28 protein-coding genes are annotated in these 42,939 nt (G+C 69.6%); 14 read left to right on the top strand and 14 right to left on the bottom strand.

Annotated features, from left to right (window positions below; all coding sequences use genetic code 11):
• Positions 1 to 512: 512 nt before the first annotated feature.
• From fxsT to ABZZ79_RS36450, 4 genes are all read left to right on the top strand, one after another.
• Positions 513 to 2,627, top strand: a complete 2,115-nt coding sequence (gene fxsT / locus ABZZ79_RS36435; RefSeq protein ID WP_356696403.1) for an FxSxx-COOH system tetratricopeptide repeat protein — start codon at positions 513 to 515, stop codon at positions 2,625 to 2,627.
• A gap of 64 nt (positions 2,628 to 2,691) precedes the next feature.
• Positions 2,692 to 2,874 (top strand): hypothetical protein, encoded by a 183-nt coding sequence (locus ABZZ79_RS36440; protein WP_356696405.1) that lies wholly within the window; start codon positions 2,692 to 2,694, stop codon positions 2,872 to 2,874.
• 132 nt (positions 2,875 to 3,006) lie between these two features.
• Positions 3,007 to 3,792 (top strand): sortase, encoded by a 786-nt coding sequence (locus ABZZ79_RS36445; protein ID WP_356696407.1) that lies wholly within the window; start codon positions 3,007 to 3,009, stop codon positions 3,790 to 3,792.
• 378 nt (positions 3,793 to 4,170) lie between these two features.
• Positions 4,171 to 5,286: an AI-2E family transporter gene (locus ABZZ79_RS36450; protein ID WP_356696409.1), complete on the top strand. Its 1,116-nt coding sequence runs from the start codon at positions 4,171 to 4,173 to the stop codon at positions 5,284 to 5,286.
• A 164-nt stretch (positions 5,287 to 5,450) separates the two neighbouring features.
• Here ABZZ79_RS36450 and ABZZ79_RS36455 read toward each other — a convergent pair whose 3' ends face one another.
• A complete protein-coding gene (locus tag ABZZ79_RS36455) occupies positions 5,451 to 5,585 on the bottom strand; it encodes a hypothetical protein (RefSeq protein ID WP_356696411.1) in 135 nt (44 codons plus the stop codon).
• A gap of 365 nt (positions 5,586 to 5,950) precedes the next feature.
• On the opposite strand from ABZZ79_RS36455, the gene ABZZ79_RS36460 reads away from it, so the two are divergent.
• Positions 5,951 to 7,660 (top strand): glycosyltransferase family A protein, encoded by a 1,710-nt coding sequence (locus ABZZ79_RS36460; RefSeq protein WP_356696413.1) that lies wholly within the window; start codon positions 5,951 to 5,953, stop codon positions 7,658 to 7,660.
• A 131-nt stretch (positions 7,661 to 7,791) separates the two neighbouring features.
• On the opposite strand, the gene ABZZ79_RS36465 is transcribed toward ABZZ79_RS36460, so the two are convergent.
• Complete coding sequence (locus ABZZ79_RS36465; RefSeq protein ID WP_356696415.1) at positions 7,792 to 8,244, bottom strand: hypothetical protein; 453 nt, start codon at positions 8,242 to 8,244, stop codon at positions 7,792 to 7,794.
• Between the two features lie 736 nt (positions 8,245 to 8,980).
• On the bottom strand, positions 8,981 to 9,616 hold the full coding sequence (locus tag ABZZ79_RS36470) for a hypothetical protein (protein WP_356696416.1): 636 nt from the start codon (positions 9,614 to 9,616) through the stop codon (positions 8,981 to 8,983).
• A 565-nt stretch (positions 9,617 to 10,181) separates the two neighbouring features.
• Here ABZZ79_RS36470 and ABZZ79_RS36475 point away from each other — a divergent pair.
• From ABZZ79_RS36475 to ABZZ79_RS36495, 5 genes are all read left to right on the top strand, one after another.
• On the top strand, positions 10,182 to 11,633 hold the full coding sequence (locus tag ABZZ79_RS36475; RefSeq protein WP_356696418.1) for a hypothetical protein: 1,452 nt from the start codon (positions 10,182 to 10,184) through the stop codon (positions 11,631 to 11,633).
• A gap of 208 nt (positions 11,634 to 11,841) precedes the next feature.
• Positions 11,842 to 12,633: a MoxR family ATPase gene (locus ABZZ79_RS36480; protein WP_356696420.1), complete on the top strand. Its 792-nt coding sequence runs from the start codon at positions 11,842 to 11,844 to the stop codon at positions 12,631 to 12,633.
• Positions 12,634 to 12,640: 7 nt separating this feature from the next.
• The gene (locus ABZZ79_RS36485; RefSeq protein WP_356696422.1) at positions 12,641 to 15,514 is read left to right on the top strand and encodes an SAV_2336 N-terminal domain-related protein; all 2,874 of its coding nucleotides are present in this window, start codon (positions 12,641 to 12,643) and stop codon (positions 15,512 to 15,514) included.
• Positions 15,511 to 19,320 (top strand): WD40 repeat domain-containing protein, encoded by a 3,810-nt coding sequence (locus tag ABZZ79_RS36490; protein WP_356696424.1) that lies wholly within the window; start codon positions 15,511 to 15,513, stop codon positions 19,318 to 19,320. The genes ABZZ79_RS36485 and ABZZ79_RS36490 overlap by 4 nt, the downstream gene beginning before the upstream one ends.
• Positions 19,321 to 19,347: 27 nt before the next feature.
• Positions 19,348 to 19,995 (top strand): hypothetical protein, encoded by a 648-nt coding sequence (locus ABZZ79_RS36495; RefSeq protein WP_356696426.1) that lies wholly within the window; start codon positions 19,348 to 19,350, stop codon positions 19,993 to 19,995.
• Between the two features lie 40 nt (positions 19,996 to 20,035).
• On the opposite strand, the gene ABZZ79_RS36500 is transcribed toward ABZZ79_RS36495, so the two are convergent.
• Positions 20,036 to 20,857 carry a serine peptidase gene (locus ABZZ79_RS36500; protein ID WP_356696428.1) on the bottom strand — a complete coding sequence of 274 codons (822 nt, stop codon included), beginning with the start codon at positions 20,855 to 20,857 and terminating at the stop codon, positions 20,036 to 20,038.
• 373 nt (positions 20,858 to 21,230) lie between these two features.
• Between ABZZ79_RS36500 and ABZZ79_RS36505 the strand changes: the two genes are divergently transcribed.
• Together ABZZ79_RS36505 and ABZZ79_RS36510 are read left to right on the top strand one after the other, a co-directional pair.
• Positions 21,231 to 21,950, top strand: a complete 720-nt coding sequence (locus ABZZ79_RS36505; protein ID WP_356696430.1) for an alpha/beta hydrolase — start codon at positions 21,231 to 21,233, stop codon at positions 21,948 to 21,950.
• Between the two features lie 728 nt (positions 21,951 to 22,678).
• The gene (locus ABZZ79_RS36510) at positions 22,679 to 23,164 is read left to right on the top strand and encodes a DUF427 domain-containing protein (RefSeq protein ID WP_356696432.1); all 486 of its coding nucleotides are present in this window, start codon (positions 22,679 to 22,681) and stop codon (positions 23,162 to 23,164) included.
• Positions 23,165 to 23,407: 243 nt separating this feature from the next.
• Here the strand turns inward: ABZZ79_RS36510 and ABZZ79_RS36515 are convergent, their stop codons facing one another.
• The 8 genes from ABZZ79_RS36515 to ABZZ79_RS36550 all read right to left on the bottom strand — a co-directional run bounded on the left by ABZZ79_RS36515 (position 23,408) and on the right by ABZZ79_RS36550 (position 35,165).
• Positions 23,408 to 24,376: an SDR family oxidoreductase gene (locus tag ABZZ79_RS36515; RefSeq protein ID WP_356696434.1), complete on the bottom strand. Its 969-nt coding sequence runs from the start codon at positions 24,374 to 24,376 to the stop codon at positions 23,408 to 23,410.
• Between the two features lie 361 nt (positions 24,377 to 24,737).
• On the bottom strand, positions 24,738 to 26,555 hold the full coding sequence (locus tag ABZZ79_RS36520) for a caspase family protein (protein WP_356696436.1): 1,818 nt from the start codon (positions 26,553 to 26,555) through the stop codon (positions 24,738 to 24,740).
• Positions 26,552 to 26,944, bottom strand: a complete 393-nt coding sequence (locus ABZZ79_RS36525) for a hypothetical protein (RefSeq protein ID WP_356696438.1) — start codon at positions 26,942 to 26,944, stop codon at positions 26,552 to 26,554. The genes ABZZ79_RS36520 and ABZZ79_RS36525 overlap by 4 nt, the downstream gene beginning before the upstream one ends.
• Before the next feature lie 188 nt (positions 26,945 to 27,132).
• Entirely contained in the window at positions 27,133 to 27,306 is a 174-nt protein-coding gene (locus tag ABZZ79_RS36530) for a hypothetical protein (protein WP_356696440.1), read from the bottom strand.
• Between the two features lie 368 nt (positions 27,307 to 27,674).
• The gene (locus tag ABZZ79_RS36535) at positions 27,675 to 29,045 is read right to left on the bottom strand and encodes a DUF5685 family protein (RefSeq protein WP_356696456.1); all 1,371 of its coding nucleotides are present in this window, start codon (positions 29,043 to 29,045) and stop codon (positions 27,675 to 27,677) included.
• Between the two features lie 757 nt (positions 29,046 to 29,802).
• A complete protein-coding gene (locus tag ABZZ79_RS36540) occupies positions 29,803 to 30,789 on the bottom strand; it encodes a LacI family DNA-binding transcriptional regulator (RefSeq protein WP_356696442.1) in 987 nt (328 codons plus the stop codon).
• A gap of 248 nt (positions 30,790 to 31,037) precedes the next feature.
• Positions 31,038 to 33,500 (bottom strand): RICIN domain-containing protein, encoded by a 2,463-nt coding sequence (locus ABZZ79_RS36545; protein ID WP_356696444.1) that lies wholly within the window; start codon positions 33,498 to 33,500, stop codon positions 31,038 to 31,040.
• Between the two features lie 216 nt (positions 33,501 to 33,716).
• Complete coding sequence (locus ABZZ79_RS36550; protein WP_356696446.1) at positions 33,717 to 35,165, bottom strand: RICIN domain-containing protein; 1,449 nt, start codon at positions 35,163 to 35,165, stop codon at positions 33,717 to 33,719.
• 714 nt (positions 35,166 to 35,879) lie between these two features.
• Here ABZZ79_RS36550 and ABZZ79_RS36555 point away from each other — a divergent pair.
• A complete protein-coding gene (locus ABZZ79_RS36555; RefSeq protein WP_356696448.1) occupies positions 35,880 to 36,095 on the top strand; it encodes a hypothetical protein in 216 nt (71 codons plus the stop codon).
• 330 nt (positions 36,096 to 36,425) lie between these two features.
• Here ABZZ79_RS36555 and ABZZ79_RS36560 read toward each other — a convergent pair whose 3' ends face one another.
• Positions 36,426 to 36,608: an IS3 family transposase gene (locus ABZZ79_RS36560; RefSeq protein ID WP_356696450.1), complete on the bottom strand. Its 183-nt coding sequence runs from the start codon at positions 36,606 to 36,608 to the stop codon at positions 36,426 to 36,428.
• A 648-nt stretch (positions 36,609 to 37,256) separates the two neighbouring features.
• Positions 37,257 to 38,288 (bottom strand): LacI family DNA-binding transcriptional regulator, encoded by a 1,032-nt coding sequence (locus tag ABZZ79_RS36565; protein ID WP_356696452.1) that lies wholly within the window; start codon positions 38,286 to 38,288, stop codon positions 37,257 to 37,259.
• A gap of 690 nt (positions 38,289 to 38,978) precedes the next feature.
• Here ABZZ79_RS36565 and ABZZ79_RS36570 point away from each other — a divergent pair.
• Positions 38,979 to 42,824 carry a discoidin domain-containing protein gene (locus tag ABZZ79_RS36570; RefSeq protein ID WP_356696454.1) on the top strand — a complete coding sequence of 1,282 codons (3,846 nt, stop codon included), beginning with the start codon at positions 38,979 to 38,981 and terminating at the stop codon, positions 42,822 to 42,824.
• Positions 42,825 to 42,939: the final 115 nt, after the last annotated feature.

The raw sequence follows: 42,939 nt of genomic DNA on the forward strand, positions 1-42,939 counted from the left end.
ACATCCAGTACGAGGGCCTGCACCCGGCACACCGAGAGCACGCGCCGGACGCCGCTCCTTGACGGGCAAACGCTGCCTGCCGGGGCACTAGGCACCGGTTGTCGCGGCTGCACGGATGGTTCCGGCTACCGGTTTGTCGCGGATGGGTCAGGGCGACGCTCGCGTTCGTCACTGCCTGCAACGGCGCCCGAACTCGTGGGAAGCTTTGCAGGGTTCCTGTACGGCGTTGTCCCGGTGGTCTCGTAGTCCGAGAGTGAGCGACAAGACGTGAGCGGTGCTCCTTCGACAGTCGGGATGTGCTGCGGCGCCTGGGCCGCCGTCTACTTTGGGGGGTGGCGCCGCTCGGATGCGGCGGTCCCGGAGGAGCCCGGATCCACTGGGCTCCCGCGCTGGAAGAGCTACGTTTACGGACTCCGAAGTCCGGACGATTCCGGAGAGCGAGACGGGGAAAAGCGGCGTATATGAGGGGACCGAGCTCACCACAAAGCTGGTTCGCCAACCAGTTGCAGCGCTTGCGCACGTATTCGGGGTCACCCACCCAGGCTCAGCTGCTGGCCTACGACGAGAACAAGGTCCTCACCCGGTCGTCGCTGTCGGACCTGCTGGCAGGCAAGTTCACCAAGCCGCCCCCGTGGGAGCGGGTCGCGGCCTACGTGACGGCCTGCGTCCGCGCCGCGCACGCCGCTCGGATCGACCTCTCCTGCGAGGAAGAACTCGCGCGAGTGCGGGGTGAACATGCCACGCTCACTGACCTGTTCGAGACCGCGGTCAGGGAAGTCCGCGTACCGGCGGCGCGCCGTTCGGGCTCGCGGCCCCGTCCGGCGACCTATAGAGTGCCGCCGCGCAACCCCAACTTCACCGGCCGTGACGCCGCATTGCGGGAGTTGCGGCAACGCCTCACCTCGGGCGAGGACGGTGCGATGCAGGTCGTGCACGGGCTGGGTGGCGTCGGAAAGACGCAGCTAGCAGTTGAGTACGCCTACCTCTACCGGTCGCAGTACCGGTTCGTGGCCTTCGTGGACGCCGAGCATCCCGATCTGGTGGCGTCGCAGTTCGCGTCGCTGGCCACGGAGCTGGGACTGGCGGAGGTGAGCTCCGAGCAGGCCATCGCACAGGTGTACGGCACATTGCTGGACCACGGGCCCTGGCTGATCATCTTCGACAACGGGGAGAGACCCGGCGCGCTCGCGGACGCGCTGCCGTCGGGTGACCTGGGGAGCAACGGTCACGTCATCGTCACAACCAGACTGCGCGGCTGGTCGAGCAGAGCCGGCGTCATCGACCTGGACGTGTTCACCAGGCGGGAGGCGGTGAAGCTGCTGGCCCGGCGGGTGAGCGACATGACCACAGGGGTGGCGGACCGGATCGCCGAACACCTGGGAGACCTGCCGCTGGCGCTGGAGCAGGCCGCCGGGTACATGGACTACAACCAGACCGCGCCTGAGGCGTACCTGGCTCTGCTGACGTCGCGGCTGGACGACATGATCGCGCTCGGCGAGTTGGCGGACCGGCCGACGGTAGTGGTCTCGACCCTGTGGCAGCTCAGCGTACGAAGGCTGGAGACAGAGCAGCCGCAAGCGATGCGGCTGCTGGAGCTGTGCGCCCTGCTGGCGCCGGAGCCGATCCCGCTGGACCTGTTCAGCGGCAGCACGGAAAGACTGAACGCAGCAGCGGCCGACCCCGTGGCATGGGACACGACGGTCGGCGCTCTGGCCGGCCTGGGGCTCGCGAGGCGTGGAGCCTCCTCCCTGCTGCTGCACCGGCTGGTGCAGGCCGCCATCCGTGCCGCCATGCCCGACGACGCGCGCACCGACGCTCGGGTGCGGCTGAGCCGGGCATTGCTCGCGGCCGTGCCACACGACATTCACGGTGAGCCGGACGCGCGATCGCGATGGCAGGAACTGCTCCCGCACGCGCTCGCGGTGACCAAGGACGAGCCGCCGAAGAAGTGCGCAGCGGAGACCGCGATACTGCTGAGGCTGGCGTCGGCGTTCCTCCTCTCGATCGGGAACCACTCGGCGGCACTGCCCCTGTGCGAGCGTGCCCTGGCGATCGACGAATCGCTCGACCAGAGGGATGCGGAAATCGGCTTCGACCTGATTACCCTGGCGCAGATCCACCGGGACCGCGGCGCGGCGGAGCGAGCGCGTCCGATGGCGGAACGTGCTCTGAGGCTGCACGAGTCCTGTCTGCCGGCGGACAGTCCCGCCATCGCGACGGACTTGGCCACCCTGGCGCGAATCCGACACATTCTCGGTGATCACGAGGCGGCGGTACCCTTGGCCGAGCGGGCGCTGCGGATCGACGAGACGGCGTACGGGCCGGACGACCCGTACGTGAGCTTCGACTTGATAGCGCTGGCGAGTGTCCACCTCGACCTGGAGGACCACGCCGTGGCCGTGCCGCTGATCTCCCGGGCGCTACGGATCCGCGAGGCCAGTTACCCGCCGGACCACCTGTACATCGGGTACGCCCTGCTGCTCAAGGCCCGAGCCGTGCACGCCTTGAACGACCCGACCGCGGCGAACCTCGCGCGCAGGGGCGCGCTGATCCTGAGCACCCGGCTGGGCAAGACCCACCCCAAGACCGAGGATGCCTTCGCTCTTGTCCAACGGTGCTTGTTCTGAATGCTGGGCAGGTCCGCCGCTACGCATCCGGAAGCGCCCCTCCCCCGCCCCCGGCTGCCGGCGTGTGTCGTTCACGCCCTGGTGCAACATCGCCCGCTTCTTCGGCCACGACGAGGGGGGCCTGCCGCCCCCGGTCGCCCGGACCGACCGCTACCAGCAGACGCGGCGCCACCCCAACGCCAGGGGCATGGAGACCATGGCCAGCGCGGTGTTCGAGCGCCTGGGCAAGAGGGCCGGACATCACTGACCGGCCGGTTCCCCGCCCTGCCCCGGCAAGGGCTCCGGCGGGCGGGGAACACAGGTCGCGGCCCGTCCGTTCTCCTAAGAGGCAGCCGGTTCCCCGCGCCCCGTTCAGATCCGGCCGCCGGTCGGGAGTCCCATGATCACCACCCGCGCCGCCGGTGCAGCCCTGGCCGCCGGGCTGCTCGTCCTCGTCGTGGGATGCGCGGCGAGGGATTCGGGCGCCGCCGCCCCCACACCCCGCGTGGAACCGGCTCAGACGCCCCCGTCGTCGGCCCCGGCTCCCGAAGGAGTCCCGCAGCACAGCGCGCATGCCACCCCGTCCTTCCCCTCCCCCACCCCGAAGCCCGCGGTCGACCCGCGCACCACACCCGGCTCCCTCACGATCCCGGCCATCGGCGTGCGGGACCTGAAGGTCGTCCCGTACGAGGGGACGACCGACGACTGGCCCGGAACGCGGATCCAGGACCGCGGTGTAGCGGCGAGTCCCCGCGGGGAGCGGGGCGGCGTCGGCCCCGGCGAGAAGGGCAACCACCTCATCACCGCCCACCGGCTGAGCGCGGGCGGGCCCCTGCGCCATCTGCCCGACCTGGACGAGGGCGACACCGTGCGCATCCGCCTCGGCGACATGCTCTACACGTACGAGATCACGGAATCGCGGTGGACGTCGTTCCGGTCCGAGCGCTCGATCGAGGAGCAGCGAGCCGCGGTGCCCGGCAAGCCCGGGGAGACACCCACCCAGGCCATGATCACGATTTCGACCTGCGCGACCCCCGAGGACAACGCAGCGGGGAACTACTGGCGGGACGACCGGAACAATCCCGAGCACCGCATCGACAAGGTAGGAACCCTCGTCTCGGCGGAGAAGGCCGGCGGGGCTTCCGGACAGGGGCGGGCCCAGTACAGCGAGCCCCGGCTCCGGTGAGCAGCCCGGGAGCAGCCGTCCCTGCGCCGGCCCCGCCGCGGCCAGGCGCCTCTCCCTGCGCCAGCCCCGCCGCGGCCAGACGCCTCGGCGACCGCCGGCAACATACCGGACGAGCGGTGAACGGTGCCCGGGCAGTGGCGCGGACTTGGCCGTCGACCACCTCCGGCTCGGAGGCATCGAGCCTTCCGTCGAGGTGCGGGAACGCCAGGGGCGGGGCGAGCAGGAAGGGTACGCCGCGGCCGAGGATCCCGGCGGGGTTGTATCCCATGCCCGCGCCGATGTAGCGGTAGCGGGTCTTGAACAGCTCGGGCGGGCAGGCGGCGGCCCGCACCGACCGCGGCAACAAGAGGCGCCGGCGCACCCCATAGGGTGAACCTCATGTCCGCCAGGTTGAGTTCCACGAAATCTCATGCCGCGTTGCGCATATCGGCTCGTGTCTGCGCCGAGTTGCTGCTGATACTCGTGATGCTCGCGGTGGCCCTCTGGCTGCTCGACCGGATGTGGTCAGTGGTGTGGCCGCTCGTCCTCGGTCTGCTCCTCACCACGCTGACCTGGCCTCCGACGCGTTTCCTGCGCTCTCGAGGGTGGAGGCCGGCCCTGGCCGCATCGCTGGTGACCATCCTGTTCCTCCTGGTCGCCGCCGGGGCTGTGGCGCTGATCGCCATTCCGGTGGCGTCGCAGTCCGGCGAGCTGACCGACGGTGTGGTCGAAGGCGTCCAGAGGCTGCGGGAGTGGGCCGCCGGGCCGCCGCTGAACATCGGGGACGCCCAGATCGACAAGGCCTTCGACACTGCGGTCGACCGCGCCCAGGATGGCCTCGGCAGCGCGGTCACCGCAGTCGCCACGGGAGTGAGCACCGTCGTCAACGGCGTGGTCACCGCCCTCCTGGCACTCTTCCTGATGTTCTTCTTCCTCAAGGACGGGCCGCGGTTCCTGCCATGGCTCGCCCGCCAGTTGCCTGGTCGGCTCGCCACCGACGTCCCCACGGTGACCGCGCGTGTCTGGGACACTCTGGGCTCGTTCGTGCGGTGCCAGGCCGCGGTCGGCCTGCTTGACGCCGTGCTCATCGGCCTCGGTCTCTGGATTCTGGATGTGCCCCTGGTGCTGCCGCTGGCGGTCCTGACGTTCGTCACCGCCTTCGTGCCGATCGTGGGCGCCCTGTTCGCCGGCTTCGTGGCGGTGCTCATCGCGCTGGTCTCCAACGGCCTGACCGACGCGCTGCTGGTGCTGGCCATCATCGTGGTGGTGCAGCAGCTGGAGGGGAACGTGTTCCAGCCCATGATCCAGAGCCGCGGGCTCGGCCTGCACGCGGCGGTGATCCTCCTGGCGGTGACGCTGGGTGGCAACTTGGCCGGCATCGTGGGCAGCCTGCTCGCCGTCCCCGTCGCAGCCCTGATCGCAGTGGTGTGGAACTACGTGCGCGAGCAGCTCGCCGAGGCGCCGACGGAACCGGACGGCAGCGATCCGGCCCTCGGCACCACTGTCCCGTCCTGAGCGGAGCCACGGGGCCGGGAACGCCAGGCTCCCGTGGCACAGCCGCTTCGGCCGGCACGGCGGCAGCAGCGCGGGGCCGTCCAGGACACCGCAGGGCCGCGGCCGTGCCGAAGCTCCTGCCACCTTGGCGCCAGCCGTCGGCGAGCCCGACGCCGAGCGACGTGTCAGTGGTCCTGCCGTTCCGGATGCGTCAGGTTGACGCCGGTCGACGGATCGAACACGTGCGCCTTGCTCATTTCCATCCGCAGCTTCAGGCTCTGCCCCTCGCGGGCGCGGGTGGCGGGGTCGAGGCGGGCCACCACCTGTGGGGCGGCGCCCGCCCCCGGTGTCGCTGCGCCCCGAGTCCGTGGCGAGCTCGTCGAGTTCGGCGGTCCGTGTCGGTCCGCCCTCCTCGGTGAAGTACACGTACACGTCTGAGCCCAGGGCCTCCAGCACGTCGACGGTGACGGTGACGACGCGGCAGTGCCCGTCATGGGTCAGGGTCCGCCGCCCCGAGGGCAGGGCGACTCCGCGCGACCGCCTGCTCGGCCGTATGACCTCAGCGACACACCGTCAAATGCACCATATTTTACGAATAGTAAGAACATGGATAGAACCTTCCTATATGTATCAGCGCGCACGGTCGGCCGGCAGCCGCGATTGTGCTGTACGTCAAGGGGAGTCCATGTCGGAACCGACAGTCACCGTCGTCATCGGCGCCTACAACGCCCTGCCCTATCTGACTCGCTGCCTGGAGTCGGTGGCCGAGCAGTCGTTGGGCGAACACACACTCGAATGCGTGGTCGTCGACGACGGTTCGACCGACGGCACCGGCAAAGAAGTCGAGCGCTTCGCCGCCGAGCACCCCGACTTCGTACGGGTCGTCCATCAGAACAACTCCGGCGGACCCAGTGGACCGCGGAACGTGGGGATCGACCTGGCCCGGGGACGCTATGTCTTCTTCCTCGACGCCGACGACCACCTCGGACCGCACGCCATGCGGCGAATGATCGACATGGCCGAGCGCAACAGCTCCGACGTGGTGCTCGGCAAGTACGTGGGCGTCGGCTGCGACGTCCCCCGCTCCATGTTCGTGGCCAACCAGGAGGTAGTCGACCTCGCCACCTCCCGGGTCTGGTACAGCCTGACACCGCACAAGCTCTTCCGGCGCTCCTTCCTGTTGGAGTGCGGGCTGCGCTTCGACGAGGACATCCGCATCGGTGAGGACCGGATCTTCGTCACCAAGGCCTACCTCCAAGCCTCGGCCGTCTCCGTGGTCGCCGACGAGGACTGCTACTTCAAGGTCAGGCGCGACGACAACGGCAACATCACCTGCAACTACCGCGACCTGCCCAAGCGCTTCGAGACCGCCCGGCGGATCATGGCCGCGATCGGCGCCCACAGCGCACCCGGCCCCGTGCGCGATGCCGCGTTACTGCGGACCTTCCGGGGCGGACTGCTGGACTCCTTCTCCTGGCGCTTCCCGCCACTCACTGTGGACGAGCAGCTCTCGGCAATGGCGATCGTCAAGCAGGAGGTGGAACGGTTCTACACCCCGGAGATCGACGGCCAGATGACCGCACCGCACCGGATCTTCGCCCACTGCGCGCGGCACGGCATGCGGACTGAACTCATCGACGTCATCGAGTTCCTCGAACAGGAGAAGGCGAAGGACGGACGCCACCACGCAGTGGTCGTGGACGGCGGCCGCGCCTACGCGGCCTACCCCTACTTCCGCGACGTGACGAAGGGCATCCCCGATTCCTGCTACGACATCACCCACCAGTTGGGCCAGAACGACCGGCTGGACACTCTGCGGTGGCGGCGGACTCAGCGCCGCGACGTGCTGAGGCTGACCGGCCACGGGTACATCGAACGGATCCCGACTCGTGAACCGGCCACGGAGCTGGTGCTGCGGCTCCGAGACGACGGCCGCGAAGTACGTGTACCCACCCGCTCCGCACCACTGGCCAGCCCTGCCGCCGACGCGTCCGCCACCGTCACGCAAGGTTCCGCCGGCTTCATCGCCGAGATCGACTTCGCCCGGGCGGAGAACGGCGGCCCGCTGACCAAAGGGGTATGGGACGTGTACCTCAACGTCCGCACCCAGGGGCTGAGCACTCAGCGCCGCTTCGGAGCCCGCAAGGCCGAGAGCCTGACATCACCCCTCCCCGTCACCACCGGGAACCTCACGGTCAAGCCGTACTACACCGCCCTCGGCAACCTCAGCCTGGACGTCACCGCGGCGAAGAAGGGGCGGAAACCGAAGCGGGGCATCCCCAGGAAGCTCGGAGCCATCGGCCGACGTCTCGTCAGGCTCCGCGAAGTCGTCCGACCGCGCAGGCGGACCCCCGAGCTGCGGCTCCCTGCGAGCGCCGCAGCATCGCGAGCGTGACTTCTTCGCGCTGACGGACGGCACCTACCCCTCGTCAAAGCTCCGATCGTGCTGGAGTGGGACCATCACTGGAGGCCCGGACATGAGGACCCGCGTGGACGGAAGGGGCGGCAGACGACCGCGCGGGCGTCCTACGCGTCCACCAGGAAGTCGCGGTAGCAGGAGTAGAGGCTCGAATCATCGGCACGGGAGTTGAGGATCAGCTCCCACAGTCCAAGGTGCACCTCACCAGGTGCACCTTGGTGCACCACGCCGTTGAGGAAGCGGATGTGGCGACGGATGTTGTCGTCGAAGGTCAGCGCTGCCGCTCTGAAATCCTCGTCGCTGACATCTTCGCCGAAATTGCTGCCCGTCACCTCGTCACGCACATGACCTGCGACGAGGCCCACGTAGTCGTCGAACGACATGCCTTCAGGCAGGCCACCCGCAGTTTGCTGGACGTTGAAGAAGTCCCGGCTGATGTAGTCGTCCCGCTTCTGTTCGTCGAGGACGTGACTGAAGATCTGCCCCGTCCGGGTCCCGCTGTCATCGGAACTTCCCTCGAAGAGGGCCAGCCCCCGCTGAGATCTGTCCTGCCATGACATCAGATGTTCCTCTCCAACGGAATAGTCCGGATGGCATCAGTCTCGACATGAACCGTGGCGCGTTGACAGCTGTGATTCCTACTCCAGGAAATACTACGGCTGCGAAGACGCGGAATTATCCTCGTCCAAGCACGTAGGGATGCACGCTGTACAGCCACGGCGGCGAACTGGCAGTCCAAGAGAAATCATCCCTCAGAAATCCGACAGAACCTTGAAACCTGTACCGTCCGGATGTGGGTTGATTAGTTTCAGTTTCCCCCTCAAAGGTAAAGTTCGCAACGCCGTGGAGCCGTCTCAGAGTCTCGCGACGGCTCTGATGCGGCACGGCAGTTGTAGGCATTGATTAGCGAATTGCGCGTCATGGCCTTACGGCTTCCCGCACCGCGGCGAGGTGCGGCTCCGCGACCGGCGTCGGGTGACGTTTCCGGGCGTGCGCCGAGGCGAGATCAGACACCCGCCCCCGCGTCCGGCATGCGAGAGGCTGAGTGGCCGGCGTTCACGCTCGTACTCGCGAGCCATCTGAGGACTTCCGACGCCGTCGAGGAGGGCGCCGATTCGGTCCTCCAGGTACGGCAAAGCCGGCGGGACGGCCGGCGGCCAGGGGCTTGCGGAAGGAGTGTCCAGGCGTGCGTCACAGATGAGACCGGGCGTGTCCTGGTCACCGACGGGGGCGCGGCACACAGCAACGCACGCCGCCCCCGCAGGGCGTACGGCGGGGACAGGTCGGGCGAAAGTGTCAGTGCTCCAGATCCGCGCGCATGGCGACGAAGAGTTTCCCCGCGTCGGCGAGGGTGCTGTTCTCGAAGAGTGCGACGGCTGCCGTGCCCTCGTCGGCCCAGCCGCAGATGACGTTGCCGTCCTCACTGAGCGAGGCGAGCAGACACTCCACCGAGCCGCCGAGCGGTCCCGGCTCCACCGGCTCCGCCTGCGGGTTTCCCAGCTCCGGGTCCCACTGGATGTACTCGAGCATGCCCCGGAACAGGTGCTCACGGCGCTTGTTGGTGTCTTCGGGCACGTGATCGACGCCCTCGAACAGCACCGGTGCGCCCTGCCTTTCGGCGTCCCCGTAATTGTTGGTGACCAGCGTCATGCCGTCCCGCATCTCGCCCGGGTCGACAGGCACGTCCGTCAGGGCTTCGCTGCCCGTCAGCTTGTCCAGACCGCCCGCTGTGAGCGCGTCCACCAAGGTGCGCGGGCCAGTGCGTTCCGCGGTGGGCGTCGGCGAGACGGGTTCGGAGGCGGGTTCGGAGGCGGGTCCGCTCGGGGAAGCGGCAGGAAGACCCGTGTCCTCCGTCCGGCAGCCACCGACCGTCAGGGTCGCCAGCGCCACAACGGCTGTCAGGGCCGCTCTCGTCACGGATGCACGCTTCATGGAATTCCCTGCCGCTCGACTCACGGTGTTCATCGCCGCTCCGAGCGGCAACCGTGATCAGTGACGAGCTGTTCCGGCGGCTCGGTTCCCGCCTCCTCAGGTTGTTTCGTGCGGGGCGCTGCCACATTGACCGCCGGGGTGCGTGGGATGATCTCGCCGCCCGCGCCGATCCGGCAGCGGGAGCCACACCCACCCCGGTCGCGAGCGCCGCCGTGCCGGTACTCCAGGCAGCCCCGAGTGCGGTACGACGGACGGCGCCCGCACCACTGTCGGGACACAGGTGTCCGCCCCGCTGGCCCACCTGGCCTTCTACGGCCCACAGGCTCACAGGGTTCTCGGTCTGGGTGCGGCCGGGGCCCTCCCGAAAGGCCCAGTTCCCAACGGCACGCAGACTGCTGTTGGCGAGTCCGACGCCGGGCGCTGGCGAAGTCATCATTCTTTTCGGGAACGGCCAGCCGCTGGCCACGGCAACTCCGTACGATGAGACTGGAGTTGTTTGTGTGTGCCGTCGTACGCGACCTTCCGGAGGCCAGATATCGTCAGCCGGCCAGACCGTGGTGTGCGCATGAACCGCCGCGACGACGTAGTGAGCGAACTGACCGGCATCCTGCTGAGGCTGGACGGCTTCCGGGACGAGCAGACGCGCGAAGTGATCCTCGACGAGCTCGTCGAGGGAACCGGGGAGAGGTTCGTTGTCGAGGGGGACGGACTCGGCGAGCAGGCACGGTCGTTGGTGCTGACCTGCGCCCGGCATCCCGATGTTCTGCCCGTACTGGCCGCGCTGCTGCGGGACTTCCACGGCGACACGCCGGAGACGAACCGCTTCGCGGACCTCGCTCTCCAATTGGACGTACCGCCGTCCCTGCTCACCCGGCGGGAACGGGAGGAGCTGCACGAATTCCTGCGGCTGTGGGAGAACGACAGCTGGCGCGGGGCCTTCGCACTCGCCGCGTCGCTCGTGCCGGAGCCTCCTCGGGATCTCGCCCACGCGGTGGAGCTGCTGAAGGAGCTGGCCGTGCCTCTCGGCAGCGTCCCTCCCCTCGTACGCTTCGTGTGGGCCCTCGCCGACCGCTCGGCCCCGGGCGAACGCGGCAGGATGCTGCGGTGGGCCGCCGGAATCGCGGAGCGGCTGGAGATTCCCCCCGCACGACTGTGGGACATCCCCCGCTCACGTCCGTCGGACGGGGACGAACGGGTGGTTCTGGTCGTACGGATCCAGCCCTATCTTCCGGGCCTCTCCAAGTACCTGCTGTCGGTGTGGCTCGGCCACGCGCCCGGCGGGTGGCTGCCTCTGGCCCACGAGGACGACCCGCTGACCCTCGACCAGATCTCCGCCCGCATGGACGACTTCGTGTCCACAGCCCGCGGCTACCACCAGGCCGGACCCAGCCGCGTCGAGTTCATGCTGCCACGGGACCTCATGAACCTGCCCGTGGACACCTGGTCGGTGCGGCGGCACCCGGGCGGTCCTCGCGTGGCCCTCGGGCAGTTGCATTCGGTGGTCCTACGCGATCTGGAACGGCAGCAGGATCCCGCGTTGAGCGCCCTGTGGCGGGAGAAATGGGCCCGCCTGGCGTGGCACCGCGGAGGACCCATTACTCCGCTGATGCTGTACGCCTCCCGGCCGAACGGCCACAACGGCCACAACGGCCACGATGACCGCGAACTGGCCGTGCGGCTGGAGTCCGCGACCGCCGTGCTGGTCGGCGGAACGTCGTCCTGGCACGAGCACGGCACCGCGGTCCCGCCGGAGCTGGACCTCGCGCTCGACGCCGGCGTACCCGTCATGGTGTGGCACCGCAGGGGAGATGCCGAGACCGACCGGTTCCTGCGCTCGCTGGCCCTCAAGCTGGACGCCTCGCAGGAGATCACGCGACTTCCGGACAGCGTCCGCGGCTGGCGCAAGGAGGCCGCGGACACTCCAGGCGAGGACTTCCACGCCTCGCGGATGGCTCTCCTCTGGGACGACCCGGACCACACCCCCGTAAACCCTCGGGACTTCCGGTCTCTGCTGTGAGGACGCGCGAACGAAGGGCGGGACACGCGCAGTGACAACGACACCACCATCCCCTGCGTGGCACATCTACCAGGGATCGGGCGATCGGCACGACGGCATCGCCCGCCTGCCCGCGCCCCCTCCCTGGCGCGACTTCGAGGGATCCTCTCCCCGAGGCACGAGGAAGCGGGGAGTCGTCTACCGGACCACTCCCGAGATCGTGGACGCCGTGAACGCCGCTCTCTACCTGCGCCGCCCGATGCTGGTGACCGGAGCTCCCGGCTCGGGCAAGTCCTCGCTCGCCTACGGCGTCGCCCATGAGCTGGGGCTGGGCCGGGTGCTGCGCTGGCCCATCACGAGCCGCTCAACTCTGCGCGACGGCCTGTACCAGTACGACGCCCTGGGACGACTGCAGGACGCGAACCTGCGCGGAGAAGCAGGGGAGGACATAGGCCGGTACATCCGGCTCGGCCCGCTCGGCACGGCCATGCTGCCCACCCGGGTGCCGCGGGTCCTGCTCATCGACGAGATCGACAAGGGCGACACCGACCTGCCGAACGACCTGCTCGATGTCTTCGAGGAAGGCGAGTTCGCCATCCCCGAGCTGGAGCGCGTGGCCGAGCGGCAACCCATGGTGGACGTCTACACTGACGACGGCACAGGCCAGGCGCTCACAAGCGGCCGAGTCCGCGTCCGCGCCTTTCCCTTCATCGTGCTGACCAGCAACGGGGAACGGGACTTCCCTCCCGCTTTCCTGCGCCGCTGCCTCCGACTGGACCTGCCGCAGCCCGGCGTGGAGCAGCTCATGCGGATCGTGGAGGCGCATCTGGGGCCGTCGGCGGTGCAGGACGGCAGGGAGCTGATCGAGCTGTTCGTCCAACGCCAGTTCCACGAGACTTTGTCCACCGACCAGTTGCTCAACGCGATGTACCTTCTCGTGCGTGACAGGCACAACGGGGCGCTCCGTGACGAACAGCACAGGGACGACGTGCTGCGGACCGTGCTCAGGCGTCTGGACTGAGACTGCCATGACCGGCGAATCCTTCTCCGACTCCGTAGACGCCGAGGCCATCGCGGACATCCTGTGGCTGGCGCGGCACCTGGCTCAGCCGCCGCCCGCCTCGGCGCACGACGGCTCGGCCACGCCGCCTGACGGCCGGCCGCCGCCCCGCGTGGTCACACCTCCCGAGGCTGACGCTGCGGCTGCGCACGAGCCGCGCGACGACCGCAGTGCGCCGAACCTGGACGGCATGCACCCGCCCCTGCCGAGGTTGGGCGGACTCACGCTGCAGGGCGGCGCGGCAAGCGGCGGCGCCGTACCGGTGCGGCTGCCGACGCCGCCCGCGTTGCGCGACACCCTCGGCCTGCGCAGGGCACTGCGCCCCCTGGGCCGCGGAGCTCCCCCCGGGGCGCGGGGGGCCCGGGCCCTGACGGAGCTGGAGTTGGACGAGGAGGCCACCGTGGACCGCGTTGCCGCGACCGGCTTCCGGCTGCCTGTGCTTCGGCCCGCACCTACCCGATGGCTCGATGTGGCCCTGGTCGTCGACGACAGCGCGTCCATGCGGGTGTGGGACCGCGGCGTCCAGGAGTTCCGAGACCTGCTGCGGACCACCGGTACGTTCCGGTCGGTGCAGGACTGGACCCTGCTGTCGGAAGAGACCCGGTTCAGCGGAGTCGTGCTGCGCCGCGGCATCCCCACCTCGCTCGCTGCCGGCTACCGCAGCCCGGGAGAACTCGTCGACCCGACCGGCCGACGCATCGTGCTCGTCGTGTCGGACTGCATCAGCCCGGCGTGGTCGGACGGAACGCTCGCCCATCTGCTGCGGCTGTGGGGCCGCAGCGGCCCGGTCGCCGTCGTACAGCCGCTCCCTCGCAGGCTTTGGGAGCACTCCAGAGCGACCGTGCGCCCGGTGAAGCTGCGCGCCCCGGAGGCAGGCGCGGCCAACACCCGGCTCGTGGCGATGTCCCCGCGCGGCTCGGGCCCGCCCGTCACCGGAATGCCCGTCCCCCTGCTGATGCTCGACCCGCTCTCGCTCGGCCCGTGGGCCTCGCTCACGAGTGGGGAGTCGCAGGAGTGGCACACCTTCGCCATTCTGGTGGACGAGGCGGCGCCCGCGCGTACGCGGAGCGAGGCCTTCCGGCCGGAGCCGTCCGCCGCGGAGACTGTGCAGCGTTTCAGGGCCTTCGCCAGCCTGGAAGCCAGGAAGCTGGCCGTCTATCTCAGCGCCGTCCCCCTCGTCCAGCCGGTGATGCGCATGGTGCAGGAGGTGATGATCTCCGATCCGCAGCCCGCTCAGCTCGCGGAGGTCATGCTCGGCGGGCTACTCATGCGGGCCGAGGACAACGGCGGGGCTCGGGGCGACGACATCCGGTTCGAATTCCGGCCGGGTGTGCGGGAACTGCTGTTGGGCGGACTCGCCCAACCCGCTGCATGGCGCCTGCTCCAGCTGATGACCGACTACATAGCCGATCACCACGGCGTCGGCGTCGGCTTTCAGGCGGTGCTCGACGGCGAGGACCTGGCCGTGGCCAGGCTCGCGGAAAACCGGCCGTTCGCCGAGGCCAGCGCCCGCGTCCTGCGCAGGCTCGGCGCCAACGCGACCCTCGTCGCCCAGCGTCTGGAAAACGTACCCGGGCCCCCCGAACCGCCGGACGGACCGCCGACCGTCGCCTCGCAGGTATGGGGTACGCCGCCGCCCGGCCTGCCACGGCCTTTCGGCCGAGAACCGCTGCTGAAGGACCTGCACACGGCGCTGACCGCCGTCGGGGCGGCACCGCAGGTGGTGGTCGCGCCGGAGGGCGGGGGCGCTACGGCGGCGGCGCGGGACTACATCAACGAACACGACGGCGAGTCCGAGTTCGTGGTGTGGCTGTCGGCCGGGTCGCCGACGATCGGCGGCTGGGAACTGGCCCGGCTCACGGACACAGTGGCACGCAGGGCGGAGGAGGGCATCGAGACCTCGTGGCTGCTGGTGCTGGACGGCGCCGCGTCCGCGGACGCACTGCCCGTGCTACCCCCGGGCCGTGGCCAGGTACTGGTCACCTCGGCGAGCGCGGCCTGGCCCCAGGGGTTCGGCGTGCATCACGTGCCCGCCCCGGACCGGGGCGACGGAATCCGGATCGCCCGCCGCCACGCCTCGGCCCTCAACCCCTCACATGCCCGGCTGCTCGCGGAACGGCTGGACCACTCCCCCATCGCCCTGGAGATCGCGGCCAGCTTCCTGTCAGTCACCGGCGAATCACCCGACAGCTACCTCGAACGCCTCAGCCCGAGCGGTGAGGCTCCCGACCCGGCCGGCGTGGCGTGCGCCGTTTCCCTCGACCATGTCCTCGACGAACACCCAGAAGCCCGTAGCGTGCTGTACCGCCTCGCCGTACTCGCACCAGGGCCCGTACCGGTCCCCCTGCTCGCCGCGGGGGCCTCGCCGGCCGAGCCGACGCTTGCCGTCCTGGCGCGCCACGCACTGCTGCGTGACGGAACGCCGGGCGACGGCCTCGTGTTCGTGCATCCCGTCGTGCAGCGCGTCTGCCGCGACCGCATGACCGAGAGCGAGGAGAGCGTCGCACGCAGGTCCGTGCGCGCCCGGATGGTCGAGCACTTCGGCACCGACGACCCGGACGAACCCGCCGCCTGGCCCCGCTTCGACGCGCTCACCCGCCACCTCGAACCGGCCGGGGCACTCGGCGAGAAGGACCCCAACGTGCGCGACCTCGTCCAGCGGCAGCTTCGGCACCTGCGTGCCTGCGGGGACACCGCCGGCTGCCGGTCCCTCGGCACACTCGCCCTACGGCGGCTGGCGGACCGCTTCGGCCACGACGACCCGGCGGTGACCGCGCTCACCACACTGCTCGGCGGCCTCCTTCCTGCCGAGGAGGCCCCGCCGGAACCGGGGGCCCCGTGACGACGACCGCCGGCGCGCCGTCCGCGAACGTCCCACCGGACGGGCCATCTTCCCCGGCCGCCGAGGGCCCGCCGACCGGTGCAGCGGCGGCCGCCCCGCCGGACCCCGCAGCCCCGCCGACGGCTCAACCGGACGGCCGACACCGGCGCCGCGCACTGTGCATCGGTGTCAGCCGATTCGCTCCGCACCCCGATCACGGGCTGGAGGGCGAGGGCCCCGACCCGTTGCCCTTCGCCGCGGACCGTGTGACGGAGCTGCGGCGGATCCTGGAACACGAAGCCTTCGGATACGTGTGCACCACGCTCACCGGCACGGACGACGGGGCCGGGCCGACGGCCGCCGAACTCGGCGCCGCGTTCCACGAGGCTCTGAGCACCTCATCCGCCGCCGACGTGCTGATCGTGCATGTGCTCAGTCACGGAGTGCCGCGCACCACCGGTCTGTACGCCCTCGGATCGGACAGCGGCCATCTGCCCGAGACCGCGATCGCCGGCTGGCTCGCGGCGGTCGAGGACTTCCCCGGCCGTCCGACCGTGCTGTTTCTCCTCGATCTGTGTCACGCCGGGCAGGCCGCCCGCCTCGACTGGCAGCTGCGGGCCCTGGACGGCACGAACCGGGCCTGGGTCGTGGCAGCCGCGGCCGGAGCAGAGCTCGCCGTCGACGGTCGCTTCACCCGAGCGGTCACCGAGGTGCTCGGCGACCTGGCGGAGAAGCGGATCCAGTACGACCGCAGCCGGGAGTACGTCGACTTCACCTGGTTCTGCGCCCAGGTCCGCGACCGGGTGGACCTGCTCGCCGGGGACCACGGCGGACTCCACCAGCGGGTCACCGGCAACGCGCTTGACACAGTCCTCGAACTCCCCTTCGTGCCCAACCCCTGCTACGACGCCAGCCCCCTCAACCGTGTCCGCAGTGACGTCGCCGCCGAACTGGGCGGCGAACTAGGCTCGTTCCTCGACGAGGTGGCCGACCTCGCCCACTTCCAGCGGCACGCTCGGGGCGGCACCGGTTTCCCCCTGCTCACCCAGGGCGAGGGCGAAAGAGGGCTTTTCACGGGTCGTACGTCGGAATCCACACGGCTGGCCGAGTGGCTGGCCGACGACACGGCATCGCCCGTGTTCGTGGTGACCGGGGACGCGGGTGTCGGCAAGTCCGCGCTGCTCGGCATCCTGGTGTGTGCCGCGCACCCCGGGTTGCGCGTCCGGACCAGGTCCCTCTGGGAGCCCCTGGGCCGGGACGTCCAGGTGAGCGCGCCGCCGGCCGCTGTCCACGCCCGCCAGCGCACGGTCCGCGAGATCGTCGGCTCGTTGGCGCGCCAGTTGGGGCTCCGGCACGCCGCGAGCGGCACCGACGAGCCGCAGGACTGGACCATGGCACAGCTCGTCGACGCGCTCGGCAGGATGGCCGGCCCGCCGCCTGTGATCGTGATCGACGCCCTCGACGAGATGCGCAACGCCCACGACGCGGTGCGTACCCTCGTCCAGCCGCTCGGCGGTGCGACCCGCCCCGACGGCAGACCCATATGCCGGCTGCTCCTGGGCACCCGGGACGAGGACCCCTTCGCGACCCTCGTCTCCACGGCACGCACCTCCGGTGACGTGATCGACCTCGACGACACAGGACCCGAGGAACTGGAGAAGGACCTGCGGGCGTACGTCGGCAAGTTGCTGGACGCTGCGCTCCCCGCGTCACCGGACCCCGTCCCCGGCGTGCCGGAGTTCGCCGACGCTGCGGCCCGTGCGCTGGCAGGGGCGAAGGGCCCCTACCTGATGGCCGCCCTCTACGCCTCGTACGTCCTCCAGGACGATGTACGCCCCTTGCTGTCCGACCCCGCGACGGCACGAGACCTCGGCTCCGGCGTCCCGCTCACGCTCCCCGGCATGCTCGATCTCAGCTTCGCCCACGACCACGCCCATCAGCTGCTTCGCCCGGTGCTCGCGGCGCTCGCCTTCACCCAGGGTGACGGCATGCCCGTGGAGACCGTTGCCGCCGTGGCCGGCGCCTTCGTCACCGACCGCGTCCGGGCCGCTCCCGCCGAGGTCGGCCAGTTCCTCGACGAGGTACTGGCTTTCCAGCGCTCTGTGCGAGACCGGGACGGCACCATGCTGTATCGGCTGCTGCACCAGAGCGTCGCCGACGAACTGCGCCGACGACCGGTCCCGGACGGGAACGACGAGACGCGCGAGCCCGTCGTCCGGGTGTACGAGGCTCTCATCGACTCGCTGCGCGACGAGGAGGGCCGGCCCCGCTGGGGCGATCTCCAGGGATATCTGCGTCGGCACCTGTCCCAGCACGCCGTCGACGCCGGCCGGTTCGACGAGCTGTGCGCCGAACCGGAGTTCCTGGTGTACGCGGACCCCGACTGGCTGGTGCCCGAACTACGGCACGCCGAAGCGGAAAAGGCGCGCACCGCCGCCTCCGTCTACCGGACCAGCGCCCATGTGCACCGCAGGACCGAGCCCCAACAGCGGCGCCACATCCTGGCCGTGGACGCCGTCCGGCACGAGGCGGCCACGCTCGCCGACCGGCTCGCAGAGCCCGACGGGGACAGGGCGCAGGCCATGGTCTGGCGGCCCGCCTGGGCCACCGGCAGCCGGATCAGCGATGCCCATGCCATCACCCTGCACGTTCCCGATGACCGGGTCACCGCGCTCGCGGGCACCACGGTCGGCGGCACGCCGGTGGTCGTCACCGGCGCCAGGAACGGCAGGGTCCGGGTATGGGACACCCGCAACGGCCGCCAGCTGGCGGCCGCCGATCCGGGGGCGGGCGAGATCCACGCGCTGCTGTGCACCGAGGTGGGCGAGGAGCCGGTGGTGCTGGGCGCGGGCGCCGGCGGAGCCGTCCTGATGTGGCGGCTGCCGTACCTGACCGATCTCCGGCTGCCGCCGGCCGGGCACACCGAGCCTGTCCGCACGATCGCGTGCGGCGACGTGGTGCGGCAGCGTATGGCTTTGACCTGTGATGATTCCGGCAGAGTGATGATGTGGAACCCGCGCGACCAACTGCCGGGCGCCGAGCTGGAATTGCCCTACCTCCCTCATCTCGCCGACCTCGTGGCCCAGGGCGACGGCCCCGACAGCGACCTCGCCGTCCTCGCGGACGAGCGGGGCACGGTCCGCTTCTTGTCGCTGGTGGGCAACGAGGAGTCGGGCACGAGAATCCTCCATCCGCCGCGGGTCAACGCCCTCGTCCATCTCACGGCCCGCGGGAGCCCGCAGATCGTGACCGCGGGCGACGACGGCCACGTGCGGATGTGGAACGCGCGCACCCACGAGCAGACGGCGTGGTCGGACGTGCCCCACGACGGACCCGTCTACGCCCTTACGCGCGTCAGCGCGCGCGACGGCGTTCGCATCCTGAGCGGCGGCAGCGACGGGACGATCCGCTGCTGGGATCCGGAAGGAGATGCGCGGGAACTCCCCGAGGACAACCGGTTCGTCGGCCATATGGGAGCGGTCACGGCCCTGGCGCACACCGGCTCCGACTCCTCGGTCGTCGTCTCCGCCGGCACGGAACCGGTGCTGCGCGTGTGGCACGTGCCCTGGCAGAAGCAGCGCACCACCACACCCGTCGGGCACACCGACTGGGTCAACACCCTCACTGCCTTCGACACGGGCGACGGCGTGCTGGTCGCCTCCGCCGGCGCGGACGGTCACATCCGGCGCTGGCGCCTGGCCGACGGCACACCCGTCGGCACCCCATTGAACGCCCGGACCGGAGCGGTCCACACCCTCACCGCTCTCACCGTCGGCGGACAGTCACTCCTCGCCTCCGCGGGTGCTGACGGACGTATCCACCGCTGACACCTCGCCGACGGCACACCCATCGGCATGCCTTTGGACGCCGGGACCGGACCTGTGCACGCCCTGGCGTCGGCCGTGCTCGACGCCCGGCCCGTGCTGGTGTCCGGGGGTGCGGACGGCCTCATCCGATGCTGGGACGCGGAGTCCGGCCTTCTCCGCGGATTACCGCTCGCCGGGCACGGGGGCGGAGTCAACGCCGTGGCCTGTGCGGAGGTGAACGGCAGGACCACCGTAGCGTCCTGCGGTGACGACGGCACGCTGCGGTTGTGGGATCTGGAAACCGGTCTGCCCTTGCACGCGCCGATCCAGGCACATGACGGATGGGCCACTGCGCTCGCGTGCGCAGTGGTGGGCTGCGACGCGTACGCCGTGACCGGAGGACAGGACGGCACCGTACGGGTCTGGGCCCTCGCCGACAGCAGTCCGGTGGCCGCGCCGCTGGCGGTGACGGTCGGCGTCAACGCGGTCGCCTGCGGCACCGTGGGGGGAAGTGCGGTGGTGGTGGCCGCAGACGACTGCGCGGTGCGCGTCTGGGACCTCTTCTCAGGCGGGCCGCTGGAGAGCGTCGGCGTGCCGGGGACGGTGCCCGCAATGCTGCTGACGGGCGATCAGCTCGTCCTGGGTTGCGAGTGGGAGGTCGTCGTCCTGCGCCGAAGCAGCGAAGCCGGGACGTGACCCGACCCGTGCGGGCGGGTCGACCCGTGCGAGCGGGCCGTCACTGGCTGTCGGGTGCGGGCAGCAGTGGCGCGAGTTCCTGTTCGACCTCCGACCGGGTCAGATAGCGCGTTGCTTTGTGCGAGGCGGTCAGCCCGAGGGACACCTCGTGGTGGGCGTCGATACCGGGGAAGAGCCTGGGCAGGTCGCGCGGGATCGCGACGATGTCGCCGACATCGGCGATGTTGACCCAGCGCCGCACCTTCGGCGGACGCTGTCCCTTGCGTTCGTCGTTGCCCGCGCCCAGCGACAGCCGCTCGAAGAAGACCTGCGGCATGCCCAGTGGAGAGCCCAGGGTGACCAGCAGGTCCAGCTCGACGGGCCGGTGCCACAGGGCTTCGTAGGCGACGACCGAACCCAGTGAGTGCGCCACGACCACCCGGGGCTTCGCGTCCTCCAGCACGCGCAGCACCTCCTCCCGTGCCGCGGCGCGTCGCGGCGAGTCGCGGTCGGAGACGTAGGTGTGCGCCTCACGGCAGAACACGATCACAAACCGGCGGGCCGCCTCACCGAAGCGCCGCGCGATCCAGTCCGCCGCCTGCCGTACGGGGATGGTGGCGTGGCCCATCGTGACCTCGGCCGGAGCACCGAGCGCGGATACCCAGTCCTTCAACATCCGCTGCGCGTCGCAAGGCAGCGTTTCGGGCTCGTCCGCGCCCTGAGTGTCGCCGGGGTGCAGCAACTGGGCGTAGTACGCAGCGCTGAGGGGCCTGTTGAGCGCGAGCGCCCACTCGGCGGCCAGAACCTTGGCGGCTCGCTCAGGGGTGCCCGCTTCTGCCAGATACCTGTAGCACCGGATTCCATGGACCCCGACGATCATCATGCCCCCGTTCCGGACTGATCGAGCACCCTGTACGAGCGTAGGACAGCCAGGTGGGCCCCGGGCCCGAATCGGCGGACACTGGCGTCAGTTCACCTCGAAGTGGCGCGGCGTCAGTGCCCCGGCCTGTTAGCCGGGCGAACGCGCCTGATCTTCAGGCCCAAACGGCATGCCGAACAGAAGAACATCCTCGGCCCGCGCAAGAAACCCGTGGCGCACCGCGGTGGCCACTGCTACGTTTCCGGAGGCCGTGCGAGAGAACGAGGAGGTGGTACCCGTGAACACAGTATCGACATGGGTGCTCTCCTCCGGGGTCACGGTCGGGCGATAGGTCGTCCGGGAGCGCCGTTCAAGAGCCCTCCCGAAAGGCACGACCGTGCAATTCACTTCTGAACAGCGCCTCGATGACGGCGTCCTCGAACGCGAGTTCACCCTCGGTGAGATCCCCGGGACCCTGTGGACGCCTGGATCGGCACCGGCTCCGCTGATCCTCATGGCCCACAACAACGGTCTGCCCAAGGGGGCATCCCGGCTGGTGGCCCGGGCCCGGCAGACCGCGGCGTACGGCTACGCGGTCGCCGCCATCGACGCCCCCGGGTGCGGTGGCCGGCCCCGTTCCGCCGCCGACGAGCAGGCGCGCGCCGACCTCCGCCGGGCGATGCAGGCCGGCGAGCCGGTCGACGAGATCTTCGAGTCCTTGATCGGTCCGCTGGTCGAAAAGGCGGTCCCGGAATGGCGGACCACCCTGGACGCCCTCCTTTCGCTGCCCGAGATCGGCGGCCCGGTCGGGTACTCGGGGTGGACCGCCGTCGGCATTCGGCTGGCGGCGGTCGAACCGCGCATCGCGGCCGCCGGTTTCTTCGCCGGGGGTTACGTTCCCCGCGCCCAGCGCGAGGAGGCCCGGCAGATCACCATTCCGCTGCTGTTCCTGCTGCAGTGGGACGACGAAGGGAACCCCCGGCAGCGGGCCCTGGACCTGTTCGACGCCTTCGGCAGCAACGAGAAGACGCTGCACGCCAACATGGGCGGGCACACCGGCACCCCGTGGTTCGAGGTGGAGGACGGGGGGCGGTTCTACGGCCGGCACCTGAAGTGAGGCCCGTGAACTGAGCCACGCTCTTGAGTGAGCCGGAACCCGTACGCACAACTGCGCAAGCCGCAGGGTCGCGTGCGGGTTCCGCGCACAGAGCGCACGTGAATCCGGGAACGGGCAGGCGATCTTTCCCGAGCAGGTGCTGCGGGACTGGGAGGGCTACTGGCTGGGGGCGGAAATGAAGCCCGCATGGTCCACCGACCCCGTGGCGGTCGCCCTGCGCGACGCCCTGGTTCGGCGGGTCCGCGAGTTCCCCGCCGTCCGCTCGGTCTGGGTGGCGCAGGTCCGGCGGCGGTCCGGTGGCGGGCCAGCGGCGGGCCGGCGGCGAGGAACACCTGACGCTGCACGTCGCCGTAGACGAGGACCTGCCCTCGGCCACCACGCGGTCGTCGAAGGCCCAGAGGTTCTGCACCAGAGGCGCCCGCACAACTGAGGAGTGTGGCTGGCAGGTCACGGAGACCAGGAAGCGGTTCAAGTACAAGGACGGGGACGTCGTGCACAACGTGATCGTGGGCCGCTCCCCGACGACGTCGACCCCGGCACCGGCACCGGCACGGTCGCGCCCCAGTTCTGCTGGGCCTCACGCTCATGAGCAGGGAGCGGACCTGGCAACAGGAGCCGGCGCGACCTCCCTGAACGGCCGGCCCGTCACGGCATCCGGATGGCCGCAACGCACGGAAGAGGGCGTGAAGGCGCCAAACAGCGCGTGCTCCACCAGGTGAGGTGACATTGTGCCCGGTTTCGCCGACCGAGATCAGGAGTCCGTTTGGGACTACCCGCGGCCCCCGGCCGTGCGGCCCGACGACCGCCCCGTCCGCGTCGAGTGCGGCGGGCGGGTGCTGGCCGAGACGACGCGGGCACTCCGGGTACTGGAGACCAGTCACCCTCCGGCGTTCTACATCCCTCCGGAAGATGTACGGTCCGATCTGCTCTACCCCGCAGCAGGCCACACCTGGTGCGAGTGGAAGGGCAGCGCCCGGTACTGGGATGTGATCATCGGTGACGACGTGTGGAGCCGGGCTGCCTGGAGCTACTCGAACCCCGAGCCCGCGTACAAAGTCCTCAGCGGCTACTTCGCCTTCTACGCGAGCCGCGTCGACCGCTGCAGTGTCGCAGGCGAAGTGGCGCGGGCACAGGCAGGGGACTTCTACGGCGGTTGGATCACCGCGGAAGTGCGAGGGCCCTTCAAGGGAGCTCCCGGAACGCGCGGGTGGTGAACGGGGCTCGCAGGGGACGCGCAGCTGATCTCCAGCACCGGCCCCGAGGCGACAGCCGGACTGATACGTGCGTACAACGACGACGACCGCTGTGCCCGTCCGACAAGAGGAGAGGATCTGCCGCCGCGCAAGTGTCGGTGGCGGCTGTGGGGCAGCCTGTCCTGTCAGGGGGCCGCCCGAGCCATCCGTGATCACGAGCAGGCGGCCGAGTGACGGTGCACGGGCATGGGACGTCTCTGCCGCTCAATCGCCCTGCCCACCCTGCGGGGCAGGCGACGAGGACCGGCCCGCGTTCCAGTCCGCGAGGCCGCCCGCGCCCAGCACTCCTGCACCGGCGGCGAATTCCGGCCCCGTCCGATGCCGCAGCTCCCGCCGGGCGATATGGCTGACCAGCGCCGGGAAGACCGGGCGCAGGGGCTGGCACAAGCGAAGCCAGGGAGGCGCGTAGATGTCGGAGGCGCGTCGGACGATGCCGGCGGTGAGCAGGCCGGCCACGCGCGCCGGGGTCTGGACGCGCCGGGCGAACCAGGGCTGGTGTGCGCGCAGCGCTCTCAGCACCGGGTCCTCGTCGATTCCGTCGATCATGTCGGTGCCGGTCCAGTGCAGGTAGGCGATGCCGACGTCGATCCCTTCGGGTGCGAGTTCGCAGCGCAGGGCCCGGGCGAAGGACTCCGCACCCGCCTTGGAGGCACAGTAGGCGCTCATCATGGGCGCGGAGCCGAACGCCGCGGTCGAGGCGATCTGCAGGAAGTAGCCGCGCGTGCGGGTGAGGTGCGGCAGGAAGGCCCTGGCGGTGTTGGCGGCGCCGAGCAGGTTGACCTCGATGACGCGCTGCCACAGGGCGGGGACGGTGTCGCGGAAAGGCCCGCTGACGGCGATGCCCGCGTTGGCCACGACCACGTCTGCGGGGCCGAGTCGGGTCTCGACCTGGCTCGCGGCGGCTTCGAGGCCGACGGGGTCGGTCACGTCGATCTCGACGCAGAGGGTGGGCGAGGACAGTCCCTCCGCCGCCTCGCGCAGCCGGCCCTGCTCCCGGCCGAGCAGCGCCACCTGGGCACCGGCCTCGGTCAGACCGGCGGCGAGCGCCGCGCCCACGCCGCGCGCGGCACCGGTGACGACGGCCACGCGTCCGCGCAGTGCCGGGCCGGCCGGGTGCGGGCGCAGGGCGCGGGCGACGCCCCGGTACAAGGGGCTCCGGCCGCTCGTGTCCATGGTCCTCGTCTCCCTGCTGCTCGGTCTTCTCCTCCGCGGGCCACCGCCGTCTCGACGCTACGGCGATCCCGCCACCACGTCTTTCCTGGTCGCTTCGGCGGTTGTACCGCTACGTCGAGTCCGGCCTTCGCGGCGGTACGACACCTGGTGAGTTCCGGTCCGCGCATGCCGACGGATGCAGGAGACTTCGTGATGACGGGCGTACGCGTTCTTGGCACGGCATCACGGAGGGAGCGCATTTCCGCGGTCGCCGCGACTCGCCAGGCGATCATGCCCCGGCGGCGCGCCGACACCTTCGGCGCAAGGGTCAACCGGTCAGCATCGCCGTGGCCGCGGACCGGGAGACGACCTGTTGAGCTGGTCACCAATGGCTGCTGCCCACCAGGTAGGCGATGCCCACGACGACGGCCAGGATCAGCGCCGGGATCGCCAGACCCTTCGCGATCGAGGTCAGTGTGCGTGTGATGCTCGCGGCCTGGGTCGTGTAGTGCTCCCGTCGCGCTCCCAGATCGTGCCGGGCGAACGCCCCGACGACCAGCGCCACCGCACCGGTGATCAGGCACACGGTGAGCGGTGCGAGCGCTCCGTGCTCACGGACTTCCTGCTCGATGCTGCTGTCTACTGCGTCACTCCGTGCCATGACGGCCGCCACCCCGGCCTGGATGGCCAGTACGAGCGTGAGGACGGACGTGACGGCGAGGGCGAGGGCGGCGCCGGCAAGGGTGGGAGCGCGTCGGGATGGAGACGGCTGGTCCGTGCGCGTCTGGTGTGCGTGGGCCGGCGGCGGATTGTCGGGGTGGGGCGGGATGCGCGAGGGCCCGACGACCACCGTGTCCCGCTCGCCGTCCGATCCATGCGCCGCCTCTGCGGAGCCTTGCGCGGTCGCGGGTTCGGGCGCCGTCTCGGGGCCGGGCTCCTGTGCCGGGCCCACTACCGCCTCAACGTGGATGACTGACTCTTCGGCCACACCCTTCAGCGCGATGTCCCCGGACAGGTGCCCCTCGGCGGCCGTGTCGACGTGGACCTCCAGACCGCTCCGGGTCGGATCGACCCGCAGCCATGAATGGTTGGGCTGGGCCACGCAGTGGCGGGCCAGGGGCGGGCCCTGCATGGTCACGGACCGCTTCTGAGGGAGCGAGCCCCTCGGTACCAGGCCGAAGTCCAAGTGGTCCGGGGATGGTGCCAGGCGGATCTCGTTCAAGGCTTCGGACGCCAGATCGGCGATCTGCTGGATGTCGTTGCGTGCGACCTCCTCCAAGTGCTGACGCGCCCCTTCCGCCATGGGCAGCTCCGTGTGCTGCGATCGTCTGCGCAGCTCCAGCACGGCACCCTGCCGCGTGAGGACGTCTTCGCTGTTCAGGGCCGCCTGGAGGGAGGGCGGCGAGGGAATGGCAGCGATCTTGATGCGGCCACGCCGACTGTGTGCCAGATGCAGCTCCCCCTGCAGCTCAGCAGCCTTCTTCGGTGTCTGATTGGGGTTCTGATCCCGTACCTGGCTGTAGACATACTCATACAGGTCGTCGAGGGAGACTTTCCCGTCCGCGTCGAGGTCGGCCTCCCCGGTCTCCAGACCCTCGACCACTGCGTGCGTGAACACCGAAGGCCGCGGAGCCGAGTTCTCGGAGAGCTGGTTGCCCTCGAAGGCGTACTCCATGGAGTCGGACGCGGTGATGACGGCCCAGCCCCGCCCGCTGGCCGGCTCGTCCTTCGCGAACGACTCGAGGACGTTGACGTCGCCGGATGCGCGCACGGAGGACGAGCCCCGGGAGAAGGCGCCGCCGTAGCAGCAGTCGAGGAACAGGACGGTGCGGCCCGCCCGGGTGCCGGACATGCAACTGCGGACGAACTGGGAGGCGACAGCCGTGGCGGCCAGCAGCGGCGGCTCGGTGTCGCTCGCGGCGAAGTACAGCTCGCCGGACTCGCTCTTGAGGCCGTGGCAGGAGAAGTGCAGCAGGAGCGTGTCGGCGCGGCCGCGGTCGTTGAAGAAGCCCTGGATGCGCCTGCGCATGTGGTCGGCCGACGCGTTGTGCACGACCTCCACCTGGAAGTCGCCGATCTGCGGGTCGTGCAGCACCCTCTCAAGGGCGACGGCATCCTCGGCAGGCGCCCTGAGTTTCTTGAGCCCCTGGTCGGAGTACCGGTCGTTGGCGATGATCAGCGCGTGTCTGGTATCCGTCATGGCTCGGCTCCAGCCGTGGAATGGCGCTCGACGAAGATCCGGAACGCCTCCGTGACCTGATCGCCGGTCGCCTCTGACACCTCCAGAACGTCGTCCCCCATCTGCAGGTGCAAGGACGGGTGCGTGTCGTGGCGCCGGCCGAGCCACGACCGGATCACGGTCATCACCTGGTTCAGGGCGGTTGCCGAACTGCCCAGGGTCACCAGGAGGGCACCGATCTGAGTGACGTCCACGGCCCGCGCTCCGGGTGGGATCTCCCCGCCGGGGAGCGCCGTGACGTCGTCCACGTCGAGATCGAGCAGTTCCTCACGCAGGTAGCCGGTCAGCTCCGCGACTCGTTCGGCTTCCGCGTCCTCCTCGGTGAGGAGGATCTGCAGTTTGTTCTCCACGGGCTCAGCCCCTCTGTCCACGCTTCCGATGGCCGGGCATTCGCACGTCGTCATGGGCCCGACCCTCCGATGACGCCGTCCTTGACGACGTGCTCAGTGGAGTATCGAAGCCGAATCCGGAGTCCCTCAGGTGTGCCGCTCATGGAAGTCGTCCATCCCGCACCTCCCCCGAAGGTACGGCCACGCCGTCACTGCGGCGTCATTCCGTTGTCACCGGGTGGGCTCGCATCGGTCTCCCGGTTCCCGCGCCTGAGCAGCCTCGGTCCGCCGAGTGCCTCACCGGCTAGGTGGGGGTCGAGCCGGGCCTCACCGGCCAGGTGGGGGTCGAGCTCCGCTACCTCGGTGAGCAGGTTGCGGCTCACGGGCACGGCGAGGACGGCGGCTGCCTCGACCGTTCGAACTGTGGTGAGTCCCCGCGCCGCCGGCCTCCGCGCTGTTGACGCGTCCAGCCTTCCAGCATGGCATCGAACACGGCGTCCTCAGGGTGCAGCAGCGTCACGCCGTTCAGCGGCACCAGCCGGGCGGAGCCCTCACTCGAGTCCGTCGTCACGGAGGCCTCTTCCACAGAGTGCGCGAACCATGCATCAGAATGACCGATCCCCAGCAAGAGTGCAGGTCAACAGCCTGCCCTCCGCACCACCAGGAGGTGCGCCGATGCCGCAGGTCCCCAGCTCGGACGCACCGGATTCCCGCATTCGGTGCAATTCCCCGGATCCGGCTCATGCGTTGTTCAGTCGCAGCAGTCGCAGCAGTCGCAGGAGCACTTGCACGGGTTGCAGCAGCCACCGCCACCACCACCACCGCAGCCGCCACCCGAGCCACCGCCGGAACCACCGGACCCATAACCGCCCGAACTGCCCCAGGAGCCGCCCGAGTTGCCGCCGCCATGGCCTCCGAACCAACCGTCGCCCCCGGAGCCGTCCCGGTTCGAGCCGCCGTTGCGGTTGCCGTCGCCGAACTGCACGGGCTCTCCGTCATCCACGTCGGCGTCCTCGTTGCAGGTGCAGCAGTTGGAGCACAACCGGCAATCGGCACACAATCGGCGCCACTCGCGACACCGCCGGCACTGCCCCTCCGGCGGCCGGCCCGACGCCATCGACACGCCCTCCGGGGCCATGCCCCCAAGCGCCCCGACGCCGCAGGCCGCGCCCGTGGCGGTCTCCGAGGGCGTTTCCGTCGTACGGCGTCCCAGCCAGGGCAGCATACGCAGGCCCCGTGCCTTCTGGCGGTGCTGGTGGTGAGGACGCCGAGGGTCGAAGACCCGGTCGACGGCACGCTCCAACTCGCCGCCCAGAAGCGCCCCTACCAGCCGCCCGTCGACGAACACGGCATCGGACAGAGCGAGTCGGATCCCATGGACGGCGTCGTCGCAGAGCCGACGCACCTCGGCGCGGCTCGCGCCGGTCACGGCGATCGGATTCCACGCGCCGGACGCCTCGTCCGCGTCCAGGTCCTCCACCGCGTCCAGCAGATGCGCCAGCCGACCGAACAGACGGCCGGCCTCAGCCAGCGGCTCGGCGTTGCCCAGGCGGTCGGCAAGCACTGCCGTGTACGCGAAGGCGGCGGCGGTAGCCGTCTCCGTGGGCTCCGTGACCGTCAGCAGCGAGCCACCCGGGCCGGTCAACCGCTCGATCTCCGGCTGACGTTCGACCGCCCCGAGCAGCACCGCGGTGTCGAAGCCCAGCCGTTCGCCTCCTGCCGCGCCCGCACGGTCCCACCCCTGGGCGATCCGACGTGCCGCCAGCGTCACCGGGCGGCGCCCCAACAGGCCGTCACCGTCGGCCACATGGTCACGTATCTTCGCCGCGGCCAGAACCAGCGACACCGTCGCTGCCAGCCGCGCGCCTTCACCCTGTGCCACGTCCGCCGACCGCATCCCGCGCAGCGGGCACGGACCGGCGCCTCGCCGCCAGTCGCCGGTACGCTCCGACTGCGCTTCGGTCAGCACCGAGACGATCAGGCCGTCGTAGTTGGTGGCCACCCTCGCGACCTGCCCGTACTCGCTGCGCAACGCCAGGCACAGCCCACACAGATGCGCCATCCACTCGGTACGCAAGCCCCCGCCAAGGCGATGCCGACATGGCCTGATGATTCCGAACACCGAAGTTCTCCCCCCGTAGAAACAGCTACCCGGACACAGCCAGACGGCCGGCTCACGGACGCACGGCACATGAGGCACTTCCGCGCGTGACGTCGGCCGCATATGACGTCGACATGCGGCCGACATCCTAATGTCCTGCGCCAACAGGTAGTCCCACTTGTTCGCGGTCTGGTCCTGGTACGGCTCGGGCGGTGTCCGTCCCGGGCAAGGACGGAACCTCCCGCCGGTGCGGAGGCACCGGGGCAGGCTTGGGCTGCGCCGCGTCCGGTGGCTGCGCGGCTCGTCCAGCCGTGCGGACTGCGCAACTACGGGGCGGCGTCGGGCGCACCGAATTCCTCGTAGTAGAGGCAGGCGCCGTTCACGAACGACGTGGGCCATTGATGTCACACGAGGGTGCGTTGGGCACCCGGATTTCCCCACGGCATCACCCGCTCGCCGAACTTCGATGTGGCACGCCGCCCGAGGGGAGCAGCGCACCGAGACGTCGCACACAACAACGCCCACGACGGGCACTATGACCTCTCGGACATCAAGCACTCACGAAGCGGCGATGCCAGGGTTCGGAATTCTCGCTGTGCCGAACGGGTGCGTCCAGAATCTCCGCGACTCCGCTCCCCCTGGACGCCGAATTGCTGTGCCGGATGGCCAAGGTGTTCCCGTATGGACACATGTGGAGGGTGTGGATGAAGGGACGGGTGAGCCACAGGAGCGAAAAGGGGAAAAGTGGCTGAGAAAAAGGAGTTGAGGGTGGCGGGGGTCACTGGGGAGGAGACGCCGTGCTGCCCCGCACGACCAGCCGCGGCGAGACCGACTGGACGCGTCGTACCGCTGGGGGCCGCTCCTGGATCTGCTTCAGCAGCCGGGCCACGCACAGCCGGCCGATCCGCTCGAAATCCGGGTCCACGGTCGTCAGGCCGGGCTGGAAGAAGGCGGCTTCGGAGAGGTTGTCGAACCCGACCACGCTCACGTCCTCGGGAACGCGACGGCCAGCTTCGTGGAGTGCCTTCATGGCGCCGAGCGCCATCTGGTCATTGGCGCAGAACACCGCGGTGAGGTGCGGCTCCGTCGCGAGCTGACGCCCGGCCTGATAGCCGCTCTCGCCGCTCCAGTCGCCGTGCAGGACGGGCGGCGAAGGCGCGCCGGCGGCCTGGAGCGTCGCACGCCATGCCTGCGCCCGCCGCCGGGCCTGGTAGGAGTCCGGCGGGCCCGCGAGATGCCAGACGGTTCTGTGGCCGAGCCCGAGCAGATGGCCGACCGCCAGGCCGACTCCCGCCGCGTGGTCGGTCTGCACGACCGGGTGGGGATGGCCGCCGTCGCCGTCGGTGATCACGAGCGGCATCCCCGGGGGGAATCGCGCCACCGGTGCGTCGAGGACCTGGGCCTCGTTCAGGATGATCCCGTCGACCGCCTGGGTCTTCAGGCGCTCGACGGCGCGCAGCACGGCGGAGCCGGTGTGTGAGCGGACGTTGATAAGATTCACCAGGTAGTCGGTGTCCTGCAGTGCCGTCACGATCGCTTCGAGCGTCCGGCTGTTCCCGTAGGCGGCGACGCCGAATGTCACGACTCCGATCGCACCGAATTTCCCGGTCACCAGGGCGCGAGCGGCCAGATTGGGCCAGTAACCGATGTCGCGCATCACCTCCAGGACTCGTCGGCGTGTTTCCGGGTCGACGTTCTGGTGATTGTTGGCGACACGGGAGACTGTCTGTGTGGAAACTCTGGCGCGGGCGGCGACGTCCGCCATGGACTTCGGGCGGGGACGCGCGGGAGATAATCGAGGCCGTTCCGTATGCCCGGACATCAGGGTTCCCTTCGTGGGCGACCGACGAGAGCATGTTTACGTAAACATCCGGGCCCGTCAACTTTCGACTTCTGCGCCCCGGCGTCGTCGGCTCCGAGAATTCGATCCCCACGCGGATTTTCGGACAGCGGCGTACACAACAGAACCGGGCCCCGATCCGGTGGATCGGGGCCCGGTCTCTTCCTCGCGGGTCAGCTTGCCTGGAGCTGCTGGCTCGTGGTTCCGTCGCAGGTTCGCTGGACGGCCGCCGCGCCGTTCGTGGTGGCGCCGCCGCTCGGCTGGAGGCACTTGGCGCTGTGCCGGGCCGTCAGCGTGAGGTACCCGTCACCCGTGCCGCGGACCGCCCATTCCTGGTTGCGGCCGCTGTTGCAGGAGTACTGGAAGACCTCCGCGCCGTCAGCAGTGGACAGGCCACTGACATCGAGGCACTTGCCGCTGTGGCGGGCGACGACGTTGACGTAGCCGTCGGCGGCCGGGCGCAGCGACCACTGCTGGTTCGTACCGCCGTTGCAGCTGTACTGGACGACCGCCGCGCCGTCGTTCGACGAAGCGCCACTGACGTCAAGGCACTTGGAGCTGTGCCGGAACCTCAGCGTCTTCCAGGCGTCGGGCGCCGCGCTCGGGAAGGTCCAGGACTGGTTGCTGCCGGTCGTCGGCTGGTAGACGCCGACCGGCGCTTCCTCGGCCGTCGATGCTCCCATCACATCGAGGAGTTTGCCGCCGGCCCGGTTGATCAGGGTGTTGTGCCCGTCGCCCGTGGTGGAGCGGATCCACTGCTGGGCGGTGGACGAGCCGGGAGTCTCCAGGGTCAGCGAGCCGCCCGAGACGGAGAGCGCCTTGCCGGTCTGGACGTGGGTGATCCGGTAGGCCGCGGTGTGGCTCCAGTCCGTGGCGGACACCTTGGTGAAGGTCCACTGCTGGGACGCGTCCGCCGGGGCGGGGGTGCGCTGGACCGGCGTGTGGACGCTGCCCGACGTGGCGACGGCGAGGGCCTTGCCGCTGTTGTCGTTGACCAGCCGGCGCGGGCCGCCGGTCGGCGCGGTGGTGGCGGTGGTGTTGACGCCGTTGACCGTCGGCAGGACGAAGGTGGTGACGGAGCTGGGGCCCACGGTGGCCTTCAGCGTTCCGCCGGCCACGGCCGCGTCGCTGTCGTGCTGGAGGTTCTTCGTGCCGTCGGTGGTCCACCGCTCGACGGCGCCGGCCGCCGCGGTCTGGAACCCGTCGAGGTTCAGGGTGACCTCGCGGTCGGAGCCGGTCGGGTTGGTGTGGACCACGACCACGCCGCCGTTGGGACGGATCGCCGCGACGGTGTCGGCGTCGTCGGTGTTGACGAAGCGCGCGCCGGGGCGGATGAAGCGGCTGTAGTTGCCCATCGCCCAGAACTTCTTGTTCTTGCGCAGCGGCTCGGTGGCGGCGTCCGCGGGCGTGAAGTCGGTCTGGATCAGGCCCCAGTTGGCGTTCTCGTGCGCCGGGGTCATGTTCTCGTAGTCCTCGATCGCCTGCCACAGGACGTAGGCGCTGGGCTCGAGTTCGCGCAGGTCACCGTTGATGCGTTCGGTGAGGTCCAGGGCCGGGACCATGTCGGTGAAGCTCTGCCCGCCGTGATCCCGGGCGACGTCGACCTCGGACATCCACAGGGGCTTGGCCTCGCCCTTGGCGATGTCCCGGACGCCGGTGCGGCCCTCCGTCTTGTAGGTGTGCGTGTTGAGCCGGGCCACGGCGTCGCGGGCGGCCTGGGGGTACGTCTCCCAGTTCTCCCGGAACATCTTCGAGGTGTGCTCGTCCATGCCCGCGATCGGGGTGGTGACGCCCTTGGCGTCGAGCGCGGCGCGCAGGGTGGTGATCATGCGGGCCTGGGAGGCCCGGTCCCAGTGGGAGCCTTCCTGGCGGCCCTCGGCCTCCCAGAAAGTCGTGTCCGGTTCGTTGACCGGCGAGATGGAGTCGAAGGTGACGCCGGTCGCGGTCTGGGCCCGCTGGAGCGAACCGGTGAGGTAGGTGGCGAACCGCTCGTACTGGTCGGAGCGGAGGTTGTCCTCCCACTCGTTCCAGTTGCCGGAGACCAGACCGCTGTTGGTCATGAAGTACGGCGCGGAGTTGGAGAACGCCTCGAAGACGTTGGCGCCGCGTGCCTTGGCGGCCGTGAGCCACCAGCGCTGGTTGGCGTCGGCGTTCGGGTTCCAGTGCGTGGGGTTCTCGGGGTCCCACCAGTCGGGGGACTCCGGACCGGGCCGGTTCCACCAGCCCGGGACGTCCGCGCCGGCGCGCAGGTAGGGCGTGGTCTCCGGGCTGTCGCCGCCGCCGATGTTGTAACGGGCGACGGTGAAGGCGAGGCCGTCCGCGCCGTAGAGGGCGTCCGCGAGGGCGTTGCGCTGGGCGTCCGGCCAGCCACCGGTGACGTTGGCGAACCACGCCAGCGAGGTCCCCCAGCCCTGGAAGGTCTGGTGCTGGTAGCTGGGGTCGAGGCGCACGGTCAGCGCCGCGCCCGACGTCTCCACCGCGCTGGCCGGGGACGGGGCCGGGCCGATGGCGAGGCCTGTCGCGGCGATGGCGGCCGCCGCGGCGGTGGCGACGAGCCGCAGGGCGGAGCGGCGGGGGCCGGAGCGGTGTCTTGGCGTACGAGCCTGGGATACCGCTCGGCTGCGAATGGGTGACACGTCCTACTCCTGGTCAGAGGGGGTGGGATGCGCGCCCGGAGGGCCGGCTTCCGAGTGGGGTGTTGTTTCGGAAGCGGGCCCTCCGGGTGCGCCTGCTGCGGGGTGGCAGAAGGCGCGGGGCACAGGGACCGGACGGGTTGGCCCTGTGCCGGCTTGACGGACGCGCCGGTCAGGCGGTCGGACGATCGGATCGGTCAGGTCGCCGCAGGCCGGGGCTCAGGGTGTCCAGCGCTGCCACTTCTGGTTGTCGCCGGTGTTGCAGGTCCACTGCTGAAGCGCGGCGCCGTTCCAGTTGGCCCAGTCGGCGACGTCGAGGCACTTGTTGCTGTGCCGGGCGACGATGTGCACGTAGCCGGAGGTGCTGGACGCCTGGAGCTTCCACTGCTGGGACGTCGAGCCGTTGCAGGGGTTCTGCACGGCGTGGGCGCCGTCCGCGGTGGACGCGCCGGCGATGTCAAGGCACTTGCCGCTGTGCCGGGCCATGATCTGGTGGTAGCCGGTGCCCAGGTCCTTGATCCAGAAGTGCTGGTTGATCTCGCCGCCGCAGTTCCACTGGATCAGCTCGGCCGCGTTGTTGGTGTCGAAGTTCGCGACGTCGGCGCACTTGGCGCTGTTGCGGGCGGTCAGGGACTCCCAGGTCACGTTCATGCCGGTCACGGTGCCCGCGGCGGTGTCGATCGTGAGCTGCGGGGAGTAGCCCATGGTCATGGTGGTGCTGGTGGGGAAGGTCAGCGGGGCCCAGACGTACTGGGAGTCGTTGACCATGCCGCCCATCGAGTTGCCCCAGCGGTCGCCCATGTACAGGTAGCTGGTGCCCTTCGTGCCCTGCACGGGCAGGACGTACGCGGTCTGGCTGCGGTACGTCGTCGAGTCGCCGACGTTCTTGAGGCCGCTCCACGTGCCGGTGATGCTCGTGGCGGTGGCGTACTGCTGCTGGTTGGGTTCCCAGCCCTTGGAGCCGGAGGTGAGCAGGAAGTACACGCCGTTGCGCTTGAACATCGCGGGCGCTTCACGGGAGTCACCCGGCCAGAGCTTCTGGACCTGGGCGTCGATGCCGGTGTAGTCGGCGGTCAGCCGGTAGACGTGCAGGTCGGCGTTCTCGTTGGCGGCGGAGATCATGTAGCCCTTGCCGTCGGTGTCGACGAAGGCTGTGATGTCACGCGACATGTGGCCGAGCGGACGGAAGCTGCCCTTCCAGGTGTAGTTGCCGTCCACGGTGTCCGACACGGCGACGGCGGCGCGGGCCTCGCTGTAGTCGGTGGCGCTGCCCTCCTTGTGCATCCACATCACGAACTTGCCGGTCGCCGCGTTGTATACGACCTTGGGCCGTTCGATGTTCGCGCCCGCCAACTCGGGGTCGCTGGCCTCGGTCAGCACGTGGTTGCGGAACTGCCACGTCTTCAGGTCGGTCGACCGGTACGCCGAGACATAGCGGAAACTGTTGTCGGCGTGCCGGTCCTCACCGAACCAGTAGTAGTACGAGCCCACCTTGACGACGCCGCCGCCGTGCGCGTGCACAGGGTTGCCGTTCGGGTCAGTGAACTGCGTCCCGTTCGCGATGGTCACCGGCGCGGCGTGAGCGGTGCCCACGGCTGTGAGGAGGGAGAGCAGGAGGGCGGCGAGGGCGGAGAACAGCGCCGCCCCCCCGAAGGTCTTGAGTCGCATCGTTGCGATTCCTCGAGGTTCGTCGTGACAGAGCGCACCGCGCGGGCTGCGCGGCAGACGGCCGGATCGGGAGAAAGCTGGGGAGAGCGTGGGGAACCGATCCAGCCATGTCGCATCGGGCTCACGTTATGTTTGCGTAAACACGATGTAGCCCGAAGCCTCGGAGAACTCCCGCGCGCTGTCAAGGAGTTGAGCGAGATCTTCCAAACTCTCGTCGGCCCCTTGCCGTTGGCCGATGTTTACGTCAACATGATTGCCATGCCGCACACGCCGCCAGTTCCGTAGTAAGACGTCGCGGGCCCAGGGCCACGGCGGCTTTCCGCCGCCCCCGACGAAGCCGGGTACGTCGCCTGACCACGAGGTGACGCTGCCGTCCCGCGCCCAGGAACGGAACTGGGTGGGGGCCTCGGTGAGGTTGCCGGGGCCGCACGAGGCATGAAAGTCGATGGGATCCCTCGCACCTGTGACCGCGGCGTCAACCCGTGAGCTTGTACAGGCTCTTGCCGAGAGGCAGAGGACGGCGATGGCTTCCTCCTGGCGCCCAGCGAGCCGGGAGCGGAGATGGGTGAGCGCACGCTGTGCCTTCTGCGGGGCGAACACCATGTACTGCTCCATCGCCGGAAGGCGCGAGGTCGCGAGGATGCAGAAGCATGGTGGGGCCGGCTACGACTCGGGGAAGGCCCTCGGCGCGGATGCTTCCGTAGCCGCCGTCGGTTGTCGCAGGTCTCGATGAAGTCGGCGATCTCCGCTCGGGCGCTCGCCCGGTCCGGCCGGCAGCGGGGGTCGATCTCCTCCTTCAGCAGTGCGATGAACGACTCGGCGGCGGTGTCGGCGAAGCACGAGCCGGTGCGGCTCATGCTCTGCCACAGCCCCAACCGGCATATCTCACAGCGCAGTTCCTCGCAGGCGTATTCGCTGCCGCCGTCCTAATGCGTAATGCAGCCGGGCCCGAGCCGGCCCCGTCCGGCAGCCTGACCAGCGCGTCCACGACCAGGGAGACGCGGCGGTGGTCGGCCATGGCGCAGCCGACCAACTCGCGGGCCGCCAGATCGAGTCAGGCTGCCAGGTAGAGCCAGCCTCCGTCAGTGGCGATGAGGGTGATGTCGCCGACGAGGGCCAACCCCCGTCGGTGGCGATGAAGGTGATGTCGCCGACGAGCTTCATCCCAGTCGCGGGGGCGGTGAAGTCCCGCCCAAAGCAGGTCCGCCGCGGGCACGGCTCTCTTGGTCGGTCGGGTCAGCGACAGCCGCCTACGGCGGGTCACGTCGGCGATGCCGCGCTCGCTACGGCACGCTCGATGCGCTTGCGGTTGAGCCGGTGCCCGAGTCGGCGCAGTCCGGCGTGGATGCGCGGAACCCCGTAGGCGCCGTGGGAGACGAGGTGCGGCACGATGAGCTGGCGCGCCAGGACGTCATCCGCGGCCTGCTTCGCCCGCCGGGTCATCTGCGCGGCCGGCCACCGTAGAAGGCGGAGCGGGCCACCTTTAGCAGGCCGCACAGAAGCGCGACACCGTGGGTGGTCTTCTCCGCCTCTATGAACGCTTACACCTTGCTCATCGACCGCTCTCCTTCGCGAAGAAGACCGCCGCTTTTCGCAGCACTTTGATTCGTCTCCGCCTGCTCGGCGGCCAACCTCCGCAGCCGCCGCAGTTCTTCACGCTCGGCCTTCGTCAGCTTTCCCGGCGCCCTTTGCCCGCGATCGGCCGCATCCTGGTTGACCCAGTTACGCGGCCCTCGACGCTGACCCCGAGTCGACGGGCCACCTCGGGGACAGTCTTCGCGGAGGAGTTCACGGGCGCGACGGTCCGTTTGAACTCCTCCCCGTACTGCCTGCTGCGGTTGCGCTTGGTTCCCACCTGGCACCACTCCCTCTGGAACTCACGTCCCGGTCCCAAGGTGACCACGATCAAGGGGCAGGTCCACAGCCTTGGTTCGCCCCGTCCAGGAGCATGGCAAGCCCCCCGGGCGGGCAGGCCCATGGCGTTCAGCGAGGCCGACCTGCTCCAGGAGAGCAAGCACGCGTGCCGCACTGCCTGGAACTCCCACGACGGCCCACGCGGATGCGCCGCGAGGGACGGTGTACAGCCGGGGATCAAGCGGACTTTCGGACCACCAGTTCGTGAGCCGCGTATTTGCGGATCTGCAGGAGCGGTCCGCTCGCAGGGGCGTTGGACATCTGCACGACGCTGTCGAAGGCCATCTGCGCGAAGGCGGCGAAGTCCAGCCGGAGCGTGGTCAGTTCGGGTTCGACGAAGACTCCGATCTTGAGGCCGTCGATTCCGACGACGGCACAGGTCTCCGGCACGCTGACCCCGCGGTCCCTCAGTTCCTTGAGGACGCCTAATGCCGACAGGTCGTTGAAGGCGATGACGGCGTCGGGCGGGGCAGGCGCGTTGAGTGCGATCTCTGCGGCGCAGCGTCCGACGGAGAGATCGTCGTCCATGGACGCGACGGTGACCACATGCGGGTCGAGGCCCCGGTCACGCATCAGGGCTGTGTAGACCCTGCTCCGTACCGACTCGCCCTTGGGATATGTGATGTCGACGAGGGAGATCCTCGAACGGCCGCGGGCCACGAGGTGGTCGATGGCCTGCGCCAGTCCGGGCGCGAGGTCGATGGTGAGGGCGCTGCGCGGATATGAGGGGGACAGTGCGTCAAGAGTCCGCTCAGCCGTGTCCAGGAGGACCAGGGGGAGGCTGCCGAAGACGCTGTCGATGTCCTTCGGGGGGAGATCGGCGTAGGCGATGGCCGCGTCGACCTGGCCGGCCAGGGCCCGCAGTTCCTCCTTGCCCGACTCGGGACCCGGATGCTTCTCCATCACGACCAGGGTCCATTGGTTTGCGATGGCGACCTTCGCCACCTCGGATGCGAATTCCGAAAAGTACGGATTCGCCAGGTCCGACACGACCAGCCCGAGTGACCTTGTGGACTGCTGGACCAGTTCGCGGCCGAACCGGCTCGGGCGATAGCGCAATCGCTCCGCGGCTTCAAGGACCCGCTTCTTGGTTTCCGCGCTGATTCCCGGCATGTCGTTCATGGCCCGGGTGACTGTTTGGCGGGAGACGCCCGCGATTTCCGCGACTTCGACAATGCCGACACGCTTCGCTGCTCCCTGCTTTTCCACGGGGTCACGATACATGAGCGAGCAAACAATCCGGCACGGCTGTCGCCCCGTGCCGGACTTTCTCCCGGGGCGTCTGCCCGGCCCACCCCTGTCATCCCCGAGCATCCGGTTCCCGCGTCGGCGCTTCGCCGACCGCCGACGGGGCCGCGCCGTTCGTGCCGAGGCGCGCAGTCGGCGCCGCCCGCCGCAGTGACCCGGGATGCCGTCGGCGGACCGTTCGCCGCGGTCGTCCCGGCAAGGGGGTGCGGCCGTCGGTGGCGGGCACGCCCGGGCATGGGTTTGGCGCCGGTCGCGAGGCATGGCTCCGACGGGGTGCGTGGCGGGAAACTGCCGGTCTGCGGACAGTGTCCCGGAGAAGCTTGTGGCGGGAAATGTTCTCTCCATGCCGTATGAGCTCGGGCGATGCCCCCGAGTGTGCAGGCCGTCGGCGTAGCGGTGAGGGTGACGGCCCGTCAACCCTCTGACCTGGCATAAAGCGTGATGGCGGCGGCTCCCTGCCCGTTCTGTGCAAAGTCTTGACTCTCGCAAGTGGCGGCCGTACTGTCCGCACCACCTGGCCGTGAACGTTCACGAGTGGCTCGCGAATGAGACAGTCCAGCGGCAATGGCGTCCTGGAGGTTGATCTTGAATACACCGTTTTCCGGCTCCCCCATGTCACGGAGGAACATCCTTCGTGGCGGCGGATCGCTGGTGCTGGTATCCGCTCTCGGCCTAGGAGTCGGCGAGCGCGTCGCGGCCGCGGCCACGAAGACGGCGGCCCCCGCCGGCCCCATCCCCTACTCGTACCGCCCGAACGTCACGGTCTGCGCTACACCGCTCCCCGACGTCGCCGGCGGAAAGCCGGTGCGCGCCAGCAGTTCCGTCGCCGGAAAGGACACCCCGTTCAACGGGAACGACGGCTACGAGCTCAGCAAGCGGGCACCCGCGAACAGCCAATTCCCGCACTGGTGGCAGGTCGACCTGGAGGGATATTTCGATCTCTCGGGCACCCAGATCGTCTGGCCGTCGCAAGGCGCCAGCTACACCTACCGGATCGAGGCCTCGACCGACGGTACGACGTGGAGCACATTCGTCAACCGGGTGGACAATGCGACGGACACAAGAATCCGGCAGGACACGTTCGCCGCACAGAACGTGAGATTCGTCCGTGTCACGCTCCTGGCCGTGAGTGGAACCAATCTCGTGGGCTTCTGCGACTTCCAGGCCTTCGGCAAGTTGCGCGCGGGAAGCGACGTCGCACTGGCGAAGATCGCTTACGCGTCCAGCGGCGATCAGGCCGCGAACGCGATCGACGGCTCGGACAGCACGAAGTGGACCGCCGACGGACTGTACTGGCGCGTGGACCTCCTGGCGAAGCACGACCTCAAGGGTGTCGAGGTGACGTGGGCCGAGGACGGCGTGCGCTACGACTACGTCGTCGAGACGTCGGTCGACAAGTCGACGTGGAAGACCGTGGTCGACAGGTCCGCGAACACGTCGCGCTCGAAGGTGCAGTCGGCCTCGTTCACCGAATCGGGCGTGATGTACGTCAGACTCAGGATGATCGGCGTCGACGACGGCCACCCGGCCCGCTTCAGCGAATTCAAGGTCCTCGCGACACAGACCGATGTCGCCCTGAAGAAGCCGGCCTCCGCCTCCTCGAACGACTCCGCGGCGGTCCGCGCCAACGACGGCGACCAGGCGTCTGCCTGGGTCGCGGCCAACGGTGATCCGCAGTGGTGGATGGTGGACCTCGGCTCGCTGCACGACCTGAACACGATCCGCACCCGGTGGGAGGCGGACGTCGCCTACCGGTTCACCGTGGAGGCATCCGCCGACAAGCAGACGTGGACCAAGATCGTCGACCGTTCCTCCAACACCGCCACGTCCCAGCCCTACTCCGACACCGTCACCGCGACCGGTGTGCGCTACGTACGGGTGAACTTCATCAGCGCCGGAGGCTGGTGGGCGGGCCTGCGCGCCTGCGAAGTGCTCGGACGGCCGTCCGCCATGATCGACGTCGCCCTGAACAAGCCGGCTTCCGCCTCCTCGAACGACTCCGTGGCGGCCCGCGCCAACGACGGCGACCAGCAGTCCATCTGGATCGCCGCCAACGCCAATCCGCAGTGGTGGATGGTGGACCTCGGCGCGCCGCACGACCTCAACACCATCCGCACCCGATGGGAGGCGAACGCCGCCTACCGGTTCACCGTGGAGGCATCCGCCGACAAGCAGACGTGGACCAAGATCGTCGACCGCTCCACCAACACCGCCACGTCCCAGCCCTACTCCGACACCGTCACCGCGACCGGTGTGCGCTACGTACGGGTGAACTTCATCAGCGCCGGAGGCTGGTGGGCGGGCCTGCGCGCCTGCGAAGTGCTCGGACGACCGTCCGCGAGCAACGCGGCACTGGCGAGGCCGACGTACACGAACGACACGGAAGCCTACGCCAACCGCGAGAAGGGCAACGACGGCTCCGAGTCCACGAGCTTCGAGTTCCTGGGCTACGGAGACCCCTACGTGTACAAGGTCGACCTGCTCCAGCAGTTCGACATCAGCGGCATCGAGATCGCCTGGAGCACCTTCGGTACGCGCAGTCCCTACAGGGTCGAGGCCTCACCCGACAACACGCAGTGGACGTCCCTGCTCCCTGCCACCACCGCCACGAGCGTCAACAGCAACTCGGTCAGCGCGCAGAAGGTGCGATTCGTCCGTGTCCTCGTGCCGTCGACGCACGACAGCTACAAGTCCGGCATCCAGAGGCTGAAGGTGCTCGGCGCACCCTCGGCAGCGGTGAACCTCGCCGCCGGCCGAGGCGTCAAGAAGAAGCGCGAGACGAATGTCCTCCGGTGGAGGGTGGAGCTGGCCGGCCTGGCGAAGCTCGAAAGCATCCAGATCGACTGGCAGGACCCGTCGATCGTCGGGGAGTACACCGTCGACGTGTCCTCGGACAGCCAGACCTGGGTGCCGGCCGTGAAGTTCAGTGGTCCGGCCGCGCAATCCGAGGCCAGCCGACGGTTGCGTGCGCACCAGGTCCGCTTCGTTCGTGTGACCGCCCCGATTCCTTCCGGGACGGCGGTCGAGCCGGGGCTCGTCTCGCTGGCGGTCACAGGCACCATGATGCGGGACGAGTCCATCCTCGACCTGGAGGCCAGGAAGAGCTTCGACTACTTCTGGGAGCTGGCCAACACCGACCAGAACAGCGGGGGCTTCGGCCTCATCACCGAGCGGACCGGCAGGCCCGAACCGACCAGCACGTCGGGCACCGGCTTCGGCCTGGCCGCGCTGGTGATCGGTGCCGATCGAGGATGGGTGACGCGCGAGGCCGCCTACGACCGCGCGCTCGGAACGCTGAACACCCTCCTGTCGCTGGAACACCGGTTCGGCGTTCTGTACCACTACTACAACCGCGACGACGGCACGGTGTACTACTGGGACGACGCGGGCCGGAGCGAAGTCGGCCTCATCGACACGCAGCTCATGCTCAACGGCGTGATCGTCGCCGGCGAGTACTTCGGCGGCGAGGTCAAGACCAAGGCCGACGAGCTCTACCGCAGAGTCGACTGGGCCTCCTTCCGGGACGCGCAGACGAATCTCTACCACATGAGCTATTTCGACGAGACCGATGAGTTCAAGTACTTCTGGTCCTGGTCGTCGGAGGCGAAGCTCATGTACGTGCTCGGCGCCGGCTCGCCGACCCACCCGGTCCCTCCGGAGATGTTCTACGCGTTCGAGCGACACGAGGGTACCTACGGCGAAACCTACCCGAGCCTCATCAACACGTGGTTCGGATCGCTGTTCACGTACCAGTTCGCGGAGATCTTCGCCGACTTCCGCAACTCGAAGGACAGTCAGGGCGTCGACTGGTGGAGGAACGCCGTCCTGGCCACCAAGACACACAAGGAGTACGCCACTCGCGAGGACGCGAACTTCCGGACGTTCGGCCCCGACATGTGGGGCATGAGCGCCTCCATGACACCGAGCGGCCAATACAGCTCGGCGGTCGGCGCACCGCCCTCCGGCTACAGCAACACCTCCCACGAGAACGACGGTACGGTTTCCCCGGACGGCGCCGGCGGGTCCCTCGCGATGGACCCCCAGTCGGTCACCCGAGTGCTGGACAACTGCTACTACAACTACCCCGAGGCGTGGGGCACGTACGGGTTCCTGAACGCGCTGAACTTCGACTGGCAGCCCGCGTGGGTCTCGGACGAGGAGTTCGCGCTCGACAAGGGCGCCGCCCTGGTGTCGATCGAGAACCACCGAAGCGGCCTTCTCTGGCGCTTGTTCATGCAGAACAGCTACGTACTCGACGGGCTGAAGAAGGTCGGGATCGTGTACGCGCCGAACAGCACTCCCCTCGACGTGGCGATCGCGGCGGCGCAGATCGTCCTGGACCGGGTGACGGCCGCCAATCCGTCCGCCCCCGCCGTCGGGCAGCTCTCCGCCGCGATCCGCACGGCGCAGAAGGCGCGGCTCGACGCCACGACGCAGGAGGAGGTGACCGAGGCGGCGGCCGTGCTGAAGGCGGCAACTGACGGGGTTGTCGAGTAGGCCGCGATCTCGTCCTGCGCTCCCGTGGCGTGTTGTCGGTGAAGACGTCGATCTTCCGGACCTTCGCGCCGATAGTGTCGGGAAAGGCGTCGCCGGCCGCCGTGAGGCGGCCGGC

Origin of the sequence: Streptomyces sp. NPDC006458, assembly GCF_040612135.1 — a bacterium.
Classification (GTDB): domain Bacteria; phylum Actinomycetota; class Actinomycetes; order Streptomycetales; family Streptomycetaceae; genus Streptomyces.

Bases quoted from the DNA above. Each gene is read 5' to 3' on its own strand.
- ABZZ79_RS36445 (WP_356696407.1), top strand. From the start codon at position 3,007: ATGATCACCACCCGCGCCGCCGGTGCAGCCCTGGCCGCCGGGCTGCTC.
- ABZZ79_RS36450 (WP_356696409.1), top strand. From the start codon at position 4,171: ATGTCCGCCAGGTTGAGTTCCACGAAATCTCATGCCGCGTTGCGCATA.
- ABZZ79_RS36460 (WP_356696413.1), top strand. From the start codon at position 5,951: ATGTCGGAACCGACAGTCACCGTCGTCATCGGCGCCTACAACGCCCTG.
- ABZZ79_RS36465 (WP_356696415.1), bottom strand. From the start codon at position 8,244: ATGTCATGGCAGGACAGATCTCAGCGGGGGCTGGCCCTCTTCGAGGGA.
- ABZZ79_RS36470 (WP_356696416.1), bottom strand. From the start codon at position 9,616: ATGAAGCGTGCATCCGTGACGAGAGCGGCCCTGACAGCCGTTGTGGCG.
- ABZZ79_RS36475 (WP_356696418.1), top strand. From the start codon at position 10,182: ATGAACCGCCGCGACGACGTAGTGAGCGAACTGACCGGCATCCTGCTG.
- ABZZ79_RS36485 (WP_356696422.1), top strand. From the start codon at position 12,641: ATGACCGGCGAATCCTTCTCCGACTCCGTAGACGCCGAGGCCATCGCG.
- ABZZ79_RS36495 (WP_356696426.1), top strand. From the start codon at position 19,348: ATGCCTTTGGACGCCGGGACCGGACCTGTGCACGCCCTGGCGTCGGCC.
- ABZZ79_RS36500 (WP_356696428.1), bottom strand. From the start codon at position 20,857: ATGATGATCGTCGGGGTCCATGGAATCCGGTGCTACAGGTATCTGGCA.
- ABZZ79_RS36515 (WP_356696434.1), bottom strand. From the start codon at position 24,376: ATGGACACGAGCGGCCGGAGCCCCTTGTACCGGGGCGTCGCCCGCGCC.
- ABZZ79_RS36520 (WP_356696436.1), bottom strand. From the start codon at position 26,555: ATGACGGATACCAGACACGCGCTGATCATCGCCAACGACCGGTACTCC.
- ABZZ79_RS36540 (WP_356696442.1), bottom strand. From the start codon at position 30,789: ATGGCGGACGTCGCCGCCCGCGCCAGAGTTTCCACACAGACAGTCTCC.
- ABZZ79_RS36550 (WP_356696446.1), bottom strand. From the start codon at position 35,165: ATGCGACTCAAGACCTTCGGGGGGGCGGCGCTGTTCTCCGCCCTCGCC.
- ABZZ79_RS36560 (WP_356696450.1), bottom strand. From the start codon at position 36,608: ATGACCCGGCGGGCGAAGCAGGCCGCGGATGACGTCCTGGCGCGCCAG.